This is a genomic window from Microbacterium sp. X-17, from assembly GCF_039615055.1.
In genome coordinates this window covers 664742-720696 of record NZ_JBDHNI010000002.1, presented here as the reverse complement: position 1 = coordinate 720696, position 55955 = coordinate 664742, and the positions used below count along the sequence as shown (strand labels likewise).

Below are 55955 nucleotides of genomic sequence, written 5' to 3'. Positions count from 1 at the left end.
GGCCGAGGACCTCCGCGCACTGCCGCTCGTCGACGAGGTCCGGGTCTCGGACGCGATCTCGACGGTTGCGATCCGCCCGGAGGGGCCCGATCCGGACGCGCCCGCGTACCTGAACGCGGTCGCGCTCGTGACCACCCGGCTCGCGCCGTCCGTGCTCCTGAGCTACCTGCACGCGATCGAGGATCGGCACGGTCGCGTCCGCCGCGAGCACTGGGGGGATCGCACGCTCGACCTCGATCTCATCGCGTACGGCGACGTCGTGAGCACCGACCCGGCGCTGACGCTGCCGCATCCGCGCGCCGCCGAGCGCGACTTCGTCCTGGCTCCATGGCTCTCGCTCGATCCGGACGCCGAGCTCGTGGGCCGCGGTCGGGTGGATGCGCTCCTGGAGCGGCTGCGGGGGGACCGATGAAGCGCACCGGCCCGGGCATCCTCCTCCTCGCCGCCGTCATCGGCGCCGGCGCGGGCTTCCTCATCGACCAGTTCCTCACGGCGGGCGGGCGCTCGACGTTCACGCCGGTCGTCACGCTGCCGATCCTGCTCGTGCTTCTCGGCCTGATCGACATCGCGCTCGCCATCCCCATCGCACGGGCGACGCGGGGACACAGCGCCGCGCCGGTCAACCCGTTCCGGGCCGTGCGCATCGCGATGCTCGCGAAGGCGTCGAGCATCGTCGGCGCCGCGGTCGGCGGCCTGGGGCTCGGCCTGCTCCTGTTCCTCCTGACGCGGCCCGTGATCCCGTCGGTAGGCTCGATGGCGACCATCATCGCGACGGCCGGGTGCGGCGCCGTCCTCGTCGCGGCGGGGCTGGTGGCCGAGCATCTGTGCACGATCCGGAAGAAGGACGACGACGATGACGAACACCCCGGAGACGGCGGGACCGGGGTCACCCACGGGCACTGACCCGGAGCTCTCGGGGCTCGACGCGCGCACGTTCCACGGCATCCCCGAGCCGCGCTCCGCCGCCAGGCTCCCGCTCGGGACCGGCGAATGGCACCAGCTGGCGCGGTCCTACGTGTGGGTGCGACTCATCACGACGAGCGCGGCGCTCCTCGTCGTCGTGGCCCTGGGGCTCGGGATCACGTTCCTCACGTCCACGCCGTGGCCCTGGATCCCGCTCGGCACCGCGGGCTTCGTGCTCGTGTGGATGCTGGCGATCACGCCGCGTCAGGTGCGCGCGTTCGGCTATCAGCTCCGCGAAAACGATCTGCTCATGCGCCGCGGCATCCTCTGGCAGCGCATGATCGCCGTGCCGTACGGGCGGATGCAGCTCGTGGACGTCGCGCACGGTCCGCTCGACCGCGGCTTCGGCATCGCGCAGCTGAAGCTCGTGACCGCTGCCGCGACGAGCGCAGTGGTGCTGCCCGGGCTCACGCAGGCCGGCGCGGAGCTGCTGCGTGACACGCTCGTGCAGGTCGCCGAATCCCGCCGGACCGGGCTATGAGCGCGGCGGTCGCTCCGACCGAGCTGCCGCGATCGCGGCTCAGCGACGGCGAGTGGCATCGGATGCATCCGCTGACGCCGCTGCTGCGCGGCGGCATCTTCGCCGTCGTCGTGGCCGGCGTCGTGATCTCCAACCTGCGGGAGCGGCTGGCCGAATGGCTGCTGCCGTGGACGACGCCGACGCTCCCGGACGGTGCGCCGCTGCCGGGCGACCCCGTCGACTACGTGGTCGCGCGCGGGCTCCTGCCGGTCGTCGGCGTCGGCGTGCTCGTGGTGGTCGTCCTGCTCGTGGTCCTGTTCACGGTGGCGTGGCGGTTCCACTCGTTCCGCATCTCCGACGACGATGTCGAGGTCCGCAGCGGCGTCCTGTTCCGGCGGCATCGGCGGGCGCCGCTCGACCGCGTGCAGGGCGTGAACCTCACCCGTCCGCTCGTCGCGCGGATCCTCGGCCTCGCGAAGCTCGAGGTCGTCGGCGCGGGCCTCGACGCGAACGTCCGGCTGGAGTACCTCTCGACCTCACACGCGGAGGCCGTGCGCGCCGACATCCTGCGCCTCGCCGCAGGGCACGCGCTCGCGGAGGGGATCCCCACGCCGGGCGTGACCTCGCGCGTGGCCGCCGCGACGTCCGCGATGAGCGCCGGCATCACCGGGATCATCGCGGGAGCGGAGGAGCAGCTGCCGCCCGAGTCGGTCGTGTCCCTCCCGACCGTGCGGGTCGCCGCGTCGCACCTCCTGAGCACCAGCAGTGTCTGGCTCGTCGTGCTGATCGCGGCGATCGTCGTCCTGTCGAACGTGGGCACGCCCTGGCTCCTGTTCACGATCGTGCCGGCGGTGCTGGGCTTCGCCGCGTACTGGGTGCGCAGTATCACGCACGCGCTGCGCTACTCGATCGCGGGGACTCCGGACGGCGTCCGGATCACGTTCGGACTCTTCACGACCGTCACCGAGATCCTCCCGCCCGGACGCGTGCACGCGATCGAGGTGCATCAGCCCCTTCTGTGGCGGTCCGCGGGCTGGTGGCGGGTCTCGGTCAACCGGCTCTCCGGCCGCGGGGTCGAGGGCGGCCGCGAGGAGCTGGCATCCGTGCTGCCGGTTGGCCGCGTGGCCGATGCGGAGCGGGTCGTGTCGCTGCTCACGCCCGGCATCCTGGACGCGGCCGACCTCGTCTTCGCCCGCGGGATCTTCGCGCGCGGGGCGGAGGATCCGTTCACGACGACCCCGCGGCGGGCCCGCATCCTGCGGCCCTTCTCCTGGCGACGGAACGGATGCCTGCTGGCGCCGGGCGTGCTCGTCCTCCGCCGCGGCATCCTCCGGCGGCGCATCGTGCTGGTGCCGCTCGCGCGGATGCAGAGCATCGCGCTCCACCAGGATCCGCTCGACCGCGCGCTTCGGGTCGCCACTCTGCAGGCGCATACGATCGCGGGGCCCGTGTCCGGTCGGATCGACGCGCTCGACCGCGACGACGCCCTGGACCTGTTCGATCGGGCGGAGCTCGCCGCGCTGGATGCCGCGGCCACCGACCGATCCCACCGGTGGGCGCGATGAACGGCGCACGCACGGCCCGGCTCGAGGTCGGGATCATCGGCGCGGGGCGCGTCGGACCCGTCCTCGGGGCGGCGCTCGCGGGAGCGGGCCACAGCCTGGTCGGCATCACGCACGGCTCGGACGACGACCGCGTCGAGGCGATCCTCCCCGGCGTCGCGGTGCGGGATGCCGTGGAGATCGCCCGCCTCAGCCAGCTCGTGGTCGTTGCGGTGCCGCACGACGTGCTGCCCGGCCTCGTCCAGGGGCTCGCTGAGGTGGCGGCCTGGCAGCCGGGAACGCTCGTGCTGCACACCGATCCCGCTTACGGCACGGCGGTCCTGGGGCCCGCGGCCGCGCGCGGCGCGATCCCGCTCGCGGTGCATCCTGCGATCTCGTTCACGGGGACGAGCATCGATCTCCGTCAGCTCGCGGCGTCGTACGCGGCGGTCACCGCGCCAGCGCCCGTACTCCCCATCGCGCAGGCGCTCGCGGTGGAGCTCGGCTGCGAGCCGGTCGTGGTCGAGGAGGCGGACCGTCCCGCGTACGCCGAGGCGATCGCGACCGCGACCGCGTTCTCCCGCGCGATCGTCCGTCAGTCGACGAGCATCCTCGCCGGCATCGGCTTCGACAACGCCGGCGCATACCTCTCCGCGCTCGTCCGCTCCGCGGTCGACCAGGCCCTGGCCGAGCCGCTGGCCGCGGACGACCCGGATACGATCGACGGGTGACTGGCTCCCCCGACGCCCCGATGTCCGCCGAGCCCGAGGCCCGCGAGCCCGACACGACCGAGGTCGAGGACGTCTCCGAGCAGAAGGCCGTCCGTCTCGCCAAGCGCGCCCGACTGATCGCCGAGCGCGCGGATGCCGCGGGTGGCGCGTACCCCGTCTCGGTCCCGGTCACGGCGACCATCCCCGCGCTCCGGGCGCGGTATGGCGACCTCGAGGCGGGCGCCGAGACCGGTGACGTCGTCGCCGTCGCCGGACGTATCGTGTTCAGCCGCAACACCGGCAAGCTCTGCTTCGCGACGCTGCAGGCCGGCGACGGTAGCCGCATCCAGGCGATGGTCTCCCTCGCCGCGGTCGGTGAGCAGTCGCTGCAGGACTGGAAGGAGCTCGTCGACCTCGGCGACCACGTCTTCGTCGAGGGCGAGGTCATCTCCAGCCGCCGCGGCGAGCTCTCGATCATGGTCACGCGCTGGCAGATCGCGGCGAAGGCGATCCTCCCCCTGCCGAACCTCCACAACGAGCTGAACGAGGAGACCCGGGTCCGCAGTCGCTACCTCGATCTCATCGTCCGCGACCGCGCGCGCGACACCGTGCGCGCCCGCGCGACCGTGAACGCGAGCCTGCGTCGCACGTTCGAGACCCGCGACTTCATCGAGGTCGAGACGCCGATGCTGCAGGTGCAGCCCGGCGGCGCGACCGCCCGCCCGTTCGTGACGCACTCGAACGCCTTCGACACCGAGCTCTACATGCGCATCGCCCCCGAGCTCTACCTCAAGCGCGCCGTGGTCGGCGGCATCGACCGGGTGTTCGAGATCAACCGCAACTTCCGCAACGAGGGGGCGGACTCCACGCACAGCCCCGAGTTCGCGATGCTCGAGGCGTACCAGGCGTACACCGATTACCGCGGCATCGCCGATCTCACGCAGGAGTTGATCCAGAACGCCGCGATCGCGGTCACCGGTAGCACGACCGTCACCTGGGCCGACGGCACCGTGTACGAGCTGGGCGGCGAATGGGCGCGCCTCTCGATGTACGACTCGCTCTCGGAGGCCGCCGGGCGCGCGATCACTCCGGAGACGCCGATCGCCGAGCTCCGCGCCCTCGCCGCCGAGGCCGGCGTCGAGGAGCCGCCGCACGCGACCCCCGGCAAGCTCGTCGAAGAGCTGTGGGAGCACTTCGTCAAGCCGGGCCTCGACCGGCCCACGTTCGTGCTCGACTTCCCCGTCGATACCAGCCCGCTCGTGCGGGAGCACCGCTCGATCCCCGGTGTCGTCGAGAAGTGGGACCTGTACGTGCGCGGGTTCGAGCTCGCCACCGGGTACTCCGAGCTCGTGGATCCCGTCATCCAGCGCGAGCGGTTCATCGAGCAGGCGGCGCTCGCGGCGCGGGGCGACGCGGAGGCGATGCGCCTCGACGAGGAGTTCCTCCGCGCGCTCGAGCACGGGATGCCCCCGACGGGCGGCATGGGGATGGGCATCGACCGGCTCCTCATGGCGATCACGGGCCTCGGCATCCGCGAGACGATCCTCTTCCCCCTCGTCAAGTAAGGCCCTCGGTGTCCGGCGCCGAGGGCTGCCCGGTGGGTCGGCGCGCCGGCTGGAACGCCCAGTCGGGGAGATGCCCGGCCACGACGAACGACCCGACGATCTCCGCGAGGACATGCCGCGGGTCGAGCCGGAGCGCCCGCTCGACGTAGATCCCGGCGTGGGTGGAGCGGCCGAGCGCCCAGGACAGCCAGCCGCAGAGCGCGAGGGCGTGTGCGCGGTCCGCGGCCGGCGTCAGGGCCGCGACCCGCCGGGTGAGGTCCAGCGCGCGGCGCAGCCGATCGGGGTCCGGGCGCGGTCCCTCGCCCCACAGCCGCAGGCCGAGCTCGGGCGGGTAGGGCGCCCCGCCCCGCCAGTGCAGCTGGGCGTCGAGGGCGCGCTCGCCCGTCGCGCGTCCGTCGGTCCAGCCGAGGAGCGCCACGTCGCGCAGCCCGGGCTGCGACAGACACCACGACAGCGTCGCCGCGACGTAGGCGTCGAGCCGTCTCGGATCCTCCCCGAGGCATCGCTCCAGGAAGCCCGGCAAGTCGTCGAGCACCTCGAGCGCCGCGATCGCGAGCGGGTCGACGCGCGCCCGGGGCGGATGCCCGGGCACCTCGCCGTGCAGGAGCGCGAGACTCGCCGCGCGGATGCTCCCGAGCGCGTGCGCGACCTGCTCCCGCTCGGCGGCCGCGACCCGCGGCAGTCGGGTCCCGGTCGTCTGATCCCCCGCCGCGGGCGGCAGGCCCGCGTCCTTCGCCAGACCTGCCACCTCGTCCAGCGGGTGCGCGTCGCCCGGGTCGTAGTACGAGCCCCAGCCGTCGCGGGCGACGCAGAGCAGATCGACGACGCGCAGCCCGCAGGCGTCCGCCCGATCGAGCAGCGCGTCGGCGAGGGCATGGTACGGGAGGGCGTCCTCGCCGACGGACCGCAGCGCGGCATCCGTGTACGTGACCATCGCGAAGCCGTCGGCATCCGGGATCCGGCAGATGAGGCCGATGAAGTCGGACGCGATGCGCTCGGTCTCGTCGGCGAGGGCCGCGGACGGGAGGTCGAGCCGCATCGCGCCGAGGCTCGACCTCCCGTCGAACGGCATGAGCACGACGCTGCGCCGGGGGACGAACCCGAGGAGCCCGGGGATGAGAGCGAGGAAGTGCGCGGGGCCTGCGGCCTTGATCGTCGACGTCATGCCTCGACTCTCGTTGCGCGCCAGGTGCCGGCATCCGCTGTCGGCGGCAGATGGGGAAGGTCGGTCGCCGTTCCGGGGCTGGGGAGAGACGGCGTACGATGAGCAGGTGGAGAACTACTGGGTCGCCCTGCTGTGGTCGATCATCCCGACGATCGTCGTCACGGGCATGTTCTTCTTCATCCTCCGCTCGATCGTCCGGGCCGACCGCACCGAGCGGAAGGCCTACGCGAAGGTCGAGGCCGAGGAGCGCGTCAAGCGCGGCATGCCGCCGGTGGCGGCGCCCACCGAGCGCTGAGCCGACCGACCACTACGCTGGGGTGACGTCCAGCGGGGAGGCCGAGTGCTCCAGATCACGTTCGACGCGACCTGGTGGCTGATCCTCGTCTTCATCGTGGACGTCACCGTCCGCGTCACGGCGATCATCGTCGTCCCGCGGAACCGGCGTCCCACCGCCGCGATGGCGTGGCTGCTGGCGATCTACTTCATCCCCGTCGTCGGGGTCCTCCTCTTCCTCGTCATCGGCACGCCGAAGCTCCCCCGCAAGCGCCGGCGGAAGCAGGAGGACATCAACGACTACATCCGGCAGACGAGCCGCGGCCTCGGCCTCGACGTCGCCCCGCCGGACGCGCCGATGTGGTTCCAGCAGATCGTCGAGCTCAACGGCACGCTCGGTGCTCTGCCGCTCATCGGGGAGAACTCGGCGCAGCTCGTCGCCGACTACCAGGAGAGCCTCGACGCCATGGCCGCCGCCATCCGTCGGGCTCAGAGCTACGTGCACGTCGAGTTCTACATCCTCCAGTCGGATGCCTCGACCGACAACTTCTTCCGGGCGCTCGAGGAGGTCGCCGCACGCGGAGTCGCGGTCCGCGTGCTGCTCGACCACTGGGCCAACCGCGGCAAGCCGAACTACCGCCGCACGATCGCGCGGCTGAGCGCCATGGGCGCGCAGTGGCACCTGATGCTGCCCGTGCAGCCGTTCAAGGGGAAGTACCAGCGCCCCGACCTGCGCAACCACCGCAAGCTCCTCGTCGTCGACGGCATGGTCGCCTACATGGGATCGCAGAACGTCACCGACTCGACCTACAACCTCAAGAAGAACATCCGGCGCGGACTGCACTGGGTCGACCTCATGGCGCGTGTCGAGGGTCCGATCGTGCAGAGCATCAACGCCGTCTTCCTGTCGGACTGGTACAGCGAGACGGACCAGGTGCTCACCGAGGAGATCGACCTCTTCAGCGTCACTCCCGGCGCCGGCGACCTCGAATGCCAGATCGTTCCGTCCGGCCCCGGGTTCGAGTTCGAGAACAACCTCAAGCTGTTCCTCTCGATGCTCTACGCCGCCGAGCGCAAGATCATCATGGTCAGCCCCTACTTCGTGCCCGAGGAGTCGCTGCTCCTCGCGGTCACGACCGCGTGCCAGCGCGGTGTCACGGTTGAACTCTTCGTGTCGGAAGAAGGCGACCAGGCCATGGTCTACCACGCCCAGCGCAGCTACTACGAGGCGCTGCTGCGGGCCGGCGTGAAGATCTGGATGTACCGGAAGCCGTTCATCCTCCACTCCAAGAGCCTCACGATCGATGACGGCGTCGCGGTCATCGGGTCGAGCAACATGGACATGCGTTCCTTCGGTCTCAACATGGAGATCTCGATGCTCGTGCGAGGCGAGGGATTCGTCGAGCAGATGCGCGAGGTCGAGGCCACCTACCGCAGCCTCAGCCGAGAGCTCACGCTGGAGGAGTGGATGCGGCAGCCGCTGCGCTCTACAGTGCTGGACAACCTCGCCCGTCTCACCTCGGCGCTGCAATAGCTCGGCGCCGCCCGACCGGAAGGCATCCGATGGCTCGTCGTCCTCTTCTCCTGGCGGCGATCGCCGCGGCCGTTGCCTTCCTCGCCGGATGCGCGAGCGGCCCCGGCACTGCGCCGTCGACGCCGGCGCCATCCGCGTCGAGCGAGGTCGGTGCCGCGTGGCTCGACGGCGGGTCCATGGTCGGGATCGTCACGTGGGGCAGCTCGAGCTGTGTGCCGACGGCGGGGGATGTCGCCTATTCCGGCGGCGTGCTGACCGTCGAGCTCGTCGGGCCTCCGGCCGGGACGGCGTGCACGATGGACTACGGGCCGCGTGCGACCCCGGTGTCCGTGCCGGCCGGGATCGACGCGTCCAAGGACGTCCGGGTCGTCGTGACCGGCGACGTCACGGGGGAGGCCGTCCTCGCGGGGGTGTCGAGCATGCCGCCCGGCGGGAGCGCCGCTGAGGGCACCCCGTCTGCCGGCTGGACCGGGATCGAGGGCACGCTCGTCCTCCTGACCTGGGGCTCGTCGAGCTGCCCGCCGCAGATCGCGGATGCCGCGGCGACCGCCCCCGGCCGGATCACGGTCACCGAGGCTGCGCTCCCCGCCGACCGCGCCTGCACCGCCGACCTCGCCCCGCGCGCGACCGTGGTCCAGGTCCCCGCCGTCTCGTCGGGCCAGTCCTACACCCTCACCCTCGTGCCCCCCACGGGCCCCTCCACCGACACCCCCGTGGCCGGCCTCGCCCCCTGACCCCCCCCGAGCCGCGCCTGCCCGCCCGCGCCCTCGCCGGCCCGCGCGCCTTCGCCCTCGCCGGCCCTCGCGCCGTCGCGCCCTCGCCCTTCCCGCTCACCCGTCGCATCCGACCACTCGCGTCGTCGATCGCGACGGGCGAATGGGACGGCCATCTCGCTCACCTGGCGCGTTCGACCGCCGCGAACGACGCATGCGACAGGTGAACGGGGCTCTCCACAGCGCGATCGGCGAGGGAAACGATCCACAACGGGCTCGGGCCGGCGGCGACGGGCCTGCGAGGACGATCACCGTGGAGGGATGCTGAACGACGACCTCCCCCGCGAGCTCGGCGCTCGATTCCGCGTCCGGGAGGCCTTGCGCGCCGGTGTCGGTCCCGCGCGGTTGCGACGAGCAGATCTTGCGCGCCCCTTCCGGGGCGCACGGATGCGAGCGGATGCCGACCTCCCCGACGCCTATCGAGACACCGGCGGGCTCGATCGTCGTCATCTGGCATCTGCGCTGGCCTTCGCGCCGATGCTGACGGAGCACGAGTTCTTCAGCCACGTGACCGCCGCCGTGATCCTCGGACTCCCCGTGCCGCCCTGGCTGGTCGCCGAGTCCCCCGTGCATGTGTCCGTCCTCCCTCCGCGCAGGCTTCGACGAGCGACCGGCGTGGCAGGGCACGAGGCGATGCCGCACCTCACGAGCATCCGCACCGATCCGATCCTCGGCTTGCCGGTGACGAGCCCCGCGACGACCTGGGCCATGCTCGCGGCGCTGCTGCCGAATACGCGTGACGTCGTCGCCGTCGGTGATGCCGCAGTACGGGAATGGCGTCGAGCTGCCCCCCACGCGTCGCTCTCCGAGCTCACCGCGGCGGTCCGGGCGGGAAGACGCGTCGGGATCGAGCGGTTGCGCGATGCGCTGCCGCTCATACGCACGCGATCCGCATCCCGTCCGGAGAGCTGGATGCGTCTGACCCTCGTCGACGCCGGGCTGCCGGAGCCAGAGCTGAACCACGACGTCGTTGCCGAGGGGGAAGACCTCGGCTGTGTCGATCTCGCGTACCCGCGCCTCCGTGTCGCGATCGAGTACGAAGGCGACCACCACCGTTCGGACCCCGTGCAGTGGGCGCGGGACATTCGCCGGTACGAGCGCCTTGCTGCCGCGGGCTGGCTCGTCATCCGCGTCACACGCACCGACCTCTTCGACGATCCGCGATCCGTTCTCGCGCGCGTGCGCGTCGCGATCGCGACGCGCGCCGCTTGATTCCCCCGTCGTTCCCCCGTCGCGAGTTGCTGAGTGCGACGTGTTTCGCGACAGGGGAGGATGCCGCGCCCGCGACTCGCCCGTCGCTACCGACGGGCGGGACGGTGGATCGCGACAGGTGAGCGGTTCGGGGGCGGGGAGGCGGGCGGGGGAGGGGGTCCGCCGCGAGCGAACACGGGACCGCGGGGGCGCGCGGGTCGTTAGCCTCGATGTATCGCGCCCCGTGTTGGGGGTGCAGTCAGAGCCGCAAGGAGCTGCGATGTTCGAGAGATTCACGGACCGTGCCCGCCGTGTGGTCGTCCTCGCCCAAGAAGAGGCGAAGATGCTCAACCACAACTACATCGGGACCGAGCACATCCTGCTCGGCCTCATCCACGAGGGCGAGGGTGTCGCCGCCAAGGCGCTCGAGTCGCTGGGGATCTCGCTGGATGCCGTGCGTGAGCAGGTGCAGGACATCATCGGCCAGGGCCAGCAGCAGCCGACCGGTCACATCCCCTTCACGCCCCGCGCGAAGAAGGTCCTGGAGCTGTCGCTGCGCGAGGCGCTGCAGCTCGGCCACAACTACATCGGCACGGAGCACATCCTCCTCGGCCTCATCCGCGAGGGCGAGGGCGTCGCCGCCCAGGTGCTCGTCAAGCTCGGCGCCGACCTCAACAAGGTGCGCCAGCAGGTCATCCAGCTCCTGTCCGGCTACCAGGGCAAGGAGCCGGCCGCCGTCTCCGGCGCCGCGCACGACAACCAGCAGGCCACCGCTCAGGGCGGCTCGCAGGTGCTCGACCAGTTCGGCCGCAACCTCACGCAGGCCGCGCGCGACAACAAGCTCGACCCGGTGATCGGGCGCGAGAAGGAGATCGAGCGCGTCATGCAGATCCTGTCGCGCCGCTCGAAGAACAACCCCGTGCTGATCGGCGAGCCCGGCGTCGGCAAGACCGCCGTCGTCGAGGGCCTCGCGCAGGCGATCGTGAAGAACGACGTCCCCGAGACGCTGAAGGACAAGCAGCTCTACTCGCTCGACCTCGGCTCGCTCATCGCCGGTTCCCGCTACCGCGGCGACTTCGAGGAGCGCCTCAAGAAGGTCACGAAGGAGATCCGCACCCGCGGCGACATCATCGTCTTCATCGACGAGATCCACACGCTGGTGGGTGCGGGCGCGGCCGAGGGCGCGATCGACGCGGCCTCGATCCTGAAGCCGCTCCTCGCTCGCGGCGAGCTGCAGACGATCGGCGCGACGACGCTCGACGAGTACCGCAAGCACTTCGAGAAGGATGCCGCGCTGGAGCGCCGCTTCCAGCCGATCCAGGTGGCCGAGCCGAGCCTGCCCCACGCGATCAACATCCTCAAGGGCCTGCGCGACCGCTACGAGGCGCACCACAAGGTGCAGATCACGGATGGCGCGATCGTCGCCGCCGCGAACCTCGCCGACCGCTACATCAGCGACCGGTTCCTGCCGGACAAGGCGATCGACCTGATCGACGAGGCAGGCGCCCGCCTGCGGCTGTCGATCCTGTCGAGCCCGCCGGAGCTGCGCGAGTTCGACGAGAAGATCGCGAAGGTCCGCGAGGACAAGGAGCGCGCCTCCGAGGAGCAGGACTTCGAGAAGGCCGCGGCGTTCCGCGACGAGGAGAAGTCCCTGCTCGCCGAGCGCCTGCGTCTCGAGAAGCAGTGGCGCTCGGGTGACGTCGCGTCGCACGCGGTCGTCGACGAGGGCCTGATCGCCGAGGTGCTGGCGCAGGCCACCGGCATCCCCGTGTTCAAGCTCACGGAGGAGGAGTCGAGCCGCCTCGTCTTCATGGAGAAGGCGCTGCACCAGCGCGTCATCGGACAGGAGGAGGCGATCGCCGCCCTCTCCAAGACGATCCGCCGCCAGCGTGCCGGCCTCAAGGACCCGAAGCGCCCCTCGGGCTCGTTCATCTTCGCCGGCCCGACCGGCGTCGGGAAGACCGAGCTCGCGAAGGCCCTCGCGGAGTTCCTCTTCGACGACGAGAGCGCGCTGATCTCCCTCGACATGTCGGAGTTCGGTGAGAAGCACACGGTCTCCCGCCTGTTCGGCGCCCCTCCCGGGTTCGTCGGCTTCGAGGAGGGCGGCCAGCTCACGGAGAAGGTCCGCCGCAAGCCGTTCTCGGTCGTCCTGTTCGACGAGATCGAGAAGGCCCACCCGGATATCTTCAACTCGCTCCTGCAGATCCTCGAGGAGGGTCGTCTGACCGACGGTCAGGGTCGCGTGATCGACTTCAAGAACACCGTCATCATCATGACGACGAACCTCGGCTCGTCGGCGATCGCCGGGGGCCCGGTGGGCTTCCAGGTGGAGGGCGACCAGGGCACGACCTACGACCGCATGAAGGGCAAGGTCAACGAAGAGCTCAAGCGCAACTTCAAGCCCGAGTTCCTCAACCGCGTGGACGACATCATCGTCTTCCCGCAGCTGGACAAGGGCGAGCTGCGCCAGATCGTGGGCCTGTTCACGAAGCGCCTCGGCGAGCGTCTGCTGGATCGCGACATCACGGTCGAGCTGACGGATGCCGCGAAGGACAAGCTGATCGAGATCGGCTTCGACCCGGCGCTCGGCGCCCGCCCGCTGCGTCGTGCGATGCAGCGGGAGGTGGAGGACCGCCTGTCGGAGAAGATCCTCCGCGGCGAGTTGAACACCGGCGACCACGTGAAGGTGGACGCGAAGGACGGCGAGTTCGTGTTCGAGAACGGCCCGCGCGGCCAGCAGGTCGCGCTCGGGGTCGTCGGCGGCGGCGAGCTGACCGCGACGCCCGATCTCGTCATCACGGGAGACTGAGACTCCCGATCGAAGGGGCGGATGCTGAGGCATCCGCCCCTTCGTCGTGTCAGTCGTGGTGGCCGCGGGTGATGCGGGGCATCAGCGCGCGCAGCGACCGGCCGCGCAGCGCGCTCCACCACACGCCGGCGCCGTAGGCGAGGTCGTCGAGGCGGCGCGCGGCGAAGAAGCGGACGGGGTCGAGCCGCGGGCGCAGCCGCGCGTACTCCACGGCGGCATCCACGACCGCCGCGACGGCGACCGCGCGCCGGGCGCGGCGGGACACGAGGCTCGCGGCGAGCGCGAGCGGCCACCAGTGCCGCACGAGTAGGGCGCTCCCCTGTCCGAGGGACGCGAGCGCGCCGTCGCCGACGAGGCGCGCGGCGGTGCGCCGCGGATGCCGCGCGTGGGGGAGCCGGCGGGCGACACGCAGGATCACGACGGCGCAGATCGCGGCGGCACCCGGCAGGGACCAGCGCCGCTGCGCCGCCAGCACGACGAGCATGCCGGCCGCCCACGGCGGCAGCACGACGGGTGCGATCTCGGTCGGGTGGCGCTCTCCGAGGGGCAGGGCGCCCGTGCCGTAGAAGAACTTCCGCGCCATCCAGCGCCGGGCGCTCGTCCGATGGTCGTGCCGGACGACGGCGGAGGGCTCGTACCGCACGACGCGGCCGGCGTCGATGAGCCGCCAGACGAGGTCGACGTCCTCGCCGACGCGCATCGTGGCGTCGAAGCCGGACACGTCGGCGACGCGTGCGACGAGGCACGTGCCCGAGACCCAGGTGACGCGGCTGCCGGGTCGCACGCTCGCGGCGTCGTTCCCGAGGTCGAGCGAGGAGCGCGCGTCCTCGTACCGGGTGATCCAGCCCGGGTGCTCGCGCTCGCGTCCGAGCACGCGCGGGGCGGTCAGCGCGACGAGCGGATCGCCGAAGTGCCGCAGCAGCATCTCGAGGCTCCCCGGCTCGACCTCGACGTCGGAGTCGATGAACGCGACGAACGGCGTGGTGGCCTCGGCGAGCCCGGTGTTGCGGGCGGTCGAGACGCCGAGGTTCTCCGGGAACGCGATGAGCCGGGCCCCGTGCCGGGCGACGACGGCCGCGATCGGCGCCGGGTCGGCGGAGCCGTCGTCGACGACGATCGTGCCCCCGAGCCCCGCCGGCAGACTCGCGAGGAGCCGATCGAGCGGCGCGACGCGGTCCTTGACGGGGACCACGACCGTCAGCTCCGAGAGCGGAACCGGCGGGAGGGATGCCGCCACCGGGTCGCCGAGGCCGGTGTCGAGGAGGTGCGCGGCGAGCGCGCGGCTCGCGGCATCCCGAACGACGACGCGGCCGTCCCGCGCGAGGGCGGCCGCCCGGGGGGTGAGCCGTGCGACGCGGGTGGGCGCGCCGCCGACGAGCAGCGTGCCGTCGTCGCGCACGCGCGTATGGCGCCCGATCCGCACGACCATCCCGTCCGGGAGCGCCCTCACGTCAGCATCCCGCCGTCGTCCACCCGGCCGCGTGCGAGGCGGTCCCGCGCGCCTCGGACCATGTCCGCGAGCAGCGCGGCTCCGTGGTCGGCGTCCGCCCCGGCCGGGTCGCCGAGCACCCCGTTCGGGGCGATCGCGCGCACGCCCTGGCGCCGGAGGTCGGGGAGCAGCTCGGCCGGCGCGCGGGTGTCGCCCGCGGTGGCGCGGTCGCCGCGCACGAGCCCGGGCGCGATCCGCGCGACGAGCGAGGTCTCGACCCATCCGGCGTGCAGGTCCGCGGGCCGGTCCTGCGGACCCGGGCTGCACGGCAGCCACGCCGCATCCCGGCCCTCGGCGCGCAGGAGCGGGATCGCGCGCCGTAGCGCCTCGACGTTCCCGCCGTGTCCGTTCACGACCACGAGCCGCGGGGCCCACGCGCTCGCGGAGCGGCCGAGCTCGACGAGGACCGCGACGAGCGCCTCCGTCCCGATCGAGATCGTGCCCGGGAAGCCCTCGTGCTCGCCGCTCGCGCCGTAGGCGAGGAGCGGACCGACGACGGTGTCCGTGCCGTCGGCGGCGCAGAGCGCGCGCAGCTCCTCCGCCACGGCCTGTGCGACGAGCGCGTCGGTCGCGAGCGGCAGGTGCGGACCGTGCTGCTCCGTCGAGCCGAGCGGCACGAGCAGAAGGGGAGCGCCCGTGGTCTCCCATGTGCGCTCCCCGAGATCCGGCGATGCGTCGAGCGGATGCATGCCCACCATTCTCCCGGCCGGCTGTCCGGCTCCGGGTCAGGCCGCGGCGGTCGCCTTCTTCGCCGGGACGACACGCGCGACCGGCGCGGTGGCGGCGGCGCCCAGCTCGCGCGAGAAGTCCGCGGGGATCCAGAAGTCCTCCCGGCTGAGCTCGCCGATGGAGGAGTGGCCGAGGCCGAGGACGGCCGAGTCGAGCCCCATCCGCAGCAGGTCGAGGACGTTCTCGACGCCGGTCTGCCCGTTCGCCGCGAGGCCCCACAGGTACGCGCGGCCGATCATGACGGCCCGCGCGCCGAGCGCCAGGGCCTTCGCGACGTCGCCGCCGCGGCGGATGCCGCCGTCGAGCAGGACCTCGATCTGGTCGCCGACCGCGTCGGCCACGGGCCCCAGGCACCGGATCGACGCGGGGGTCGTGTCGAGGTTGTTGCCGCCGTGGTTGGAGACCGAGATGGCGTCGGCGCCGACGTCCACAGCGCGCTTCGCGTCGTCGACGCGCGTGACGCCCTTCAGCAGGAACTTCCCGCCCCACTGCTCGCGCAGCCACTTCACGTCGTCCCAGCTGGGCGGCGGAGTCTGCATCCACTCGTAGTACGCGCCGAAGAACGTCGGCGCCGTGCCGCCCGGAGGTTGGAGGTTGGGTGCGGTCAGGTCGGGGATGCCGTGCTTCGCGAAGTCGAGCATCCACCGGGGGCGACGGATCCCCTCCGGCGCGAACTTCAGCATCGCCTTGAGGTCCATCTTCTCCGGGATGGCCGGGCTGCCCCAGTCGCGGCCGACCGAGAACGACCAGTCGAGCGTCGCGATGAGCGCCTTCGCGCCGGCGGCGCGGGCGCGATCCATCCGCTCGATCATCGACTCGCGCGAGCCCGTCCAGTACAGCTGGAAGAAGGTGTTCTCGTTGGCGGCCACGACCTCTTCGACCGGCTTGCTCGCGAACGAGCTCAGGCCCATGATCGTGCCGCGCGCGGCGGCGGCGCGCGCGACGGCGACCTCGCCGTCGGGGTGCACGGCCTGCACGCCCGTCGGCGAGATGATCACCGGGAGGGAGACCGGGATGCCGAGCACGGTCGTCGACAGGTCGCGCTGAGCCTGGTGCCCCGCGACGTGGGGCGCGAACTGCATCTCGGCGAACGCGTCGGTGTTGTCACGGGGCGTCGCGCCCCGCTCGGACCCGGCGACGAGTGCGGCGTACACCGATGGCGGGAGCCGCTTCTTCGCCCGCCGCTGGGCTTCGAGAACGGATTCGAACCACGGATTCTGCTTCCACGGCCAGTACATGAAGGTCCTTTCCTCTGACTCCCGCCTTCGGGGTCAGTACGAGTGCGCGCCCTGGTCGACGCTGATGTGCTCCGCGGTGATGAGGCGCGAGTCGTCCGAGGCGAGGAACGCCACGGTATCGGCGATGTCCTCCGGCTCGGCGACGTAGATCGGCAGGAACGGGGTGCTCATCCCCCCGAGGGCCGGGTTGGTCGCGCTCGAGCGCGTGATCGCGCCGATCATGTCGCCGGACCCCATGGGCGTGTTGACGCCGCCGGGGTGCACGCTGTTGACGCGGATGTTGTGGGGGCCGAGCTCTGCGGCGAAGGCGCGGGTCATGCCGGTGACGGCGTGCTTGCTAGCCGTGTAGTGCACCATGAACGGCTGCATCTTCTTGCCCGCGTAGGAGCTGATGAGGACGATCGAGCCGCCGCGTCCGCCGTCGACGATGTGGTGCGCGCCCGCCATGACGGTGTTCCAGACGCCGGTGACGTTCGTGTCGATCGTCGCCTTGAACGTCTCGGGCGTGATCGTGTCCCACGCCTCGGGGATGCAGATGCCCGCGTTCGCGACGATCACGTCGAGGCGGCCGAGCTCGGCGACGCCCTGGTCCACGGCATCCCGGAGCGCCGCGAGATCGCGCACGTCGGCGATCGTCGCGAGGATCCGCCGGTCCAGCGCCTCGACCTGCCGCACGGTCTCCTCGAGGTCGGCGGGGGTCGCCGAGTCGTAGGGCACGTAGTCGAGGGGGCCGGCGAGGTCGACGGCGATGATGTCGGCGCCTTCGCTCGCGAGCTTGACGGCGTGCGCGCGGCCCTGGCCCCGTGCTGCCCCGGTGATGAAGGCGACCTTGCCCTCGAGACGTCCTGCCATGGCGATCCTCCTTGATCGGTCGGCGGGCGCGTTACGCGTCCTCGCCCATCATAATGACACTCAGTGCCAAAACGCTAGGCCGAGATCTCGTCAGGAGAGATCGGAGCGGTCGCCGGGGGTGAAGTCGGCGAGCGGGTCGTCGGCGAGGTCGTTGACCGGCATGTGCGGGGCACCGCTTGTGCGGGTCAGGTTGGGCTTGATCTCGAGGGCGGCCCCGATGTTCATCGCACCCGGGCGCCGGCCGATCGTGACCGGCACGCGACCCGACTTGGAATACCGGGTCGTGCGGTGGGAGTGGTCGCCGGACGGCTTCTGCGGGGCGAGCTTGTCCTTGTCCTTGAGGAGCTGCTCGCCGAAGCCCTGGACGCATTCCGGATCCGGGCCGTCGAGCGGAAGCCCCGTGAAGAACTTCGCGGCCATGCATCCGCCCTTGCACGTGTCGAAGAACTGGCACGACGAGCACGCGCCGCCCGACTGCGGCTCGCGGAGCCGCTGGAACAGCTCGGAGCGCTGCCACACGTGCTGGAAGCCCTGCTCGCGCACGTTGCCGGCGAGGAACTCCTCGTGGATCGCGAACGGGCACGCGTACACGTCACCGACCGGGTCGATGAGGCACACGACGCGGCCTGCGCCGCAGAGGTTGAGGCCGGGAAGCGCCTCGCCATATGCGGACAGGTGGAAGAAGGAGTCGCCGGTCAGGACGTTCTCGCCGTTCGCGACGAGCCAGTCGTAGAGCTCGCGCTGCTGCGCCGGCAGGGGGTGCAGCTCGTCCCACACGTCGGCGCCGCGGCCGGACGGGCGCAGGCGCGTGAGCCGCAGCTGCGCGCCGTAGCGGTCGGCGATCGCCTTGAACTCGTCGAGCTGCGAGATGTTCTGCCGCGTGCAGACCACCGAGAGCTTGAAGTTCTCGAAGCCGGCGGCCTGCAGGTTCTCCATCGCGCGGATCGCCGTGTCGTAGGAGCCGGGTCCGCGCACGTCGTCGTTGACGTCGGCGGTCGCGCCGTCGAGGGAGATCTGGATGTCGAGGTAGTCGTTCTTCGCGAGCCGCGTCGCCACCTCGGGCGTGATCTTCACGCCGTTCGTGGAGAACTTCACGCCGACGTGGTGCGCGGTCGCGTAGTCGACGAGCTCCCAGAAGTCGGAGCGCACGGTCGGCTCGCCGCCGCCGATGTTGACGTAGAACACCTGCATCCGCTCGAGCTCGTCGATGACGGCCTTGCACTCCTCGGTGGACAACTCCCGCGGATCGCGGCGGCCGGACGAGGACAGACAGTGGACGCACGAGAGGTTGCACGCGTACGTGAGCTCCCATGTCAGGCAGATCGGGGCATCCAGGCCCCGCTCGAAGTGGTCGACGAGGCGCGTCGGCCCCGGTGCGACGAGGGTCATGCGGCACGCTCCTCGATCATGGCGGAGGCCTCGAGCGTCGCGAGCGCTCGCAGGTATCGCGGGCGGTCGTCGACGGGGATGCCGACGCGGTCACAGGCCGCGACGGCGCTGTCCGACTCGCCGAGAGCGTCGACGAGCTCGAGCAGCGTGCGGTCCTTCAGGAAGGAGAGCTTGCGCGTGCCGAAGTGGTAGAGAAGTGCCCCGAACGGCTCCGGGCGCACCGAGACCTGGGGGTGAAGCCGCCAGGCAGCGTCCGCGTCCATCCGGTTCAGTAGACGCCGCACATGCCGTCGATCGAGACCTCTTCGACGAGAGTGTCGATCTCTACGGCGTCCTGCTCGTTCGCGGTCTGCGTGCTCGGCTCCATGGAATGCTCCCTTGCTTTCCGTAAACTTCATCGTCTGGCGCACTCGCCTGATCGTCGATACTAATGACACCGAGTGCCGATTGGAAGAGGTTCGCCGACGAATCCGAAGACGGAGCACGAACGTGAGCGAGGCTGAGCGGATCGAGACGGCCCGCCGGTCCGGTCGTGCCCGCGCCACGACGCACGGCGAGCTGAGCCACATCGGGGTCACGCTCTTCCTCGAGCGGGGCTTCGATGAGACGACCATCGACGAGATCGTCGCGGCCGCCGGCATCGGCCGGCGCACGTTCTTCCGCTACTTCGCGTCGAAGAACGACCTCCCGTGGGGCGACTTCGACCGTCTGCTGAGCAGCATGCGGGCCTACCTCGACACGGTGCCGGCCGACGTCCCGCTCCGCGAGGCGCTGCGGCGCGCGGTGATCGACTTCAACCGCTATCCGGCCGACGAGCTGCCGTACCACCGGCAGCGGATGCAGCTGCTGTTGAACGTCCCCACCCTCGTGGCGCACTCGACCCTGCGCTACGCGGCCTGGCGGGACGTGCTCGCGGAGTTCGTCGGCGCCCGTCTCCACGAGCCGGCGGACTCGATCGAGCCGCAGGCGATCGCCTGGGTCTGCCTCGGCCTGAGCCTCGCGGCGTACGAGCAGTGGCTCGCGCGACCCGAGGCGGACCTGCTCGCGCTCATCGACGAGGCCTTCGTGAAGGTCGGCGAGCGCCTGCGGGACGGCGCCGGATGACGCGCACGGTGGTCGTCGGCGCGGGCGCCTCGGGCGCCGTGCTCGCGGCGCGCCTGAGCGAGGATCCGGCCGCCTCCGTCGTGCTCGTCGAGGCGGGCCCCGATCCGCGCCCGTTCCCTGCCGAGCTGCTCGACGGCACCACCATCCAGGGCGCGCGGCCGGGGCATCCGGCCAGCGCGGGCTTCCCCGCGGAGCTGGCGCCCGGGCATCCGTTCACCCTCGTCCGCGGGCGGATCGTCGGCGGCTCCTCGGCGATCAACGGCGGCGTGTTCATCCGCGCACGCCCGGCCGACTTCGACGGGTGGGCGAGCGTCGGCGGCGAGGCCTGGAGCTACGCGCGGATGCTGCCGATCCTGCGCGCGCTGGAGGACGACCGGGACTACGGCGCGACCGAGTGGCACGGCGGGTCCGGGCCGATCCCGGTGCGCCGTCCGCGGACGGACGCCGGGGCGGTGGGCGCCTTCGTCGCGGCGGCGCGCGCGGCCGGGTTCGCGGACGATCCGGACAAGAACGCGCCCGGGGCGCCGGGGGTCGGGCCGGTGCCCTCGAACGTGATCGACGGCATCCGAGTCAACGCGGCGCACGCCTACCTCGATCCCGTCCGCGATCGGCCGAATCTCCGGATCCTCGCGGGCACGCGCGTCCGACGCGTCCTCATCGAGAGCGGTCGCGCGGTCGGGCTCGACACCGACCGCGGCATCGTCGAGGCCGACGAGGTCGTGCTGTGCGCCGGCGCGCTCGGCACGGCGCACCTGTTGCTCCATTCCGGGATCGGGCCGCGCGGCGACCTCGAGGGCCTCGGCCTGCCGGTGGTCGCGGACCTGCCGGTCGGCGAGGGCTTCAGCGACCACCCGCAGATCGCGGTCGGATGGCGGCCGGCCGCCCCGCTCGATCCCGTGGAATCGACCGCGTTCCCGGTCGCGCTGCACGCGCGGGCCGGCGGCGAGCACCCGGACGGCGACCTCGAGCTCCTCTTCGCCGCCCGGACGATCGGCGAGCTGCTCGCCGGACGCGCCAACGCGTCCGCGATCCCGCGGGGCAGCGAGGTGCAGCTGCTGGTCGGGCTGCAGACGCCGGCGAGCCGGGGGCGGCTGTCGCTGCGGTCGGCGGATCCGCTCGTCCCATCGCGGATCGAGTTCCGGTACCTGGCGTCCGCCGAGGATCTCGAGAGGCTCCGGGTCGGCGTGCGCATGGCGGCCGCCCTCCTGTCCTCGTCCGCGTTCGCGGGGATCGCGGACCGGCTGACCGAGCTCGGGGACGCGGTCCTCGACGACGACGCGCGGCTCGACGCCTGGCTCCGTGCGCACCTCGGGACGGCGCTGCACACGTGCGGCACGGCCCGGATGGGCGATGTCGTCGACGGCTCGGGCCGGGTCCACGGCATCCGCGGGCTCCGGGTCGCGGACCTGTCGATGCTCCCGGTCGTCCCGTCGCGGGGCCCGGCGGCGACGGCGGTCGCGATCGGCGAGCTGGCCGCGGGTCTCATCCGCGACGGCGCGTGACCCGGGCCGTGCACGGGCCCGCGCCTACCCTGGAGGGGTGACCTCCGAGCCGACCTTCACCGTGCGCCCCGCGCGGACGCGGGACGTGACGGCGATCCACGCGATGCTCGACCCGTACGTGCAGCGCCGGATCCTGCTCGGCAAGGACATCGTGGTGCTGTACGAGTCGATCCAGCAGTTCGTCGTCGCGGAGGATGCACGCGGCACGATCATCGGATGCGGTGCGCTCCACGTCATGTGGGAGGACCTCGGCGAGGTCCGCACCCTGATCGTCGCCGACGAGTGGCTGCACCGCGGGGTCGGTCGAGCCATCGTGGACGAGCTGGAGCGGGATGCCGAGGGCCTCGGTCTCTCCCGGCTGTTCTGCCTGACCTTCGAGGTCGACTTCTTCACGCGGCAGGGGTTCGCACCGATCGGCGAGCACGTCGTCGGCCCGGACGTGTACTCGCAGCTGCTGCGCAGCCCCGACGAGGGTGTCGCGGAGTTCCTCGATCTCGCCCATGTGAAGCCCAACACGCTCGGCAACACGCGCATGCTGAAGCACCTGTGACTCCGGTGCACTGCCTACCCTGGGCGTCATGAGCAGCACGAGCCCGCGCCGCCGCACGTCGCCGGCGGTCTACCGGCGCCGCCGCCTGGCCGCGCTGCTGCTCCTCGTCGTCGTGGTCGCGTTGCTGGTCGTGCTCATCTGGGTGCTCGCCGCTCAACCATGGCGCGGGGCGGCGGCCGAGCCGTCTCCGACCGCGAGCACCCCCGTGCCGACGACATCCGACACGCCAACGCCGCCGGCCACGGTCACGCCGGCTCCGGCGGCGACGCCCGCTGCGGTCGCCACCCCGAACCAGACGCCGCAGCCCACCCCGACGGCCGCCGCCGCGCCCGCGTGCACGACCGGCGACCTCACCGTGGAGGCGCTCACCGACAAGGGCGAGTACGCGTCCGGGGAGAATCCGCAGCTGTCGATCAAGCTCACCAACCACGGCGCCCACGACTGCACGATGAACGTGGGCACGAGCGCACAGGCGTTCACGATCACCAGCGGATCCGACACGTGGTGGCGCTCGACCGACTGCCAGTCGCAGCCGAGCGACATGATCGTGACCCTCGCGGCCGGGCAGAGCGTGCAGAGCGCGGCGCCGCTGACGTGGGATCGCACGCGCTCGTCGGTGTCGAGCTGCGACGGCGGCGGCCGGCAGCAGGCTCCCGGGGGAGGCGCCACGTACCGCCTCGCGGTGTCGATCGGCGGGGTCCCGTCCGCGCAGCCCGCGTCGTTCCTGCTCTACTGAGCGGCACCGTCCGTTACGCGCCGGGGTCGATCGTCTGCGCGACGAGGAAGTGCCAGCCGAGCCACCACCAGCACACGATGACCGCGATGCTCGTCGTGCGGGACGAGAGGATGCGGTCGAACAGCTCCGCCACCGTGGCCTCGGGGTCCGCGCGGCGGGCGATCAGCGCGCTGAGGACGAGGCCGATCCCGCAGAGGGCGTAGACGCCGATGCTGAGGATCATCGCGACACCGCCCTCCGCACGAGGAACACCCCGACCGCGAGCCAGACCACGACGAAGACGGCCTTGCCGATGACGTCGTCGAGGACGGGGTTGAGGATGTCGCTGAGCGCCGGGTAGGCGCTGCGTCCGCCCGGGGCGATCCCGCCCAGCGTCACCTCGGCGATCTCCCACAGGCATCCGGCGATCCAGATCGCGACCCAGGAGATCGCGAGCGCACGCAGCGGGCGCGACCACGGCCGCCGTGTCCGAGTGCCCCCGGGCCACGCCGCGAGGATCGCCAGGGCGCCGACCGCGATCATCGGGATCGCGAGGGCCACGCTGTGCCGGGGGAGCAGCACGAGCGGGATCGCCGCGATCGCGGCGGTGGCCAGGAGGAGCGGAAGCCGGAGCCGCCGTGCGCGCCGCCGTCCGTGCGGCAGGGCGAGGTCGACGCCGAGCACGAGGGCCGCCGTGCCGAAGATGATCGCGTCGCCCCATTGGTATCGGAGCAGCTGCACCACGCCGATCGTCGTCAGGATGAACAGCCAGGCCCACGTCGCGAACGTGAGGACGCGTGTGCCGCTGCCGACCTCCGCCGCATCGTCGGTCTGATGAGAGGAGTCCCCAGAGTCCGCCACGGTGCGCCCTCCTTCCTGAGCGGCACATTAGCCCTCGCCGGGTCTGCCCGGGTCCAACGTCGCCGGTAGGCTGGCGTGATGGCCTCATCGGGGAAGAGGGCGTCGGGCAAGAAGGGCAAGGCGCCGAAGGAGCCGCTCGTCTTCCGGAACCCGGCTCTGACGGACGCGCTGCAGACACAGGACATGGCGGCGGTCGCCTTCGCCCTTCGCCACGGGCCGACCGTGGTGCCCCTCATGCGGCCGGGTCAGCGGGACGACCCGCGCGACAGCGGCGAGGTGTGGACCTACCGCGACCCCGACACGCAGCAGGTCGCGCTGCTCCTGTTCAGCGACGCAGCCCACAAGCCGGCCAGCCTCCCGCCTGCGGTGAGCCTGCAGTCGCCGGGCTGGCTCCGTGCGTTCCTGTCGACCCACGGCGACGAGATCACGACGGTGTTCTTCGACATCGCGGGGCCGCATCCGATGCAGGCGACCCCGGCCGACGTCGTCACGGCGCTGGACGCCTGAGTCAGAAGCCCGGCTCAGCCTCTCCGGCGGAGGCGGTCGCCCGCACGCGCAGGTCGCGGAACGCGCCGCCCAGGTCGCCGGACGAATGGTCGACGACCGTGCGGTAACCGAGCCGCTCCGCCTCACCCCGCCGCTGCGCGCCCTGCGTGACGGGGCGGATCTCGCCCGCGAGGCTGAGCTCTCCGATCGCGACCGTCCGCGGGCCGTGCGCGCGATCCTGAATGGCGCCGGCCACCGCGATCGCGATCGCAAGGTCGGCCGCGGGCTCCAGCAGGCGTGCGCCGCCGACCGTCGACACGTACACCTCCTGGTCGGAGGTGCGGACGCGACCGCGCTTCTCGAGCACCGCGAGCACCATCGCGACGCGCGCCGCATCCACGCCGCTCACGACCCGGCGCGGATTCGGCGCCGTCGTCGCGACCGTGAGCGCCTGCACCTCGATCGGGATCGCGCGTCGCCCCTCGAGCGCGATCGTGACGCAGGTGCCGGCGACCGGGCGCCCCTGGCCGAGGAACAGCGCGCTCGGGTCGGGCACCTCGACGATGCCGGCATCGGTCATGTCGAAGCAGCCGACCTCATCGGTCGGCCCGAACCGGTTCTTGAGCGCGCGGACGAAGCGCAGCGATGTCTGCCGGTCGCCCTCGAAGTGGCAGACGACGTCGACGAGGTGCTCGAGGATGCGCGGGCCCGCGATCGATCCGTCCTTCGTCACGTGCCCCACCAGGACGACGGGGATGCCGCGCTCCTTCGCCACCCGGATGAGCGTCGACGCGACCTCGCGCACCTGGCTCGGGTGCCCCGCCATCCCCTCGGAAAGCGACGAGGACACGGTCTGCACGGAGTCGACGACGACGAGCTCGGGCTCCACCTCGTCGATGTGCCCGAGGATCGTCGCGAGGTCGGTCTCGCTCGCGAGGTAGAGCTCGTCGTGCAGCGCGCCCGTGCGCTCGGCGCGGAGCCGGACCTGCGCCGCCGACTCCTCGCCGCTCGCGTAGAGGACGCGGCGCCCGGATCGCGCGCTCTGCGCCGCGACCTCGAGCAGGAGCGTCGACTTCCCGATGCCGGGCTCGCCGGACAGCAGGATCGCGGCGCCGGGGACGATCCCGCCGCCCAGCACGCGGTCGACCTCGCCGACGCCGCTCGAGCGGCGCGGCGCCTCCGCGACCGTGACGTCCGTGATCCGTCGAGCTGCGCGCCCGACCGGTGGTGCGGCGGCGGCGACGACCGACCGGACGATGCCGGTCTGCTCGGCCGCCTCGACGACGGTGCCCCACTGCTGGCATTCGCCGCAGCGCCCCACCCAGCGCAGCGTGGTCCAGCCGCACTCGGTGCATCGGTAGGGCGCGGTCGTGGTTCGGCGGGTGGCCATTCCGCCAGCGTAGGCGGGCCGTCCGACATCCCCCGCACGGCAGGCCGCGCCCTCGGGGCCCGGGAGCGCGTAACGTGGCCGGGTGAGCTTCCCGCCGTCCCCCTCCCCTCGGCTGACGGGAGGCCGGCTCGTCGCTCTCACGGTCGCGGTGCTCTTCGCCGCGGCAATGATGCGCGCGCCGATCGTCGCGGTGGCGCCCGTCGCGGACGAGGTCGAGGCCGCGCTCGGGATCACGCCGGCCGTCGTCGGGCTGTTCACGAGCATCCCGGTCCTGGCGTTCGCGCTGTGCTCGCCGCTGGCGGTGGCGATCATCCGGCGCGGCGGAGCCGACTTCGCGCTCAGCGTGTGCCTCATCGGCGGGATCGCGGGCACGCTCGTGCGCTCGGCCGGCAGCCTCGCCGCGGCGCTCGTCGGCACCGCGATCATCGGCCTGTTCCTCACGATCGGCAACGTCGTGGTCCCGCTCATCATCGCGCGCGAGTTCCCGCCGGAGCGCGTGCAGGTCATGAGCGGGGTGTACGCCTCGGCGCTCAACGTCGGCACGATGACCGTGACGATCGCGACCGCGCCGCTGGCCACCGGCATCGGATGGCAGGGTGCGATCGCGGTGTGGGCGGGCTTCGGGCTCGTCGCGCTGGGAGTGTGGATCGGGCTGCACGGGCTCCGTGGGGCGCTGGTACCCGCGCGGCCCGCGCTCGCGCAGCGCCCCCGCGGATCGAGCGGGATTCTGCGCGTGCCGACGACGTGGCTGCTCGCCGCCGCCTTCGCGGGACAGTCCTTCTGCTTCTACGGGATGACGGCCTGGCTGCCGTCGCTGCTCGCGGCGCAGGGCTTCGGCGGCACGGCGGCCGGGGCCATCTCCGCCGTGTTCCAGGTCGGGGGGATCGCCGGCGCGCTCACCCTGCCGCTCGTGACCACGCGGTTCTCGATCGCCGCGGGCGTCGTGGCCGCGGCCGTGGGATGGGTCATCCTCCCGCTCGGGTTCCTGGTCGCACCCGAGCTCTGGCTGCTGTGGTGCATCGTGGGCGGGCTCGCGCAGGGGGCCGGATTCACGGTCGTGATCATCCTGATCACGGCCCTCGGCGGGGGTGTGCACGCGATCGCCGGCCGATCCGGATTCGTCCAGGGCGCCGGATACGCGCTCGCGGCGACCGGGCCGGTCGCGCTCGGCGCGCTGCACGAGGTGACGGGCGCCTGGGCGGTGCCGCTCGTCGTGGTCTTCGCCGCGGGCGCGATGTTCGGGATCGCGGGCATCCTCGTCGCCCTGCCCCTTCGCCGCCGCCCCGCCCGCTGACGCGGCGGCGGGCTGCTCACCTGTCGCCTCCGACCGACCGCGGCGTCACTCGCGACGGGCGAGCCCGCGGTCAGGCGCGGAGGGACTCCTCGGCGGCGCGGAGGGCGTCGGCCGAGCGGCGCAGGAGCGTGAGCTCGCGCTCGTCGAAGACGGTCTCGCGGATCGGGAACGCCCCCGCGGCGCTCACGATGGAGGGCACCGACAGCGCCACGCCGTCGATCCCCTGGAAGTCGTGCAGCACGGTGCTGACGGGCATGACGGCGTGCTCGTCCCGGAGGATCGCCTCGACGATCCGGGCGGTGGACAGGCCGATCGCGTGGTTCGTCGCGCCTTTGCCGCGGATGACCGCGTAGGCGGCATCCCGCACCTCGACCGCGATGTCGTCGAGCTCCGCAGGCGACATGAGTGGATGCCCCGCGGCCTGCCACTCGCCGATCGGCACGGGTCCGATCGTCGCGCGCGACCAGAGCGGGAACTCGGTGTCGCCGTGCTCGCCGATGATGTAGGCGTGCACGCTCGACGGCGAGACGCCCGCGCGCTGCCCGAGCTTCCAGCGCAGCCGCGACGTGTCGAGCACCGTGCCGGACGCGAAGATGCGCTCGGGCGGCAGCCCGGTCGCGCGCTGCGCGATGACGGTCAGCACGTCGCACGGGTTCGTCACGACGACGTAGATCGCGCCCGGCGCGACGTCGAGCAGTTGCGGCATCATCCCGCGCAGGGTGCGGGCGTTGACCCCCGCCAGTTCGATGCGCGTCTGCCCGGGCTTCTGCTTCGCACCCGCCGTGATGACGACGACGTGCGAGCCCTCGACGACCGACAGGTCGCTGCCGCCCATGATCTCGCTCGACCCGGTGAACTGGGTGCCGTGTGCGAGGTCGAGGACCTCCGCGTCGACCTTGGCGGCGGCGATGTCGTACAGCGCGATGCGCCTCGCGGAGCCGCGGACGAGGCACGCGTAGGCGGCGCTCGCGCCGACCGCTCCGGCGCCGATGATGGTGATCTTCGAGTTCTCGATGACGCTCACGGCGACAGTCTGGCATCCTCATGCGGCGGGTTGCGGATGCCGAGGAACGAGGCGATCCCGCCGGCCGTGAGGAGCACCGCCGTGACGATCGCGCTGCGGTGGAACCCCGTGAGGTCGAGGCTGCCGCCCGTGATCGCGGCGAGCATCGCCACGGCGAGGAGCCCCGCGACGCGGGCGACCGCGTTGTTGACGGCGGATGCGATGCCGGAGCGCGCGGTGTCGACGGCGCCCAGCACGGCGGAGGTCAGCGGCGACACGGTCGTGGCGAGGCCCAGACCGAACAGGACGATACCCGGCAGCACCTGCAGCCAGTAGTTGAAGTCGGGCGAGACGGTGAGGAGCAGCAGGCTGCCGATCGCCATCACGAGCGGGCCGACCGTCATGAAGAAGCGGGGCCCGAACGTGTCCGAGAGCGCGCCGGCGCGCGAGCTGAGCAGGATCATCATGGCCGTCGCCGGGAGGCTGGCGAGCCCCGCGAGCGTCGCGGGCAGCCCCGCGCCCTGCTGCAGGTAGACGGCGACGACGAACCCGTTGAGCGACAGGGCCGCATACACGAAGGTCGTCGCGACGTTGCCGGCCCAGAAGTTGCGCGCGCGGAACAGCCCCAGCGGCAGGATCGGCGACCGCGCCGTCCGCTGCCTCAGGAGGAAGAGCCCGAACAGCAGGATGCCGCCGCCGAGCGACAGCCAGATGATCGGGCTGTCCCAGCCGAGGTTCGGCTGCTCGATGAGTGCGAAGACCGCCGCGCCGAGTCCGACCGTGCAGAGGATCGCGCCGAGCCAGTCGATGGAGGCATCCGGCATCCGTCGATCCGTCTTCCGCAACGGATGCACGAGCCACAGTGTGATCGCGATCGGCACGACGTTGATGAGGAACGCATACCGCCAGGAGGCGAGGTCGACGAGCAAGCCGCCGAGGAGAGGCCCGGCGATCATCGCGATCGTCGTGAGGCCGGTCCAGATCCCGATCGCGCGGCCGCGCGCATGGCCCTCGAACGTCGAGGTGATGAGCGCGAGCGAGCTCGGCACGAGGAACGCGCCGGCCGCGCCCTGGACCGCCCGCGCGACGATGAGGAAGATCGGATCGGGCGCGAGCCCCACGGCGATCGACGCGATGCCGAAGCCGATGAGGCCGATCCGCAGGACGAGCACCCGGCCGAACGCGTCGCTCACGGAGCCCGCGACGAGGATGAGCGATCCGAGCGTGATGAGGTAGGCATCCACCGTCCACTGCTGCGTGATCAGTCCGCCGCCGAGGTCGCGCTGGATCGCAGGCAGAGCGACGTTCACGATCGTGCCGTCGAGGAACGCGACGAACGACGCCAGGATGGCGACCGCGAGCACGCGTCTCTGGGTGGAGGTCATCGTGGGGGACGCCATGCCGCCACGCTAGCGCGGCCCCGGCTGCCCGCGGCCAATGCCATCTCAGGCCGTCGGTGTCAACCTCTCTTGCGCTCCGTCCAGAAAAGAGGATGGTGGGTCGTGACAAGAGGAGAGGGGGCGGCATGGTTGTGCAGACACCGGCCGTCGTGTCCGGCCGGACGCCGAAACCGGTCCAGATCCCGACTCGTTCACCCTGGACACCACCGCCTCGGCGGCGTCCGCTCCACGCCGATTGCCTCCGTGTCGATGCCGACCGTTACGAGGTGCGATTCGGCGGCCGGGTGGTCGGCTTCATCGAGATCGTTGGGCCTGTCTACGTGGTCCTGGCGGGTGCCCGCCGCGACAGAGCCGTCGAGATAGCGCAGTCGCTGCTGTTCGACATGGCGGTCGCGACGTTGGAGATGCAGGCCCGAGGGGATTAGCCCGCTCGGCCGCAGTGTCGTAAGATCGTCGGCGGTGACGTGTCCGAGCGGCCGAAGGTGCAACTCTCGAAAAGTTGTGTAGGGTAACCCCCTACCGTGGGTTCAAATCCCACCGTCACCGCCATTTTTCCCAGATCAGCGCCTGTTTTGCAGGCGCTGATCTACGTTCGCGAACCGAACTCCAGCAGTGTCGATGCACCGCAGGTCCGCGGAGCACGCGGATTCAACCTTGTGGTTACGAGCGTCCGTATCCGGGCGGTGGCAGCCGGAAGACCATGACACGTCTCCAGAGGCGAGAGATGCGTAGGCGTGACCGAGACGGAGCGAGTGTATTCGATGTCCTTGACGGGGCCATCGAAAAGTTTCGCCAAGGCCGCAAAGTTCACGACCTTTCTGAGCGACCTCGAGTTGCTCATTGATGAACTTGTCGAAGGTATTCGTGAAGACCTCGAGATCGATCGCATATATGTCCCGAAAACGAAGGACCGCAGACTTTGTTCGTGGACCAAGCGAACGCTACTTTGGGGATTCGCGTTCAGAAACTGAGTGCTACAGTCCCGGATGCTCAGCGCGGCGACGCAGCGTTCCTCGTGAGAAGGATGGACTGATCGGAACCGTGAAGATGAAGCTCGTCCTGCTGGAGTGAGTAGCTGAGGGGTGAGGACACCAGCTGTCTGGCCCAGGCTTCGTGATCGGCTGCGGAACCGATGCACCCCTTGGTTCCGACGACGATGTCGTTTTCGTGTGGAGTTAGATGGTCCGCGCTGATCGTGATCGGAACGTTCAGGGTGTTGCATGGGGTCACGATGATCAGCGTCGGCGTGTAATTCAGAACGCTGAACGTCAGCGTCAGGGGGGTTGTGGAGAGCCAGCTCACCGGACCGCTGGCGTCGGATCCGCTTACGGATCGGAACGACGCGCATCCGAAGGGAGCCAGGCCCCTGTCGATGCACGGCTGTTCTCCTGTGCTGGATGCGGACGGCGGCGACTCAGGCGTGGCCGCGGCGCACCCACTGGCCACCAGCAGGACAAGCGTCACGAGGCCGCAGACGCCTGCCCAAAGTAGACGAGCGGCCGGCATGCGGACGGACACGATATAGGTTCCCTTGCCTTCTAGATGCGGATCCAGCTCTGCGGACGAACCTAATCGAACGCGCTGGGAGCTATCGGTCAGCCTCCGGTCACGAGGCTGGCATTCAACAGCCCGCCATAGAGGATGACCGTGTGGATGGAGGAGAAGAGAATCGTCGCCGAGCAGATGCCGCCAGAGTCGTGGACAGATCCACACCCCGAGGTCGAACCGTTCTCGGCTGCTTGAATGATGCCGACCGCCCCGACGCGCTGCGCGTCGCCTCCGCCGTATGGCATGAATACCGGTCCGCCGCTATCACCCTGGATCGCGGCGATCGCTCCGCTGGTCTGCTGGACGCCACGGATGTTCGAGAAGGATCCGAAGCCGTCGTTCCAGTACACGCTCATCGCGGTGACCTTGACGTTGCAATGGACACCGGAGTTGCCTCCGCTCGAGCAGATGAGGTCGTTGAGTCCGACGTCGTAGAGGTTGTAGACGCTCTTGGTGAATCCGATGGCGTTGTTCCACTCGTTGTCGAAGGTGCGGCCGCCGCCATGGGAGAGCAGGACGTTGAGCCCCCCGTCCGATGAGGTTGCGACGACACCGCCGTAGTTGGCGCTCCCGTCACGCGCCGTGTAGCCGCCGGCAGAGGGGTTGCAGTGTCGCGCGGTAGTGGTGTGGGTGTCGCCGCCTACCCACAGCGCGAAACCGGACGAGCAGGTCGAACCGTTGGAAATCATGTACCCGCCCGCATAGAAGGGACTTGTGTCGTTGGATCGCGTTGCGACGGCCGGGTCGGCGTGATGCCCGCCGACCACCGAGACGGGAACGCCGACGATGTCCTGCAGCTCCTTCGAGACGGTGTTCGCGGCGTCGGCAGATCGTGCGGCGTCGCTGAATTCGCCTTCGACCTGAATCTCCGACGTGTCGGCCTGCACCCCCACGACCGTCGCCAGCGTGAAGCCGGACGAAGCAAGCTGCTCGGCGCTCGCCGCGATCTTCTGGGCTGTCGCGTTGATCTCGCGAAGCGGCTGCGGCCGCTGCTCGACGGTCGCCGTGATGCCGAGCGCTTCGGCCTGTTTAAGGGCCGCCGCCTTCAGAGGGTCGTCCCCGTACCAGAGCAGCCGTGTGGCGAGGTTCGTGGCGTCGTTGACCTGGTCGATGTACCCGCTCGCCTCAACCTTCGGCTGCGCCAGGATCCAGGACTTCAGTTCGCCGAGCGTTCTCTGATTGTCGATGAATTCCTGGCCTACATCGGCCACGAACGCGCTTACCGCATCCTTGTCGGTCGTGATGGGTGGCGCGTCCGATGCATAGGCGCCGTTGGTCATCCCCGCGGCTCCTGTCAGCGCCAGCGCGGCGATCAGAAATCCGAGCGCAATTGCTCGTCCGTGTGGTTTCATGTCGTCCTCCAGCCTCAGTTGCTGCCCCACCTTCGGAACCGGTCGATCCCGAAGTCTCAGTCCTGCATGACCTAGCGGAGAGCCCAAATCCGGCCTCCGACGAGCGATCCGTCTTTTCGAATCTCTCCTGCTGATTTGACCATTTGAGGGCATGACAATTAGCGATTAGCGGGCGTACTCTGTCGCCCGTTCACTTGAAGATTCCCCGTGTCCGAAGCTAGCGTCCCGCGCAGACGTATCCGTAGCCTGTTTGCTCGACGTTCAAGAATGCTTCGTCCGCAAGATGTTTTTCCTAGCTAAGGAATGACTCGCTTCTGGACTAGGTGCCGCGGATGTTGCTCAGCGAGAGGGACGAGCGAAGCGGGCGGCAAGTTCGTCGAGGGGCGCTGCTTCGGTGAAGGGGCCGAGGCGGCCGTTGGCAGCGGATAGATAGATGCTGAAGTCCTTGACACGATCGGGGCCGGGTTCACCCGCAGTTTCGAAGAACACGACGTGCCTGGCGACCATACGCCATCGTTCCACCCCTGCGTGAGCGTGTCGCTGTGACGAACGACGACGTCAGCGTCTGGATCTGGTCCGATAGCGACCGGCGATCCACTGACCGGCGCCCCATTTTCGCCGGGCTCCCAGATCTGTCCGGTGGCCGGCCGGCCCACGGCGGTCGCCCCGGTGAACCGTGGGATGCTCGCGTGGCCCAGGTCCTCGCCGTGGATCCTACGCACGAACTCGTCCGCGAAAGTGCGGACTCGTCCGGGCGTGGCGGGCAGCAGATCGGTGACCATGTCGGCCGGGACCTGGGCGATGACCGCCTCGAACGCATCCGGGAGTTCGCGCGCCATGGCGTCGACAGTGTCGACCATGACGCTGCGTGGTACGCCGAGCACGTCTCCGGTGCGGACGAGGTTTCGGCCGGTGAGCTTCCGGTAGTGGCGTTCCCGCTACGAGGAGATTGAAGACGAACAGGGACGCCATGGTCTGCTGGTCTTCGACCACGTAAGCGGGCGATGAGCAGTCCGTGACCGGTCGAACTACGATCCGCAGATCATCGTCGATGTCGAGCGGGTGCGGTCTGCGCTGCTCGACTGATCTCGACCGGCGGCGCCCGGAGGGTCAGGCGGCGGGGCGGGGTGGGGCGACGGCGGTCGAGTCCCGGACCACCAGGCTCTCGGAGCCGGGGGCGTCGTCGGTGCGGACTGCGGCGGTCTCGCCCGGGTCGATCACGGCCAGCAGGGCCTCGACCGCCTCGCGTCCCTCCGTCTGGAAGTCCACGCGGATGGTCGTCAGGGCGGGTGTGAAGTAGGCCGAGTCCGGGGTGTCGTCGAGGCCCGTGACGCTCACGTCGCGCGGCACGTCGAGGCCGCGGCGGCGGAGGGCGTACATCGCCCCGAGCGCCATCTGATCGTTCGCGGCGACGATCGCGGTCGGCACGCGCGCCTCCTCGTCGCCGAGCGTCGCGATCGCGTCGTATCCGGACTTCGCCGACCAGTCCCCGTACCGGACGCCCGCGACGTGGAGGCCGCGTCGATCGATGGATGACCGGAACGCGTGCAGGCGGTTGCGGGCCGCGGCCCAGTCCTCGGGGCCGGCGATGTGGAGGAACGAGGTGTGGCCCAGCTGCTGCAGATGCCCGATCGCCTCGTCGATCCCGCGCGTCGCCGCCCGCGACGCCGCCAGCGTCTCGGGCTCGTCGGTCTCACTCGCGATGATGACCGGGACATCGAAGCGCGTCTCCTCGAAGACCTGGCGCGTCCCATCCGTCGAGGCGAACGCCACGATCCCCGCGAGGTCGTACTGGGTGAGCGCGCGGATGGCGTGGCCGATCTCGGTCACGTCGCCCATGTCGAGGCTCACGACGTCCAGAAGATAGCCGGCCTGGCGGGCCGCGGCCGTCGCCCCCTGGATGACCATCGCCGGACCGTACTGGTGTGCTTCGTGGGTGAGCGCGCCGATGCGCGTCGATCGTCCGGTGATGAGCGCCCGCGCCGAGAGGTTGGGCTTGTAGTCGAGCGTCGCGATCGCCGCCTCGATCTTCACCTTCGTGGCCGCCCGCATGTCGAGGCCGCGCACGTATCGGCTGACGGACTGATGCGAGACTCCGGCGACGCGCGCGACATCATAGATCGTCGCCCCCCGACGGGGGAGCGCAGAGGGGCCGCCTGCGGTCGAAGGGTCGGCCATTCCGAACTCCGCATCTCGATCTCTGAAACAAGGGTTGCGCCACGAACTGTTATCGAGAACAATAGCCGACGAGTCAAACTGTTTTCGATAAAAGTTTGCTCGTTCGATCCAGTCCGATGGAGTACTCGAGTTCGATGCCCGCAATGACGCCCGCCCTTCCCGCCGAGGTCCTCCTCGGTGTCGCCTACTACCCCGAGTACCACCTCGCGGACCGGCTGACCGAGGACCTCGACCTCATGGTCGCGGCGGGCATCACGCTGATCCGCGTCGGCGAGTCGGTCTGGTCGACGTGGGAGCCGCGCGACGGCGAGTTCGATCTCGAATGGCTGCAGCCGACGCTGGATGAGGCGCACGCCCGCGGGATCCGCGTCATCCTCGGCACACCGACCTACGCGGTGCCGCCCTGGCTGCAGGCGGCGTACCCGGAGATCGCGGGCGAGCGGCGCACCGGCGAGCGGATCGCGTGGGGTGCCCGGCAGGAAGTGGACTACTCGCACCCGGCCTTCCGGTTCCACGCGGAGCGGGTGGTCCGCCGGATCGCGCAGCGCTACGCATCCCACCCGGCGGTGATCGGCTACCAGGTCGACAACGAGCCGGGTCTGGAGCTCCTGCACAACCACGGTGTGTTCACCGGGTTCGTCCGGTCGCTCAAGCGGCAGTACGGGGACGTCGAAACGCTCAACCGGGAGTGGGGCCTGACCTACTGGTCGCACCGCATCGACGACTGGAGCGAGCTCTGGCGCCCGGACGGGAACACGTTCCCGCAGTACGACCTGGCCTGGCGCCGGTACCAGGCGCAGGTGACGACCGACTTCATCGCCTGGCAGGCGGCGATCGTGCGCGAGTACGCCCGGCCCGACCAGTTCGTGACCACGTGCCTGCAGTACCCGCGCCCCGCGCTCGACGACCGCACGGTCGTGGCGGCGTTGGATGTCGCGGCGGGGAATCCGTACTACGGGATGCAGGATCGCCTGGATGCCTCGAAGGAGCTCCCGGCGCTGAACTACTGGACGACGAGCGGGGTGGCCGGTCTGTTCCGCCAGGCCGACCGGCTGTACTCGTCGCAGCAGGGGCGGTATCTGGTCACGGAGACCAACGCGCAGGCGATCGACGCGTCCGAGAACAACTTCCCGCCGTACCCCGGTCAGCTGCGCCAGGCCGCGTTCGCCTTCATCTCCCGCGGCGCCGCGCTCGTCGAGTACTGGCACTGGCACACGCTCCCGTACGGGGCCGAGACGTTCTGGGGCGGAGTCCTCCCGCACAGCCTGGTACCCGGCCGGGTCTACCGGGAGGTGAGCCGCATCGGCGCCGACCTTCGGGCGCTGGGCTCTGCGCTCGCCGGCTACGAACCGGACGCGGAGGTCGCGATCCTCTGGTCCACGCCGAGCCGCTTCGCCCTGCAGTTCATGCCGCCGTTCGCGCAGCCCGGGGGTGCGCCCGACGCCGAGTCCTACGAGCACATCGTCGACGGGTTCTACCGCGGCGCGATCGACGCCGGCGCGCAGGTGCGCATCCTCCACGTCGAGCAGGCGCGGGAGCTCGCGCCCGAGACGCTGGTCGAGCGCTTCCCCGTGCTGGTCGCCGCGGGCGTCTACATCGCCTCCGACGAGGACATCCGGATGCTGCGCGACTACGCGGCGCTCGGCGGACATCTCATCCTCGGGCCGCGCACCGCGTATGCGGACGAGGAAGCGCGGGCTCGCGTGGAGGTAGCCCCGCCCGGCCTGGCGGAAGCCGCGGGTGTCAGCTACGAGGAGTACTCGAACCTCGAGGCCCCCGTGCCCGTGCGGGGGACGGGCCTGCCCGAGGACGCCGCCGGGACGCTCTGGGTCGACGGTCTCCTTGCCGGTGCGGCCGAGAAGATCGCCGGCTACGACCACCCGAGGTTCGACGACTTCGCGGCCGTGACGACGCATGCCCACGGTCGCGGACGGATCACCGTCGTCGGCACCGTGCCGACGCCGTCGCTCGCACGCGCGGTCTTCGCCGGCGCCGGGCTCGACCGCGGCGGCGTGCTGGCGGAGATCCCCGCTCCCGTCACCGTGCAGAGCGGTGTCGCCCCCGGCGTGCGCCACGCGTTTCTCTTCAACTGGGGATGGACGCCGCAGCGGGTCACGCTCGCCGCATCCGCCGTCGATGCGCTCACCGGCGAGACGCTCCCCGCCGGTGCGTCGCTGGACCTCGGCGCGTGGGATGTCCGCGTGGTCCGCACCGACGCAGGGGGACACCGATGATGGCGGCGATCCGCCGCCGGCGGCGGGACTGGCGGGGATGGCAGTTCGCCGGTCCGTTCGCGGTCGTCTTCGCGCTGGTGTTCATCGCGCCGCTCGCGTACGCGCTCTACCTCAGCTTCTTCCAGAAGCGGCTCGTCGGCGGCAACAGCTTCGTCGGCTGGGACAACTACGTCGCGGCGCTGAGCGACCCCCAGTTCTGGGACGGCTTCCTTCGCGTCGTGCTGTTCCTGCTCGTGCAGGTGCCGATCATGCTCGTGCTGGCCCTCATCGCCGCGCTCGCGATCGACAGCGCGCGCCTCTACGCCACCGGGCTCTTCCGCATGGTGATCTTCCTCCCCTACGCGGTACCCGCCGTGGTCGCGGTGCTGATCTGGGGCTTCATGTACGGCGACAACTTCGGGCTCGTCGCGGACCTGAACCGGATGCTGGGCGCGGATGTGATCCAGCCGTTCTCCTCCACCTGGATCCTCGCCTCGATCGGCAACATCGTCACCTGGGAGTACGTCGGCTACAACATGCTGATCTTCTACTCGGCCCTGAAGACGATCCCCGCCGACCTCTACGAGGCCGCCGAGATCGACGGAGCCCGCGGATGGCAGGTGATCCGCGCGATCAAGCTGCCGGCCGCGCGCGGCGCGATCGTCATCGCGACGATCTTCTCGATCATCGGCAGCTTCCAGCTGTTCAACGAGCCGAACGTGCTCAAGCCGCTCGCGAACAACGTGATCACGAGCTACTTCACGCCGAACATGTACGCCTACAACCTGTCGTTCGCCGGTCAGCAGTACAACTACGCCGCCACGGTCGCGATCATCATGGGCGTCATCACCGCGGTGATCGCCTACGTCGTCCAGCTGCGCGGCACCCGCAGGGAGGACCGATGACCACGACACTGCGCGTCGTCAACCCGAAGGCCCGCCGCCGGGGCTTCTCGATCACGCACCCCCGGAAGTCGGTCGCGAAGACCGTCGTGATGGTCCTGTTCCTGCTGTACGCGCTCGTCCCGCTGGGGTGGCTGGTCATCAACGCGAGCAAGACGCAGCCCGACCTCTTCACCACGTTCGGCCTCGGGTTCGGGGGGCACTTCGCCCTCTGGGACAACATCGTCGCGACCTTCACCTACCGGGACGGCATCTTCCTCCGGTGGCTCGGCAACACGCTGCTGTACGTCGTGGTGGGCGCGGGCGGTGCAACCCTCCTCGCCGCCCTCGCCGGATACGGCATGGCCAAGTTCAGCTTCCCGGGGCGCAGGGCGTTCTTCGCCGTCGTGCTGGGCGCGATCGCCGTCCCCGGTACGGCGCTGGCGGTCCCGACGTTCCTGCTGTTCAGCCAGATCGGGCTCACGAACACGCCGTGGGCGATCATCATCCCGTCCCTCATCAGCCCCTTCGGGCTGTATCTGATCTGGGTGTACACGCTCGACTCCGTGCCGACCGAGCTGCTCGAGGCGGCGCGCCTGGACGGAGCGAGCGAGATGCGCACGTTCTTCACGATCTCCGTCAAGCTGCTCGCTCCCGGGATCGTCACGGTCGCGCTGTTCGCGATCGTCGCGACGTGGAACAACTACTTCCTCCCCCTGATCATGCTCAGCGATCCGAACTGGTACCCGCTCACCGTCGGGCTCAATCAATGGAGCTCGCAGGCCTCCGGGGTATCCGCCGAACCGATCTACAACCTCGTGATCACCGGATCCCTCATCACGATCGTGCCGATCGTCGCGATCTTCCTGTTCTTGCAGCGCTTCTGGCAATCGGGCCTCAGCGCCGGAAGCGTCAAGCAGTGAATCGAGAGCACTGACTGCACGAGAACGACTCCCTCTCGATCAGCACCCGGGTCACACATGCACCCACCGCACGAAGAAGTGAAAGGAACAGCATGTTCAACATCAGACGCTCCCGCTCCTCGCGGGCTGCCGCGGCGATCGTCATCGCCGGCCTGACGGCGTTGTCACTGGCCGCCTGCGCCGGCGGTAGCGGCGCGTCCAGCAGTCAGGGCACGGCCGCCGACCTCGACGCCGCACTGCAGAAGGGCGGCGACCTCACGTACTGGACCTGGACGACGTCGGGCCAGGCCCAGGCCGACGCGTTCATGAAGCAGTATCCGAACGTGAAGGTCACGGTCGTCAACGCCGGAACGGCGAAGGACGAGTACGCCAAGCTGCAGAACGCGATCAGCGCCGGCAGCGGCGCCCCCGACGTGGCGCAGATCGAGTACTACGCCCTCCAGCAATTCTCGCTGTCCGACAGCCTGCTCGACCTCACCCAGTACGGGATGAACGACCTGAAGGACAAGTACACCGCCTCGACCTGGGGAGCCGTCAACATGAACGGCGCGCTCGTCGGCCTCCCGCAGGACTCCGGTCCGATGGTCATGCTCTACAACAAGGACATCTTCGACCAGTTCGGGCTGCCGGTCCCCACGACGTGGGACCAGTACGTGGCGGACGCGCAGAAGCTCCACGCGGCGGACGCGACGAAGTACATCACCAACGACGCCGGCGACCCCGGCTACGCGAACCCGATGATCTGGCAGGCCGGCGGCCGCCCCTACAAGACCGACGGCACGAAGGTGACGATCGATCTCCAGGACAAGGGGACGAAGCAGTGGGCTGATATGTGGAACAAGATGCTCGAGCCGGGTCTCCTCTCCGGCATTCCCACGTGGTCGGACGACTGGTGGAAGGGGCTGAGCAACGGCACCCTGGCGACGATCATCACGGGAGCCTGGATGCCCGGCATCCTCGAGAGCACGGTGAAGGACGGTGCCGGGAAGTGGCGGGTCGCCCCGATCCCCAGCTACGACGGCAGCGCCACCACCTCCGAGAACGGCGGAAGCGCCCAGTCCGTGATCAAGCAGACGAAGAACCCGGCGCTGGCCGCCGCGTTCCTCCGCTGGCTGAACAGCTCGGACGACAGCATCGGCGTGTTCCTGCAGGCCGGCGGATTCCCGTCGACCACGGCGCAGCTCAACAACCCGGACTTCCTCAACGCCGCTCCCGCGTACTTCGGCGGTCAGAAGATCAATCAGGTGCTCGTCGACGCGTCGAAGAACGTCTCGTCCGGATGGGAGTACCTCCCCTTCCAGGTCTACGCGAACAGCGTCTTCGCGGACACGGTCGGCAAGGCCTACGCGGCCAAGTCGGACCTGAACGCGGGGCTCGTCGCGTGGCAGAACAACCTCGTGACGTACGGCAACGGGCAGGGTTTCCAGGTCAATAAGTAGTGCATCCCGGTGGTGCCGGGTCCGATTCGGGCCCGGCACCACTGCGCCCGCAGGACAGGAGCACCAGTGAACAAGAAGGTATGGGGGGCGGCGCTCGGCGTCGTCCTCGCGGTATCCGCGCTCGCGGCAGTCCCTGCAACGAGCGCGCAGGCGTACACCCCGGCCGGCGGCACCCTCTTCGACCTGGGCAGCGCCTCGTGTCTGAAGGGACTCGGGAACTGCGCGGTCTATCCGAAGTCGGCGCAGCTGCCGGACGGGCGGCTCGTTGCGGCCTTCGAGAAGTCGACGGTCGTGCCCTCCTCGGGGAGCGCGAACGGTCAGACCATCCCGATCTATACGAGCGGAGACTTCGGGACGACGTGGCAGCCCCTCTCCGAGGTGAAGGCGCCGGCGTTCCTGTCCTCGGATCCGCAGTGCGCGGCCTACACGAGCAACTGGACGAATCCGTACCTCTACGTCCTGCCCGAGGACGTCGGGCAGCTGAAGAAGGGCACGCTGCTGCTGGCCAGCATCGTGTCGGGCGACGACGCCTACTACCTGCAGCACAAGGCCGCCGACCCGAACTGGGTGCCGAACAACGACGGGGACCGTCGGAACGTGTCGCTCGCGCTCTACTCGAGCGTCGACGACGGCGCGAGCTGGAGCTTCGTCAACCTCATCGCCCCCGGCGGCTGGCAGGGCGGAAGCGCGGGAGCGATCGGGACGAACGTCGCGGACGCCAACGCGACGCGTCAGGTGGATCCGATCTGGGAGCCGTACCTGATGGCGTATCAGGGCACGCTCGTCGCCTACTACTCCGATGAGAACGACTACCTCGGGGTGGATCCGGCGAGCGGTGCCCCCATCCCGGACCCCGACAACGCGACGGCGACGGATTCGCACGGCCAGATCCTCGCGCACCGCACGTGGGACGGATCGAGCAGCGCCTGGAGCTCCCCGGTCGTCGACGTGTCTGGGACGACCGTGTCGATGGGCAACGGCAAGACCGAGATCGGCGGCGGCCGGCCGGGCATGGCCAACGTCGTCCCGACGACGGACGGCAGGTGGATGCTCACCTACGAGTACTGGGGCGGCGGCGCGAACGTCCGTGTCAAGATCGCCGACGATCCGCTGCGCTTCTTCGCGGTCGGCGGTGCGGCCGGCGACGAGATCAGCCACGCCGACGGCAGCCAGGGCGTGCTCCCCTCTGCGCCGGGGTCCCGCGGACTGTCGTGGGGCGGGAGCCCGGTGCTGATCCGGATGCCGGACGGCAGGCTCGCCTACAACGCGGGCGGCAGCGGCGACGTGTGGGTCAACGCCTCCGGGCGCAGCGACGGCGTGTGGACGCAGTACCAGACCACGCTCGGATCCGGCTACAGCCGCAATCTCCAGTACGTCGCCGGGACCGGACGCCTCGAGATCCTCCAGGGAACGTGGGGCGGCGCCTCGAGCGCAGCCGTCATCCGGTATGCGGACGTCGACTTCGGGTGGTCCGACGGGGCCTACTACAAGATCGTCAATCGCAAGACGGGACAGGTGATCGGCACCACCAACAATTCGACGGACGCGAACATCGGCAACCACGATGTTCCGGACGTGCGGCTGGAGGCCGACGGCAGCGCGAGCAACGCGGACACGCAGCTCTGGCACCTCACGACCAAGGCCGACGGCAACGTCAACCTGATCAACAAGTCCGGGGGGCGCACCGCCGCGATCTGGACCGGGAACGCGACGGCGGGTCAGCGGATCGGCCAGTGGGTGGACAACACCGCGGGCGGCCTCTTCTCCCTGCACGCCAAGGCCGACGGCTCCGTCTACTTCCAGAGCGTTCAGAACCCGGCGCTCTTCCTCACCGGCGCGACCGCCGGCGCGGCGCTGACGCTCCAGCCCTCCGACAACGGTGCGGGCGCCCAGGACTGGACCCTCGTGCCGCAGGCGCCCACGTCGGCCGACCTGACCCCGGGGAACCAGGCTCCCGGCCTGATCGGCGACGCGCCAGCCGGGCCCGGGGCCGGTCTCGCGCTCGACGCGACCGCGGCCGATCCGTCCGGGACCGCGCTCCACGCGGGTGCGACGGGACGCGCGTACCTGTTCGTCGGAACGGACGCGCCCGTCGACCTGGGCACCGTCGCGTTCGATGCCGGCCAGAAGGGCACCGTGACGCTGCCGGCGGGGCTCCCGTACAACACGGCCTACCGCGTCGCTGTCGTGTTCGACGGCACCCCGCTCCTGTGGGACACCGGCGCCTCGGGGAAGGCCCCGTCGTCCGTCGCGGCGGACGCGGTGAGCTCCGCCTGGGGCGTCGCCGCGCAGCTCCGCGTCACGGTCACGTCGACGCTCCCCGTGTCCGGGAGCGTGACGCTCACCGAGGGGACGGTCGCGCGCGGCACGGCGACCATCGCCGACGGAGCGGCGAGCTTCGCGCTGCCGGTCGGGCTCGCGGGCGGGACTCACCACCTGTCGATCGCCTACTCCGGCAGCGACACGGTGAGCGCGGCGACGGGATCGGTGGATGTCACCGTGGTGCTCCCCGCCGCGTGGAGCACGTCCGCCACCTATCGCGCGGGGGACACCGTGAGCTTCGGCGGACAGGTCTTCACCGCCGGCTGGTACTCCCACGCCGAACAGCCGGGCAGCAGCGTGTACGGGGCCTGGCAGCAGATCGCGATGACCGAGGACGGCGCGACCGTCTGGACGCCTTCGCGGGTGTTCCAGGCCGGGAACCGGGCGATGTACAACGGCGTGAGCTACGTCGCGAAGTGGTACACCCGCAACCAGGCGCCCGGCGACCCCTACGGTCCATGGATGGTGGCCGGCTGAGCGCGCTGGAGTGGATCAGCCGAGGGTGGCCATGTCGATGACGAAGCGGTAGCGGACGTCGGAGGCGAGGAGCCGGTCGAACGCCTCGTTGATCCGATCGACCGGGATCAGCTCGATTTCTGCGCCGACACCCTTCTCGGCGCAGAAATCGAGCATGTCCTGGTGGTCCTGGATGGAGCCGATCAGCGATCCGGTGTAGCTGCGCCGGTTCCGCAGGAGGGACCACGCGTTGATGGACATCGACTGGCCCGGTGCCCCGACGTTCGCCAGCGCTCCGCCGAGGGCGAGCGTCGAGAGAAGGGCGTCGAGGTCGATCGGCGCGCTCACGGTGTTGATCACGAGGTCGAACGTGTTCTCCAGCGAAGGCAGGACCGCCGGGTCGGACGTGACGAAATAGTGGGCGGCCCCGAGGCGCTTCGCGTCGTCCTGCTTCGCGGCCGAGTGCGACAGCACGCTCACCTCGGCGCCCATCGCCGCGGCCAGCTTCACGGCGACGTGCCCGAGGCCGCCGAGTCCGACGATCGCGACCTTCTTGCCGGGGCCCGTTCCGTGGTGGCGCAACGGCCAATAGGTCGTGATTCCGGCGCAGAGCAGCGGGGCGGCGACGTCCATGGCGAGCCCGTCGGGGATGCGGAGCACGTAGTCCTCGCGCACCACGATCCGCTCGGAGTATCCGCCCTGCGTCCGCTCCCCGTTCGCGTCGATCGATCCGTAGGTGAGCGTGATGCCGCGCAGGCAGTACTGCGCCTCGCCCGCCGTGCAGTTCGCGCACGTCCCGCACGAGCCGACGAAGCATCCCACTCCCACGCGGTCACCGACCGCGTACCGCGTGACACCGGATCCGACCTCGGCGACGATGCCGGTGATCTCGTGTCCGGGCACGAGGGGATAGGTCTCCTCCCGCCATTCGCTGCGGGCGTGACTCACGTCGGAGTGGCAGACGCCGCAGTACGTGATGTCGATCAGGACGTCGTCGGCCGCGAGCGCACGTCTCTCGATCGTCGTCTTGGCGAGCGGCTCGGTCGCCGCCGTTGCGGAGTATGCAGCCACGGTGAACACGGACGCCTCCTGGATCTTGTCAATGCCTAGCCTGTCTGTTACTTGACTAGTTTGGATGTGAGCCACGATACATGTGGGACGTACGTCGGTCGAGATTCGTTCGCGAAAGTGCGGTTGATCGTTCGTCCGCCGGTGCGCGTGGGAGCATTGGCCTCGAGAGAGGCCTTGACAAGACCAGGAGAAGGTCCCGTGCTACGTAAGGAACCGCCCAGCATGAGAGCGCGTCACGTTCGAGCGGAAGAGCTCGCCGACGTGACGGCGTCCGCCGTGTCGCAATGGCATCCCGAGGTGAACGAGCTGCCGCTGCGGCTCGCGTTCAACCTGAAGCGCGCCGCGACCGCGCTCACGCAGCGGGAGGAATCCGCCTTCTCCGGCGCGACCAATCGCAGCGTCGCCGCCGTCCGGGCGCTGACGATGATCTGGATGTTCGAGCCCGTCGAGGCTCGCGACATCGCCGAGCTGTCCGGGTTCAGCAGACAGGCGATCTCGGGGGTGCTGACGACCCTCGAGCGCGATGGGCTCATCTCCCGCGAGCGGGCGGTCGGCGCGGATCGCCGACTCGCGCCGGTCTCGATCACCGAGGCCGGTCGCGACCTCTTGGGGGAGGTCCTGCCGCGGCAGAACCTCGTCGACGAGGACTTCTTCTCGGTCCTCGACGATGACGAGCGGCAGCAGTTGGTGGCCCTGATCGGCAAGGTCATGGCGGCCCAGCTCGCCGACCCGGAACCGGATGGAGACGATCCCTCCGAGGAGTAGTCAAGTGCTTTTCTGTCAACACATTGACTAGATGAGGCCGATCGCTCTAGTGTGACGGTGCCGTGGTATCCGCGGGCACCGATGCACAGGAGGACTGCATGATCGCTGTCAATGCGCGTGCGACGTTCGGCCCGCATGAGCCGTTCACCGCGTTCGATCTCGAGCGTCGGGATGTCGGCCCGACCGACGTGCTGATCGACATCGCGTTCGCCGGAATCTGCCACTCCGACATCCACCACGCGCACAACGACTGGGGCGGAACCCGCTATCCGCTGGTTCCCGGCCACGAGATCGCGGGCACGGTCGCCGCCGTCGGATCGGACGTGACACGGTTCGCGGTCGGCGACCGGGTCGGGGTGGGCTGCATGGTCGACTCCTGTCGGGAGTGCGACAACTGCCGTGCCGGCTTCGAGCAGTTCTGCCGCCAGGGCGACGTCAAGACGGCCAACGGCACCGACCGCCAGGGGAAGCCGACGCAGGGCGGGTACAGCGAGCGGATCGTCGTCGACGAGCGTTTCGTGGTCCGCGTGCCGGACGGCATCCCCCTGGAGAACGCCGCCCCGCTCATGTGCGCGGGCATCACCCTGTTCTCGCCGCTGCGCCAATGGGGCGTCGGACCGGGAACCCGGGTCGGGATCGTGGGATTCGGCGGCCTGGGTCACATCGGCGTCCAGCTGGCGTCGGCGATGGGCGCGCACACGACCGCGCTGGACCTCTCGCTCGACAAGCGCGAGGACGGCCTCCGGCTCGGCGCGGCCGAGTACTTCGCGACGAGCGATGACACGGTGTTCACGTCCCTCGCGGACTCCTTCGACGTGATCATCTCGACCGTCCCGGTGAATCTGGACATGGGCAAGTACCTCGGACTCCTGGACACCGGCGGCGTCCTCGTGCTTATCGGCGCGCCCGAGCGGCCCCTCGAGATCGGTGCGTTCTCGCTGCTGCGCAATCGCCGGTCGATCGCCGGCACGCTCATCGGCGGGATGCCGGAGACGCAGGAGATGCTGGACTTCTGTGGCGAGCACGGCATCCGCGCGGAGGTCGAGATCGTCGACGCCGACGAGATCGACGAGGCCTATCGGCGCGTGATCGCCGGCGACGTCCGGTACCGGTTCGTCATCGACGTGAGCACGATGGCCGCCGCGGCCTGACGGACGTCACAGCACGACGACGGCCCGGCCGACCACCCGGCCGGCGCGCAGGTCCTGGATCCCCTCGTCCAGCTCGCTCAGCGAGTACCGATTCGTCACGAGCTCGTCGAGCCTCAGGTCGCCGCGATTCGCCCACTCCGCGAAGACCGGGAAGTCGCGGTCGGGCGAGCACAGGCCGCCCAGGGCGCCGATCAGGGTCTTGCTGGTCGAGAGGAGCTGCATGCCGTTGAACGAGAAGGGGGCCCGCGGCGCGCCGACGAGGACGAGCGTCCCCCCGGCGCCGCGGCCGGCGACCCCCGCGCGGACGGCGCCGAGACTGCGGGCCAGGTTCTCGCCGATGCCGGTGCAGTCGAAGCCGACGTCCACGCCCGGTCCGCCCGTGAGCTGACGGATGACCGCCTCGGGGTCATCCGTCCGGGCGTTGACCACGTGCGTGGCCCCCATCGACCGGGCGACCTCCAGCTTCTCGTCGTGGATGTCGACCGCGATCAGGCTCGACGCACCCAGGGCGTGCGCGCCGGAGAGAGCCGCGAGCCCGACGCCGCCCAGGCCCCAGACGGCCACGGAGCGACCGGAGACATCACCGGCGGCGTTGAGCACGGATCCCGCGCCGGTCATCACGGCGCAGCCGATGATGCTCGTCAGGTCGGGGGAGAGACCAGCGGGGGCCGTGACGACATACTGCTCGTCCACGACGGCGTGCGTCCCCCAGGCGAAGACGTTGTGCGTCACCGCCACGCGGCCGTCGCGGAGCGGGATGCGGGACGCCCCGGGCGCGCGGGATGCGCTCGGGTCGCGCGGGAGCCACGTCAGCAGCACGTCATCGCCCGGCTGAACGTGCGTGACGTTCTCGCCGGTGGCCACGACGACACCCGCCGACTCGTGACCGATGACGAGCGGCTCCGCCCGCGACGGATTGTCGATGAGGTCCAGCTGGCTGTGGCAGATGCCGAAGGCCTGCTGCTCGATGACCACCTCCCACGGCCCGGGCTCCGGGAGGTCGACGGTCTCGAGCTCCAGCTCCTTCCGACCCGGGGGAAGGACGGCCAGCCGTGCGGTGATTCCCATGTCGCTCCCTCGTCGGTCAGCCCATGACGGACTGGTACTCCATGAACTCCTCGATGCCGACGCGGCCCCATTCGCGGCCGACGCCGGACAGCTTGAACCCGCCGTGCGTCCCGTGCTTGTCGAGCGGGGCGCCGTTGATGCGGACGCGGCCGACGCGAAGACGCTTCGCAACGCGGTGCGCGTGTTCCGCATCCGCCGACCAGACGCCTCCTGCGAGGCCGTAGTCCGAGTCGTTGGCGATCGAGATCGCCTCCTCTTCGTCGTCGAAGGGGATGATCGTGACGACCGGCCCGAAGATCTCCTCGCGCGCGATGCGCAGGGAGTTGTCCCCGCGGAACACGGTGGGGCGGACGAAGTAGCCGCGGTCGAGACCGTCCGGCATGTCCGTCCCTCCGGTGAGCAGCGTCGCGCCCTCGGCCACGCCCCCCTCGATGTATTGGCGCACCCGCGCCTGCGCGTCGCGCGAGACGACCGGGCCGAGCGTCGTGGCGGGGTCCCAGGGGTCGCCCGCGATGTACCCGCGCGCCGCGTGGACCGCGATCTCCTCGGCCGCGCGCAGCCGGCTCCGGGGCACGAGCACGCGCGTCAGCCCGCCGCAGACCTGTCCGGTGTTGCGGAACGCGTCCTGGATCCCGAGCGTGACGGCGCGCTCGAGATCGGCATCCTCGAGGATGACGTTCGGCGACTTCCCCCCGAGTTCGAGATGGACCCGCTTTACGCGCGCGGCGGCGACCTCCATGACCCGTCGACCCGCGCGGACGGATCCGGTGATCGAGACCATGTCGATCAGGGCGTGCCCCGCGATCGCCTCGCCGACCTCCGGTCCGGTGCCGTTGACGAGGTTGAGGACGCCGGCGGGCAGCCCCGCCCGCTCGGCGAGGTCGACGAAGAGCGCCGCGGTCAGCGGCGCGATCTCGCTGGGCTTGAGGACCACGGTGCAGCCGGCGGCGATGGCGGCGCCCGCCTTGCTGCAGATCGACCGAAGCGGCGCGTTCCACGCGGTGATCGCGCCCAGCACGCCGGAGGGCTCGCGTCGGATCACGGCGGTGGGCGACACCCGCTCCTGCCACGCGATCGCAGGCAGGCTCTCGGCGATGATGGTGAGCTCGTCCACGGCGCCGGCGGTCTGGGTGATCGCCGCGAGGGACGCCGGGTAGCCGACCTCGCGGACGATGCACTCCGTGAGCTCGTCGGCGTGCTCGTCGACGAGCTCGGCGAGCGACCGGAAGATCTCCACGCGCTGCTCTACCGACGATCGGGCCCAGGCGGGGAACGCGTGCGCGGCGGCGGCAGCGGCGCGATCCACGTCCTCCGCGGTGCCGCGCGCCACGGTGCCGATGATCTCCTCGGTGGCGGGATCGACGACGTCGATCCCCTCGGTGGCCGTGGAATCGATCCACTCGCCACCGACGTAGATCCGATGCGTCACGCCCATGTCCGGGCGAACTCCTCGTCCGTGACCTCGCGCAGGAACGTCGAGGTGCCCATCGAGATCGCCTTGTACGTGACGAACGTGTCGGGGGAGGCGCCGTGCCAGTGCTCCTCGCCCGGAGGAGTCCAGACGATGTCGCCGGCCGCGACGACCTGGATGCCGTCTTCCCGGGTCGCGATCATGCCCCGCCCCCCGTCGATGAAGAAGAGCTGACCGTGGGAGTGTGTGTGCCAGAACGTCCGCGCTCCGGGTTTGAAGACGCCGTAGTTCACGGCGATCCCGTCCGCCTGGAGGACGGTGTCGAGGAGCACGTCTCCCGAGGTCGAGCCGACCTCGGACCCGAGACGCACCGGCTGGTCCACTCTGCCGCGACGAAACAGCATGTCCACTTCCTTCCGTGCTCGCTCCAGACTGTAGGATCGGGCCAAGACTGTCAAGCTCTTGTCTAATTGCGCGATCGACACGAGGAGGAGTAATGAGCGGTGCAGGTCAGGATGCGAACGGGGACCGGTTCGAGACGATCGATCTCCTCCGCGAAGGGCGAGTGATCTTCGCCACGATCGACAACCCGCCGCTCCACCTGCTGACGCGGCAGCTCCTCGCGGATCTGGATGCGCTCACGCGCGCCGTGGCGGCCGACGAGGACGCGCTCGTACTCGTGATCAAGAGTCGCGATCCCGACATCTTCCTCACGCACAACGAGTTCGCGAACCTCTACGCGATCCAGCCCGCCGAGGTGCCGCGCTCGGTCGACGAGGTCACCCTGAACGGGATGCACCTCATCTGCGAGCGCCTCCGCACGATGGACACCGTGACGATCGCCCAGGTCGAGGGCCGGGCCGCGGGGGGCGGCGCGGCGCTCGTGATGGCGTGCGACCTCGCCTTCGGATCGCTCGGCGGGGCCGTGTTCAACACGATGTCGGTGCCGCTCGGATCCGTCCCGGGGGGCGGCGCGTCCCAGTACCTGCCGCGGGCGATCGGCCGCTCACGCGCTCTCGAGCTCATCCTCGCGGGACTCGACCTCGATGCCGCGACCGCTGAGCGATGGGGATATCTCAACCGCGCGCTCGACCCGGACGAGATCGACGGCTACGTCACAGCCCTCGCGCACCGCATCGGAGCGTGCTCGCCGGAGGCCGTGCGCCACACGAAGGCGCTCGTGGGCGACGGAGACGGCGACATCGAGGCGGGCCTTCGGCAGGAGAACTTCCGCTTCCGGCAGCTCATGGCGACGGACGCCTCCCGCGGACTGATCGACGTCTTCCTCGAGATCGGCGGCGAGACCCGCGCGGGAGAGCTGCGGATGGGCGACCTGCTCGGCGAGGTCCTCGACCGGAGTCGCGTCACTCCTCCAGGCGCACGATCGTCGCGAGAATGACGGCCGGCGCGTCGAACGGATTCCGCCAGTCGTGCATGTCGCCGCGCAGGACGATGCAGTCGCCCGCCTCCAGGTAGACCTCGCCCGTCCGCAGGATGAAGTAGCACGCTCCGGAGAGGAACGTGATGACGTGGAGGCACGGGTGGCGGTGCAGCACGGGCGCCCCGTCCTCGGGGGACGAGACGTTGCCGGGGCCGAACTCCTCGAGCAGGGCGTCGAGGTCGGGGACGCCGGCGTGGTCCCCGGTCGGCGGCAGGGACAGCTTCCGCACGCTCACGCCGCCCGGCGGCGGATACTTCGCCACGTCGACGTGGCCGCTGCCCTCGGCGGCGGCCGACGCGGGGACACGGTCGATCCGCCACAGCTCCTCGGCGTAGTAGTCGCTTCCGGATCCGTCGTCCGGGCCGGTCGACGCCATGTTCGGGTACGCGTTCCGGGGGCGGTCCACCCGCGCGGCAACCGGGCCGTCGCTGACCACGAGCGACCGCCCGTGCCCGTCGGTGCCCACGACCACGAGCCGCGTACGCGCGTCGGTCATCGCGCCTCCGCGGGGAGACGGCTCGAGACCCCCGGCGCCAGACTGATCTCCGCGACCCGGTTCCCGTCGGGGAACGTGACGCTCGGATACCGGCTCCACAGGCGATCCTCGTGGGACGGCAGCACGCGCACGATGTTGTCCCCGGCCGCCGAGAGCATCTCGTCCGTCGAGCGGACGCAGCGCTCCTGACTCCCCTGCGCCCAGCCGACGGGGATGTGCGCCTCGGTTCCCTCGATGCCGCCGATGTTGTCGTAGACGTATGCGGTGTCGCCGGTGAACACCCAGTCGTCGCCGCCGTCGCTGGCCGTGACGATCACATACTGCGAGCCCGCCGTGTGGGTGTCGAACGCCGGTCGGACGCGCACACCCGGGAAGGGCTCGTCGTCTCCGTTCACGAGCCGGAGCCGTCCCTCGGCGTCGATCCGCTCCAAGTCCGTGCCCGTCTGCGGATCCAGCCCATTGTGGAGCCAGCACAGACGCTCGGGCGCGTCGACCTTGGCGTGCCAGTTCACGACCTCGCGCTCCTGGATGTAGACGGTCGCGTTCGGGAAATAGCCGAGCCCGCTGATGTGGTCCCAGTGATGGTGCGACACGATGATGGCGTCCACGTCCTCCGGAGTGAGTCCGATCCGGGGAAGAATCCGGGCGGGCGGGGCGAATCGCTCCATGCCGTAGGACTCGGACGACGCGGCGCAGAACTCGTTGTCCGAGAATCCGGCGTCCACCATGAGGACCCGGTCCTCGTCCTGGATGACGAAGTAATAGAAGGACAGCGCTCGGGTGCCGTCCGGCTTCCCGTAGAGCAGCAGTGGATCGGGATACGTGGGGAGAAACGCGTGTTCCAGCGCCCAGATGGAATAGTCGGCCATGTCGCTTTCCGCCTCCGAGGTCGTGTCAGTCGTTCATGAGGATCACGCCGCGGGCGTTCCGTCCTGATTTCAGGTCGGAAACAGCGGCGTTGACGTCGTCGAGCGCGTATCGCGCGGTGATCATCTCCTCGATCGGGAGACGGCCCTGTCGGTAGAGCTCAAGGAGGAGCGGGATGTCCTTCCGCGGGTATCCGCTCCCGTAGAGGGAGCTGCGCAGGCTCTTCTCCGTGCTCCACAGCTCGTCGGCCGGAAGCTCCACCGTCGAGCCGGCGGGGGCGATCCCCATCGTCACCACCGTCCCGTCCACCCCCACGGCATCCCACGCCTGGCGGACCACCGTGGCGACTCCCGTGCACTCGAACGCGTGGTCGGCTCCACGGCCGTCGGTGAGCTCGCGGACCGCCTCCACCGCGTCTCGGGAGGTGGGATCGATCGCGTGGGTCGCGCCCAGTCGGAGCGCGAGCTCCCGCTTCGCGCGGACCGGGTCGACCGCGATGATCGTCGTCGCTCCGATCAGCCGGCAGGCCTGGACCGCGCTCAGTCCGACGCCGCCGCAGCCGAAGACGACGGCGCTCGAGCCCGGCCGGACGGAGGAGCGGTTGAGCACCGCTCCGGCGCCGGTGAGGACGCCGCACCCCGCGATCGCGGCGACGTCGAAGGGCACATCGTCCGGAATCGGGATCACCGACCGCTCGGGGACGATCGCCCGCTCGGCCAGCGTCCCGAGGCAGGCCCATTGATGCAGTCCCGTTCCGGAGGGGTCGAAGGTCCGCAGATCCCCGTCCGGATGACGGCCGCTCATGATCGTCGGAAGGCCCCATTCGCAGAGGTTCGGGAGCCCCCGTTCGCAGGCGCGACACCGTCCGCACGCGATCACGCCCGTGAACGCCACGTGGTCGCCCGGTCGGAGGCCGGACACGGCGGAGCCGACGTCCTCGACGATCCCCGCGCCTTCGTGTCCGGGAATGATCGGCATCGCCACCGACATGTCGCCGGTCGCGATGGAGACGTCCGTGTGGCACAGTCCCGACGCCATGAAGCGGACCTTGACGTCGTGCGCCCGTACCTCGCCGAGTTCGACCTCGGTGAGGGCCAGGTCGGCGCCGGGGGTGTAGGAGACGGCTGCGCGGGTCATCGGAATCGCTCCTCGTCGTTGAGGTGACCTTCGAGAACGAGCAAGTGCAAGACAGACAAGCTCTTGACTAGTAGTGTGCCGCGGACCACACTACTGGTCAACACCCGTTGCGGACCAGACAACGGAGTTATTGGCCAGGGGTGTAGCGATGCGCTCCTCAATGGATGGGATGTTCTTATGCAGTCACTCGTCGTGAGGAGGGCCGCTGCGGCCGCGGCGATCCTCCTTCTGTTCGGGCTCGCGGGATGCGGAAGTCTGGGTTCGACAGACTCGCGCGCCGGCGCGAGTCCGGGGTCCACCGTGGCGGTCGACGTCGGCACCGACAAGCCGGTCCAGCTGCCGACCGGCAAGCTCAAGATCGGCTATTTCATGAACGCGATGTCGAACCAGTGGCAGAAAGCCATCACCACTGCCGCGACGGAGAAGGCGAAGGAATTCGGCTGGGATATCGACATCCTCGACTTCAACTACGACCAGCAGAAGATGCTGGACGCGATGCAGACGGCGGTCACCAACAAGACGTATGACGCGTGGATCGTCAATCCGATCGACGGTGTCGCGTCGTGCAAGATGCTGACCCAGACCGCGCCGGCGGCGAACATCCTCGTCACGGTGACGGGGACCACGGTGTGCGGCCGGGACCTGAACACGGGCACCGACCTGTGGGCGCCCGGCACCTACAGCTACCACGCGATGGCTCCGTCGCCCGACTACAACCGTGCGTGGTTCGCCGCGCTGGCCAAGGCGAATCCGGGCCCGCAGACGGTCGCCATCATGGTCGGCCCGGCCGAGAACGGCGCGACGATCCTGGCGCAGAAGACCGCGCAGGAGTTCGAGGCGGCCCACCCCGAATTCCACATCGCGGACTACGTCTACACGGACTACACGGCACCGACGTCGCTGAAGGAGGCGCAATCGTATCTGCAGGCCCACAAGGACACGACGTTGATGCTGTCGATCTATTCGCCGGACATCTCGCAGGGCATGGTCCAAGCGGTCAAGTCGGTCGGTCTCGACGGCAAGATCAAGCTGTCCGACGCCGGCGGATCCCAGTACACGGTGGATCAGATCAAGGCCGGCGTCATCCAGCTGACGATGCCGTTCTATCCGAAGACGCAGGGCGAGAACGCGGTCCAGGCGATCAAGGACGCGCAGGACGGCGTGACCCCCAAGCGGATCTATGACGAGATCCCGGGTGGCGTCCAGAACGCGCTCGTCGTCGACTCCAGCAACGTCGCCGACTTCACCCCGCAGTTCTAGGCGTCATCTCGTCATCGTCCTGCCCTCCGCCTCCCCCCACGGAGGCGGAGGGCAGGACGTGCGAAAGGGGAACGACGAATGAGCACCGACGTCCCGGCGTACGAGGTGTACGCCCTCAAGTACGGATCGACGACCGTTCGGAAGAGCGGGAAGTATCACCGGTTCGCGGACTACCGGGACCCGGATGCCGAGGTGGCGCTGGACTTCTACTTCTGGCTCCTGCGGAGCCCCGCGCGGACCGTGCTCGTTGACTGCGGATACGACGACGTCCGGACGGCGGCGCGCGGCTACCTGCAGGACGCGCATCCGCTGGCGCTGCTCGAGTCCGTCGGGGTCGCAGCGACCGACGTCGACCACGTCGTCCTCTCCCACCTGCACTTCGACCACATCGGGAACGTCGACCTCTTTCCCCGGGCGACGTTCAGCGTCGCACGGGCGGAGCTCGACTACTGGACGGGCCCGTTCGCCGATCGCCGGATGATCTGCGAGTCCGGCGACCGCGTCGAGATCGAGCGGGTGGTCGACCTCCAGCGCGCCGGCCGCGTGCGGCTCGTCGAAGGCACTACGGAGCTTTTCCCCGGGGTGGAGGTCACGCCGATGCGCGGGCACACCCCCGGGCAGCTCCTCACGAGGGTCACGACGCGGGACGGCGTGGTGGTCCTCGCCTCCGACGCGATCCACTTCTACGAGGAGATGCGCCTCGACCGGCCCTACTGGATCTTCCACGATCTCGAGGGCATGTACCACGGCTACGAGCTGCTCCGCCGGTGGGAGCGGGAGCCCGGGACGACGATCGTCGCGGGCCACGATCCCGCCGTCATGTCGATGTTCGCGCCGGTCAACGGCGCGTGCGTCGACCTGACTCAGGCGCTGTTGTGAGCGTTGCGGCCCGCCATGACGTCGAGAACGGTCCCGGTCACGTTGACCGCGCCGTCGGAGACGAGATAGAGGATCGCGTGGGAGATGTCGATCGGCTCCAGGTAGTCGATCGGCACCTCGTTGAGCGAGCGCAGCGCCACGATCGCGTCCTCCTTGGTGGGGTGCTCGAGGTCCGGACGCATCACCTTGTAGAACGTCTCGTTCCAGTTGAGCATCGTGTTCACCGTGAACGGGTTGACGACGTTGACGGTCACGCCCTCCCGCGCCACCTCGAGCGCGAGTGACTTGCACAGGCCGATCACGCCCCACTTGGCCGCGCAGTAGGCGGAGAGGTTCGCGAACCCGGCCCGTGCACCGCCGGACCCGGTCGCGACGATGCGGCCGTACCCGCGTTCGCGCATGCCGGGCAGCACGGCGCGGATCGAGTTCGCGACGCCCCGGAGCATGACGTCGATCTGGACGCCGAAGCTCTCGGGCGTCGTCTCGTTGAAGCTCGCCATGTGCATCATGCCCGCGTTGGCGAGAAGGATGTCGATCTTCCCGAACTCGAGCGCGCCGCGTTCGGCGGCGGCCTGCATCTGCTCGTCGCTGCGCACGTCGGCGACGATCGGCAGGCATCGGCCGCCGACCTCCTCGATGAGGCGCACCGTCTCGGCGAGGTCGTCCACCGAGGAGGGCACCTGATCCGCGGTCTCGACGGGTCCGCAGACGTCCACCGCCACGATGTCGGCGCCGCGCCGCGCGAGCTCGACGGCGTGCGACCTCCCCTGGCCTCGCGCCGCGCCCGTGATCAGGGCGCTCCGGCCCTCGAACTCGCCGGAAGATCCGGCATCTCGTCTCTGTTCGCTCATGGTCATCACGTAAATCGAACCGAGGTGTATTTGTCAAGGCCCGGGCAGTACGAGCCTTGACAAACGTCGACGTCGAGTAATACTCTCGCGGCGCAGTGGTTCAGTTCTCCGGTCGATGACGAGCGGGCAGCAGCGGCAGCGTAGCCGGGACGACGAAAGGCGAGCGATGGCGAGCGAACAGCAACCCGTGGAAACGTGCGCGATTGCGATGACGGACGTACGGAAGACGTTCGGCGCCACCCACGCGCTGAAGTCCGTCTCGATGCGGGTGCGGGCCGGCACGGTCCACGCGCTCGTGGGGGAGAACGGGGCCGGGAAATCGACCGCGCTGGGATGCCTGGCGGGTCGGATCGCACCCACCGACGGGGTCGTCGAGGTCTTCGGGGAAGAGCTGAAGTACGGGGATCCCCGCGCCTCGAGGCGCGCCGGGGTCGTCGCCATCTACCAGGAGCTCACGATCGTTCCTGCCCTCAGCGCGGAGGCGAACGTGTTCCTCGGGCAGCCCATCCATCGAGCCGGGGTCCTCGCCGAGCGGGCGATGCGCCGGCGGTACCTCGAGCTGTGCGACCGGGTCGGCGTGCCGCCCGTCCCCCCGCGGACTCCGGCCGGATCGCTGTCGGTCGCCAACCAGCAGGTCCTGGAGATCCTCCGCGCGCTCGTCAGCGATGCCCGCGTCATCCTCTTCGACGAGCCGACGGCCGCGCTCGCCGCGGGCGAACGTCAGGCGCTGTACGAGCTGATCAACAGCCTTCGACGGTCCGGGGTCACGGTGGTCTTCGTCAGCCACAACCTCGACGAGGTGCTCGAGCTCTCCGACGAGATCACGATCTTCCGCGACGGCGCGCTGCGGGTCTCCGCTCCCCGCGCCGAATTCACGAAAGCCACGCTGGTGCAGGAGATGGTCGGTCGTGAGGGCGACGACCGCATGATCCACGAGATGCTCGAAGAGGACGAGCTCGAGTCGGCCCGCGACACATCGGATGCCGTGCGCCGCGCTCGACTCGCTCGGACGGCCGGGCGCCCGCCCCTGCTCCAGGCGGCCGAGATCACCGTGCCCGGTGCCGTGGACGGCCTCGAGGTCGAGGTGCGCGCGGGCGAGACGGTGGGGATCGGCGGACTCGTCGGCTCGGGCCGATCGACGCTGCTGCGGGCGCTGGCCGGCGTCGAGCCCACGAGCCGCGGTCGATTGTTCATCGACGGCCGGGAGGTCCCGTGGCCGCGGAGCGTGCGGCAGGCGCTCTCGTACGGGATCGCGCTCAT

Annotated in this window: 55 protein-coding genes and 1 tRNA gene (2 of these 56 running past the window's edge); 31 read left to right on the top strand and 25 right to left on the bottom strand. The window is 70.2% G+C overall.

Annotation, left to right across the window (positions count from 1 at the left end):
• The 6 genes in view from folK to lysS are tightly spaced (at most 20 nt apart) and all read left to right on the top strand, a layout consistent with a single transcriptional unit that may run on beyond the window.
• Positions 1–412, top strand: partial view of a 2-amino-4-hydroxy-6-hydroxymethyldihydropteridine diphosphokinase gene (gene folK / locus ABCS02_RS11920; protein ID WP_345835854.1) — the 3' portion only. 89 nt of this gene lie to the left of the window's left edge; 412 of the gene's 501 nt are visible here — the last part of the coding sequence; its start codon lies beyond the left edge, outside the window; it ends in the stop codon at positions 410–412.
• Positions 409–903 (top strand): DUF3180 domain-containing protein, encoded by a 495-nt coding sequence (locus tag ABCS02_RS11915; protein ID WP_345835853.1) that lies wholly within the window; start codon positions 409–411, stop codon positions 901–903. The genes folK and ABCS02_RS11915 overlap by 4 nt, the downstream gene beginning before the upstream one ends.
• Complete coding sequence (locus ABCS02_RS11910) at positions 854–1444, top strand: PH domain-containing protein (RefSeq protein WP_345835852.1); 591 nt, start codon at positions 854–856, stop codon at positions 1442–1444. Before ABCS02_RS11915 ends, ABCS02_RS11910 begins: the two co-directional genes overlap by 50 nt.
• On the top strand, positions 1441–2988 hold the full coding sequence (locus ABCS02_RS11905; RefSeq protein ID WP_345835851.1) for a PH domain-containing protein: 1548 nt from the start codon (positions 1441–1443) through the stop codon (positions 2986–2988). The genes ABCS02_RS11910 and ABCS02_RS11905 overlap by 4 nt, the downstream gene beginning before the upstream one ends.
• Positions 2985–3695 (top strand): DUF2520 domain-containing protein, encoded by a 711-nt coding sequence (locus ABCS02_RS11900; protein WP_345835850.1) that lies wholly within the window; start codon positions 2985–2987, stop codon positions 3693–3695. Before ABCS02_RS11905 ends, ABCS02_RS11900 begins: the two co-directional genes overlap by 4 nt.
• A 20-nt stretch (positions 3696–3715) precedes the next feature.
• Positions 3716–5239 carry a lysine--tRNA ligase gene (lysS, locus tag ABCS02_RS11895; RefSeq protein WP_345836334.1) on the top strand — a complete coding sequence of 508 codons (1524 nt, stop codon included), beginning with the start codon at positions 3716–3718 and terminating at the stop codon, positions 5237–5239.
• Here the strand turns inward: lysS and ABCS02_RS11890 are convergent.
• Entirely contained in the window at positions 5232–6404 is a 1173-nt protein-coding gene (locus ABCS02_RS11890) for a DUF4192 family protein (protein ID WP_345835849.1), read from the bottom strand. The genes lysS and ABCS02_RS11890 overlap by 8 nt on opposite strands.
• Before the next feature lie 106 nt (positions 6405–6510).
• On the opposite strand from ABCS02_RS11890, the gene ABCS02_RS11885 reads away from it, so the two are divergent.
• The 5 genes from ABCS02_RS11885 to ABCS02_RS11865 all read left to right on the top strand — a co-directional run bounded on the left by ABCS02_RS11885 (position 6511) and on the right by ABCS02_RS11865 (position 12984).
• Positions 6511–6699: a hypothetical protein gene (locus ABCS02_RS11885; RefSeq protein WP_345835848.1), complete on the top strand. Its 189-nt coding sequence runs from the start codon at positions 6511–6513 to the stop codon at positions 6697–6699.
• A gap of 45 nt (positions 6700–6744) precedes the next feature.
• Positions 6745–8211, top strand: coding sequence for a cardiolipin synthase (gene cls, locus ABCS02_RS11880; protein WP_345835847.1), 1467 nt, complete (start codon positions 6745–6747; stop codon positions 8209–8211).
• Between the two features lie 29 nt (positions 8212–8240).
• Positions 8241–8945: a hypothetical protein gene (locus ABCS02_RS11875; RefSeq protein WP_345835846.1), complete on the top strand. Its 705-nt coding sequence runs from the start codon at positions 8241–8243 to the stop codon at positions 8943–8945.
• Positions 8946–9245: 300 nt separating this feature from the next.
• Entirely contained in the window at positions 9246–10196 is a 951-nt protein-coding gene (locus ABCS02_RS11870) for a DUF559 domain-containing protein (protein ID WP_345835845.1), read from the top strand.
• 259 nt (positions 10197–10455) lie between these two features.
• On the top strand, positions 10456–12984 hold the full coding sequence (locus tag ABCS02_RS11865) for an ATP-dependent Clp protease ATP-binding subunit (RefSeq protein WP_345835844.1): 2529 nt from the start codon (positions 10456–10458) through the stop codon (positions 12982–12984).
• Positions 12985–13033: 49 nt separating this feature from the next.
• On the opposite strand, the gene mftF is transcribed toward ABCS02_RS11865, so the two are convergent.
• From mftF to mftA, 7 genes are all read right to left on the bottom strand, one after another.
• Positions 13034–14434, bottom strand: a complete 1401-nt coding sequence (gene mftF, locus ABCS02_RS11860) for a mycofactocin biosynthesis glycosyltransferase MftF (RefSeq protein ID WP_345835843.1) — start codon at positions 14432–14434, stop codon at positions 13034–13036.
• Complete coding sequence (gene mftE, locus ABCS02_RS11855) at positions 14431–15162, bottom strand: mycofactocin biosynthesis peptidyl-dipeptidase MftE (protein WP_345835842.1); 732 nt, start codon at positions 15160–15162, stop codon at positions 14431–14433. Before mftE ends, mftF begins: the two co-directional genes overlap by 4 nt.
• Before the next feature lie 36 nt (positions 15163–15198).
• Positions 15199–16440: a pre-mycofactocin synthase MftD gene (gene mftD, locus ABCS02_RS11850; protein WP_345835841.1), complete on the bottom strand. Its 1242-nt coding sequence runs from the start codon at positions 16438–16440 to the stop codon at positions 15199–15201.
• A 33-nt stretch (positions 16441–16473) separates the two neighbouring features.
• Positions 16474–17292, bottom strand: a complete 819-nt coding sequence (locus ABCS02_RS11845; RefSeq protein WP_345835840.1) for a mycofactocin-coupled SDR family oxidoreductase — start codon at positions 17290–17292, stop codon at positions 16474–16476.
• Positions 17293–17382: 90 nt separating this feature from the next.
• Positions 17383–18681, bottom strand: coding sequence for a mycofactocin radical SAM maturase (gene mftC / locus ABCS02_RS11840; RefSeq protein ID WP_345835839.1), 1299 nt, complete (start codon positions 18679–18681; stop codon positions 17383–17385).
• On the bottom strand, positions 18678–18944 hold the full coding sequence (mftB, locus tag ABCS02_RS11835) for a mycofactocin biosynthesis chaperone MftB (RefSeq protein ID WP_345835838.1): 267 nt from the start codon (positions 18942–18944) through the stop codon (positions 18678–18680). The genes mftC and mftB overlap by 4 nt, the downstream gene beginning before the upstream one ends.
• A gap of 5 nt (positions 18945–18949) precedes the next feature.
• Complete coding sequence (gene mftA, locus ABCS02_RS11830; protein WP_345835837.1) at positions 18950–19048, bottom strand: mycofactocin precursor MftA; 99 nt, start codon at positions 19046–19048, stop codon at positions 18950–18952.
• Positions 19049–19170: 122 nt separating this feature from the next.
• On the opposite strand from mftA, the gene mftR reads away from it, so the two are divergent.
• From mftR to ABCS02_RS11810, 4 genes are read left to right on the top strand one after another with little or no spacing between them, the layout of a single operon-like run.
• On the top strand, positions 19171–19785 hold the full coding sequence (gene mftR, locus ABCS02_RS11825; RefSeq protein ID WP_345835836.1) for a mycofactocin system transcriptional regulator: 615 nt from the start codon (positions 19171–19173) through the stop codon (positions 19783–19785).
• A complete protein-coding gene (mftG, locus tag ABCS02_RS11820) occupies positions 19782–21287 on the top strand; it encodes a mycofactocin system GMC family oxidoreductase MftG (RefSeq protein WP_345835835.1) in 1506 nt (501 codons plus the stop codon). The genes mftR and mftG overlap by 4 nt, the downstream gene beginning before the upstream one ends.
• 37 nt (positions 21288–21324) lie before the next feature.
• Positions 21325–21837, top strand: coding sequence for an amino-acid N-acetyltransferase (locus ABCS02_RS11815; RefSeq protein ID WP_345835834.1), 513 nt, complete (start codon positions 21325–21327; stop codon positions 21835–21837).
• 28 nt (positions 21838–21865) lie between these two features.
• The gene (locus tag ABCS02_RS11810; RefSeq protein ID WP_345835833.1) at positions 21866–22573 is read left to right on the top strand and encodes a hypothetical protein; all 708 of its coding nucleotides are present in this window, start codon (positions 21866–21868) and stop codon (positions 22571–22573) included.
• Between the two features lie 13 nt (positions 22574–22586).
• On the opposite strand, the gene ABCS02_RS11805 is transcribed toward ABCS02_RS11810, so the two are convergent.
• Together ABCS02_RS11805 and ABCS02_RS11800 are read right to left on the bottom strand one after the other, a co-directional pair.
• A complete protein-coding gene (locus tag ABCS02_RS11805) occupies positions 22587–22796 on the bottom strand; it encodes a DUF6186 family protein (RefSeq protein WP_345835832.1) in 210 nt (69 codons plus the stop codon).
• Positions 22793–23413, bottom strand: coding sequence for a hypothetical protein (locus ABCS02_RS11800; protein ID WP_345835831.1), 621 nt, complete (start codon positions 23411–23413; stop codon positions 22793–22795). Before ABCS02_RS11800 ends, ABCS02_RS11805 begins: the two co-directional genes overlap by 4 nt.
• A 78-nt stretch (positions 23414–23491) precedes the next feature.
• Here ABCS02_RS11800 and ABCS02_RS11795 point away from each other — a divergent pair, with 78 nt between their 5' ends.
• Positions 23492–23920 carry a dehydrogenase gene (locus tag ABCS02_RS11795; RefSeq protein WP_345835830.1) on the top strand — a complete coding sequence of 143 codons (429 nt, stop codon included), beginning with the start codon at positions 23492–23494 and terminating at the stop codon, positions 23918–23920.
• A gap of 1 nt (position 23921) precedes the next feature.
• On the opposite strand, the gene radA is transcribed toward ABCS02_RS11795, so the two are convergent.
• Positions 23922–25289, bottom strand: a complete 1368-nt coding sequence (gene radA / locus ABCS02_RS11790) for a DNA repair protein RadA (protein WP_345835829.1) — start codon at positions 25287–25289, stop codon at positions 23922–23924.
• Between the two features lie 82 nt (positions 25290–25371).
• Between radA and ABCS02_RS11785 the strand changes: the two genes are divergently transcribed.
• Positions 25372–26583, top strand: coding sequence for an MFS transporter (locus ABCS02_RS11785; RefSeq protein ID WP_345835828.1), 1212 nt, complete (start codon positions 25372–25374; stop codon positions 26581–26583).
• Positions 26584–26653: 70 nt separating this feature from the next.
• On the opposite strand, the gene ABCS02_RS11780 is transcribed toward ABCS02_RS11785, so the two are convergent.
• On the bottom strand, positions 26654–27607 hold the full coding sequence (locus tag ABCS02_RS11780; RefSeq protein WP_345835827.1) for an L-lactate dehydrogenase: 954 nt from the start codon (positions 27605–27607) through the stop codon (positions 26654–26656).
• Positions 27604–28986 (bottom strand): MFS transporter, encoded by a 1383-nt coding sequence (locus tag ABCS02_RS11775; RefSeq protein WP_345835826.1) that lies wholly within the window; start codon positions 28984–28986, stop codon positions 27604–27606. The genes ABCS02_RS11780 and ABCS02_RS11775 overlap by 4 nt, the downstream gene beginning before the upstream one ends.
• A gap of 125 nt (positions 28987–29111) precedes the next feature.
• On the opposite strand from ABCS02_RS11775, the gene ABCS02_RS11770 reads away from it, so the two are divergent.
• Together ABCS02_RS11770 and ABCS02_RS11765 are read left to right on the top strand one after the other, a co-directional pair.
• Positions 29112–29411 carry a hypothetical protein gene (locus ABCS02_RS11770; RefSeq protein WP_345835825.1) on the top strand — a complete coding sequence of 100 codons (300 nt, stop codon included), beginning with the start codon at positions 29112–29114 and terminating at the stop codon, positions 29409–29411.
• 33 nt (positions 29412–29444) lie between these two features.
• Positions 29445–29535, top strand: a tRNA-Ser gene (locus tag ABCS02_RS11765).
• 441 nt (positions 29536–29976) lie between these two features.
• Here the strand turns inward: ABCS02_RS11765 and ABCS02_RS11760 are convergent.
• From ABCS02_RS11760 to ABCS02_RS11750, 3 genes are all read right to left on the bottom strand, one after another.
• Complete coding sequence (locus ABCS02_RS11760) at positions 29977–30504, bottom strand: hypothetical protein (RefSeq protein ID WP_345835824.1); 528 nt, start codon at positions 30502–30504, stop codon at positions 29977–29979.
• Positions 30505–30581: 77 nt separating this feature from the next.
• Positions 30582–31916 carry a hypothetical protein gene (locus ABCS02_RS11755; RefSeq protein WP_345835823.1) on the bottom strand — a complete coding sequence of 445 codons (1335 nt, stop codon included), beginning with the start codon at positions 31914–31916 and terminating at the stop codon, positions 30582–30584.
• A 309-nt stretch (positions 31917–32225) separates the two neighbouring features.
• Entirely contained in the window at positions 32226–32393 is a 168-nt protein-coding gene (locus tag ABCS02_RS11750) for a hypothetical protein (protein ID WP_345835822.1), read from the bottom strand.
• A gap of 35 nt (positions 32394–32428) precedes the next feature.
• Here ABCS02_RS11750 and ABCS02_RS11745 point away from each other — a divergent pair, with 35 nt between their 5' ends.
• Positions 32429–32839, top strand: a complete 411-nt coding sequence (locus tag ABCS02_RS11745; RefSeq protein WP_345835821.1) for a hypothetical protein — start codon at positions 32429–32431, stop codon at positions 32837–32839.
• A 157-nt stretch (positions 32840–32996) separates the two neighbouring features.
• Here the strand turns inward: ABCS02_RS11745 and ABCS02_RS11740 are convergent, their stop codons facing one another.
• A complete protein-coding gene (locus tag ABCS02_RS11740; protein WP_345835820.1) occupies positions 32997–34064 on the bottom strand; it encodes a substrate-binding domain-containing protein in 1068 nt (355 codons plus the stop codon).
• Between the two features lie 143 nt (positions 34065–34207).
• Between ABCS02_RS11740 and ABCS02_RS11735 the strand changes: the two genes are divergently transcribed.
• The 5 genes from ABCS02_RS11735 (at position 34208) to ABCS02_RS11715 (ending at position 42319) form a co-directional block, all read left to right on the top strand.
• Positions 34208–36298: a beta-galactosidase gene (locus ABCS02_RS11735; RefSeq protein ID WP_345835819.1), complete on the top strand. Its 2091-nt coding sequence runs from the start codon at positions 34208–34210 to the stop codon at positions 36296–36298.
• Complete coding sequence (locus ABCS02_RS11730) at positions 36295–37182, top strand: sugar ABC transporter permease (RefSeq protein ID WP_345835818.1); 888 nt, start codon at positions 36295–36297, stop codon at positions 37180–37182. Before ABCS02_RS11735 ends, ABCS02_RS11730 begins: the two co-directional genes overlap by 4 nt.
• Positions 37183–37271: 89 nt before the next feature.
• Positions 37272–38081, top strand: a complete 810-nt coding sequence (locus ABCS02_RS11725; RefSeq protein ID WP_345836333.1) for a carbohydrate ABC transporter permease — start codon at positions 37272–37274, stop codon at positions 38079–38081.
• A 92-nt stretch (positions 38082–38173) separates the two neighbouring features.
• On the top strand, positions 38174–39520 hold the full coding sequence (locus ABCS02_RS11720; protein ID WP_345835817.1) for a sugar ABC transporter substrate-binding protein: 1347 nt from the start codon (positions 38174–38176) through the stop codon (positions 39518–39520).
• 66 nt (positions 39521–39586) lie between these two features.
• Entirely contained in the window at positions 39587–42319 is a 2733-nt protein-coding gene (locus ABCS02_RS11715) for an RICIN domain-containing protein (protein ID WP_345835816.1), read from the top strand.
• 15 nt (positions 42320–42334) lie between these two features.
• Here ABCS02_RS11715 and ABCS02_RS11710 read toward each other — a convergent pair whose 3' ends face one another.
• Positions 42335–43378 carry an NAD(P)-dependent alcohol dehydrogenase gene (locus ABCS02_RS11710; protein WP_345835815.1) on the bottom strand — a complete coding sequence of 348 codons (1044 nt, stop codon included), beginning with the start codon at positions 43376–43378 and terminating at the stop codon, positions 42335–42337.
• 213 nt (positions 43379–43591) lie between these two features.
• Here ABCS02_RS11710 and ABCS02_RS11705 point away from each other — a divergent pair, with 213 nt between their 5' ends.
• Both ABCS02_RS11705 and ABCS02_RS11700 read left to right on the top strand, forming a co-directional pair.
• Positions 43592–44134, top strand: coding sequence for a MarR family transcriptional regulator (locus tag ABCS02_RS11705; protein WP_345835814.1), 543 nt, complete (start codon positions 43592–43594; stop codon positions 44132–44134).
• 98 nt (positions 44135–44232) lie between these two features.
• Complete coding sequence (locus ABCS02_RS11700; RefSeq protein ID WP_345835813.1) at positions 44233–45285, top strand: NAD(P)-dependent alcohol dehydrogenase; 1053 nt, start codon at positions 44233–44235, stop codon at positions 45283–45285.
• 6 nt (positions 45286–45291) lie between these two features.
• Here ABCS02_RS11700 and ABCS02_RS11695 read toward each other — a convergent pair whose 3' ends face one another.
• Genes ABCS02_RS11695 through ABCS02_RS11685 form a run of 3 tightly spaced genes read right to left on the bottom strand, consistent with a single transcriptional unit; the run spans position 45292 to position 48168 of the window.
• On the bottom strand, positions 45292–46353 hold the full coding sequence (locus ABCS02_RS11695; protein ID WP_345835812.1) for a zinc-binding dehydrogenase: 1062 nt from the start codon (positions 46351–46353) through the stop codon (positions 45292–45294).
• A 16-nt stretch (positions 46354–46369) separates the two neighbouring features.
• A complete protein-coding gene (locus ABCS02_RS11690; RefSeq protein WP_345835811.1) occupies positions 46370–47788 on the bottom strand; it encodes an aldehyde dehydrogenase family protein in 1419 nt (472 codons plus the stop codon).
• Complete coding sequence (locus tag ABCS02_RS11685) at positions 47779–48168, bottom strand: cupin domain-containing protein (RefSeq protein ID WP_345835810.1); 390 nt, start codon at positions 48166–48168, stop codon at positions 47779–47781. Before ABCS02_RS11685 ends, ABCS02_RS11690 begins: the two co-directional genes overlap by 10 nt.
• Positions 48169–48260: 92 nt before the next feature.
• On the opposite strand from ABCS02_RS11685, the gene ABCS02_RS11680 reads away from it, so the two are divergent.
• On the top strand, positions 48261–49163 hold the full coding sequence (locus ABCS02_RS11680; RefSeq protein ID WP_345835809.1) for an enoyl-CoA hydratase/isomerase family protein: 903 nt from the start codon (positions 48261–48263) through the stop codon (positions 49161–49163).
• Here the strand turns inward: ABCS02_RS11680 and ABCS02_RS11675 are convergent.
• Genes ABCS02_RS11675 through ABCS02_RS11665 form a run of 3 tightly spaced genes read right to left on the bottom strand, consistent with a single transcriptional unit; the run spans position 49129 to position 51705 of the window.
• Positions 49129–49701 carry a cupin domain-containing protein gene (locus ABCS02_RS11675; protein ID WP_345835808.1) on the bottom strand — a complete coding sequence of 191 codons (573 nt, stop codon included), beginning with the start codon at positions 49699–49701 and terminating at the stop codon, positions 49129–49131. The two genes, ABCS02_RS11680 and ABCS02_RS11675, sit on opposite strands and share 35 nt — an antisense overlap.
• Complete coding sequence (locus ABCS02_RS11670; RefSeq protein ID WP_345835807.1) at positions 49698–50570, bottom strand: N-acyl homoserine lactonase family protein; 873 nt, start codon at positions 50568–50570, stop codon at positions 49698–49700. The genes ABCS02_RS11675 and ABCS02_RS11670 overlap by 4 nt, the downstream gene beginning before the upstream one ends.
• A gap of 25 nt (positions 50571–50595) precedes the next feature.
• The gene (locus ABCS02_RS11665; protein WP_345835806.1) at positions 50596–51705 is read right to left on the bottom strand and encodes a Zn-dependent alcohol dehydrogenase; all 1110 of its coding nucleotides are present in this window, start codon (positions 51703–51705) and stop codon (positions 50596–50598) included.
• A 177-nt stretch (positions 51706–51882) separates the two neighbouring features.
• Here ABCS02_RS11665 and ABCS02_RS11660 point away from each other — a divergent pair, with 177 nt between their 5' ends.
• A complete protein-coding gene (locus ABCS02_RS11660) occupies positions 51883–52965 on the top strand; it encodes a sugar ABC transporter substrate-binding protein (protein ID WP_345835805.1) in 1083 nt (360 codons plus the stop codon).
• Between the two features lie 78 nt (positions 52966–53043).
• Positions 53044–53844 (top strand): N-acyl homoserine lactonase family protein, encoded by an 801-nt coding sequence (locus ABCS02_RS11655; protein ID WP_345835804.1) that lies wholly within the window; start codon positions 53044–53046, stop codon positions 53842–53844.
• Here the strand turns inward: ABCS02_RS11655 and ABCS02_RS11650 are convergent.
• Positions 53829–54695: a mycofactocin-coupled SDR family oxidoreductase gene (locus ABCS02_RS11650; protein WP_345835803.1), complete on the bottom strand. Its 867-nt coding sequence runs from the start codon at positions 54693–54695 to the stop codon at positions 53829–53831. The two genes, ABCS02_RS11655 and ABCS02_RS11650, sit on opposite strands and share 16 nt — an antisense overlap.
• Positions 54696–54903: 208 nt before the next feature.
• On the opposite strand from ABCS02_RS11650, the gene ABCS02_RS11645 reads away from it, so the two are divergent.
• A protein-coding gene (locus ABCS02_RS11645; protein WP_345835802.1) for a sugar ABC transporter ATP-binding protein crosses the window boundary here: on the top strand, positions 54904–55955 show its 5' portion. It continues 505 nt past the right edge of the window; the window shows 1052 of its 1557 coding nt (coding positions 1–1052); it begins with the start codon at positions 54904–54906; its stop codon lies off the right edge, out of view.

Coding starts and splice junctions, on each gene's coding strand:
- ABCS02_RS11915 (WP_345835853.1), top strand. CDS start 409: ATGAAGCGCACCGGCCCGGGCATCCTCCTCCTCGCCGCCGTCATCGGC.
- ABCS02_RS11910 (WP_345835852.1), top strand. CDS start 854: ATGACGAACACCCCGGAGACGGCGGGACCGGGGTCACCCACGGGCACT.
- ABCS02_RS11905 (WP_345835851.1), top strand. CDS start 1,441: ATGAGCGCGGCGGTCGCTCCGACCGAGCTGCCGCGATCGCGGCTCAGC.
- ABCS02_RS11900 (WP_345835850.1), top strand. CDS start 2,985: ATGAACGGCGCACGCACGGCCCGGCTCGAGGTCGGGATCATCGGCGCG.
- lysS (WP_345836334.1), top strand. CDS start 3,716: ATGTCCGCCGAGCCCGAGGCCCGCGAGCCCGACACGACCGAGGTCGAG.
- ABCS02_RS11890 (WP_345835849.1), bottom strand. CDS start 6,404: ATGACGTCGACGATCAAGGCCGCAGGCCCCGCGCACTTCCTCGCTCTC.
- ABCS02_RS11875 (WP_345835846.1), top strand. CDS start 8,241: ATGGCTCGTCGTCCTCTTCTCCTGGCGGCGATCGCCGCGGCCGTTGCC.
- ABCS02_RS11870 (WP_345835845.1), top strand. CDS start 9,246: ATGCTGAACGACGACCTCCCCCGCGAGCTCGGCGCTCGATTCCGCGTC.
- ABCS02_RS11865 (WP_345835844.1), top strand. CDS start 10,456: ATGTTCGAGAGATTCACGGACCGTGCCCGCCGTGTGGTCGTCCTCGCC.
- mftE (WP_345835842.1), bottom strand. CDS start 15,162: ATGCATCCGCTCGACGCATCGCCGGATCTCGGGGAGCGCACATGGGAG.
- mftD (WP_345835841.1), bottom strand. CDS start 16,440: ATGTACTGGCCGTGGAAGCAGAATCCGTGGTTCGAATCCGTTCTCGAA.
- ABCS02_RS11845 (WP_345835840.1), bottom strand. CDS start 17,292: ATGGCAGGACGTCTCGAGGGCAAGGTCGCCTTCATCACCGGGGCAGCA.
- mftC (WP_345835839.1), bottom strand. CDS start 18,681: ATGACCCTCGTCGCACCGGGGCCGACGCGCCTCGTCGACCACTTCGAG.
- mftB (WP_345835838.1), bottom strand. CDS start 18,944: ATGGACGCGGACGCTGCCTGGCGGCTTCACCCCCAGGTCTCGGTGCGC.
- mftA (WP_345835837.1), bottom strand. CDS start 19,048: ATGGAGCCGAGCACGCAGACCGCGAACGAGCAGGACGCCGTAGAGATC.
- mftG (WP_345835835.1), top strand. CDS start 19,782: ATGACGCGCACGGTGGTCGTCGGCGCGGGCGCCTCGGGCGCCGTGCTC.
- ABCS02_RS11810 (WP_345835833.1), top strand. CDS start 21,866: ATGAGCAGCACGAGCCCGCGCCGCCGCACGTCGCCGGCGGTCTACCGG.
- ABCS02_RS11805 (WP_345835832.1), bottom strand. CDS start 22,796: ATGATCCTCAGCATCGGCGTCTACGCCCTCTGCGGGATCGGCCTCGTC.
- ABCS02_RS11795 (WP_345835830.1), top strand. CDS start 23,492: ATGGCCTCATCGGGGAAGAGGGCGTCGGGCAAGAAGGGCAAGGCGCCG.
- radA (WP_345835829.1), bottom strand. CDS start 25,289: ATGGCCACCCGCCGAACCACGACCGCGCCCTACCGATGCACCGAGTGC.
- ABCS02_RS11775 (WP_345835826.1), bottom strand. CDS start 28,986: ATGGCGTCCCCCACGATGACCTCCACCCAGAGACGCGTGCTCGCGGTC.
- ABCS02_RS11770 (WP_345835825.1), top strand. CDS start 29,112: ATGGTTGTGCAGACACCGGCCGTCGTGTCCGGCCGGACGCCGAAACCG.
- ABCS02_RS11750 (WP_345835822.1), bottom strand. CDS start 32,393: ATGGTCGCCAGGCACGTCGTGTTCTTCGAAACTGCGGGTGAACCCGGC.
- ABCS02_RS11740 (WP_345835820.1), bottom strand. CDS start 34,064: ATGGCCGACCCTTCGACCGCAGGCGGCCCCTCTGCGCTCCCCCGTCGG.
- ABCS02_RS11735 (WP_345835819.1), top strand. CDS start 34,208: ATGACGCCCGCCCTTCCCGCCGAGGTCCTCCTCGGTGTCGCCTACTAC.
- ABCS02_RS11730 (WP_345835818.1), top strand. CDS start 36,295: ATGATGGCGGCGATCCGCCGCCGGCGGCGGGACTGGCGGGGATGGCAG.
- ABCS02_RS11725 (WP_345836333.1), top strand. CDS start 37,272: ATGGTCCTGTTCCTGCTGTACGCGCTCGTCCCGCTGGGGTGGCTGGTC.
- ABCS02_RS11720 (WP_345835817.1), top strand. CDS start 38,174: ATGTTCAACATCAGACGCTCCCGCTCCTCGCGGGCTGCCGCGGCGATC.
- ABCS02_RS11705 (WP_345835814.1), top strand. CDS start 43,592: ATGAGAGCGCGTCACGTTCGAGCGGAAGAGCTCGCCGACGTGACGGCG.
- ABCS02_RS11700 (WP_345835813.1), top strand. CDS start 44,233: ATGATCGCTGTCAATGCGCGTGCGACGTTCGGCCCGCATGAGCCGTTC.
- ABCS02_RS11695 (WP_345835812.1), bottom strand. CDS start 46,353: ATGGGAATCACCGCACGGCTGGCCGTCCTTCCCCCGGGTCGGAAGGAG.
- ABCS02_RS11690 (WP_345835811.1), bottom strand. CDS start 47,788: ATGGGCGTGACGCATCGGATCTACGTCGGTGGCGAGTGGATCGATTCC.
- ABCS02_RS11685 (WP_345835810.1), bottom strand. CDS start 48,168: ATGCTGTTTCGTCGCGGCAGAGTGGACCAGCCGGTGCGTCTCGGGTCC.
- ABCS02_RS11680 (WP_345835809.1), top strand. CDS start 48,261: ATGAGCGGTGCAGGTCAGGATGCGAACGGGGACCGGTTCGAGACGATC.
- ABCS02_RS11675 (WP_345835808.1), bottom strand. CDS start 49,701: ATGACCGACGCGCGTACGCGGCTCGTGGTCGTGGGCACCGACGGGCAC.
- ABCS02_RS11670 (WP_345835807.1), bottom strand. CDS start 50,570: ATGGCCGACTATTCCATCTGGGCGCTGGAACACGCGTTTCTCCCCACG.
- ABCS02_RS11665 (WP_345835806.1), bottom strand. CDS start 51,705: ATGACCCGCGCAGCCGTCTCCTACACCCCCGGCGCCGACCTGGCCCTC.
- ABCS02_RS11660 (WP_345835805.1), top strand. CDS start 51,883: ATGCAGTCACTCGTCGTGAGGAGGGCCGCTGCGGCCGCGGCGATCCTC.
- ABCS02_RS11655 (WP_345835804.1), top strand. CDS start 53,044: ATGAGCACCGACGTCCCGGCGTACGAGGTGTACGCCCTCAAGTACGGA.
- ABCS02_RS11650 (WP_345835803.1), bottom strand. CDS start 54,695: ATGAGCGAACAGAGACGAGATGCCGGATCTTCCGGCGAGTTCGAGGGC.